The sequence below is a fragment of the Mycolicibacterium aubagnense genome (assembly GCF_010730955.1).
GTDB classification, from domain to species: domain Bacteria; phylum Actinomycetota; class Actinomycetes; order Mycobacteriales; family Mycobacteriaceae; genus Mycobacterium; species Mycobacterium aubagnense.
On record NZ_AP022577.1, the window covers coordinates 4510252 to 4563647 of the forward strand.

The window sequence follows — 53396 nt, forward strand, 5'->3', positions numbered from 1 at the left end:
CACACGGGCCGTGGTCTGAGGCCTACGGGGAGCTACTTCGCTTCGGCCGCTTCCATCTGGCGGAAGAGGTCGACGTAGTACGGCATGCATTCCTTCATCGCCTGTTCGGTGTTGAACAGCGGCTCGTAGCCCAGGTCGCGCTTGGCCTTGGCGATCGAGAAGTAGTTGTTCAGGTAGAGCCGTTCGACAGCCAGTGGCTCGATCAGCGGCGCGGGCAGGGCGAACCTGAAGTGCAGCCACTGCCACGCCATCATCACGCGGTGCACCAGCTTGCCGGAAACGTAGAAGGTCGGCAGGTTGCGGCCACACGCGGCGACCACGGGGCGGGCGAACTCGAACATGTTGAGCGGCTCGCCGTCGTTGATGAAATAGGCCTGCCCGGGTGAGGTGCCGCCCGGCACCAGGTGCTCGCCGGCCAGGATGAAACCGTGGATCAGGTTGTGCACGTAGGAGTTGTCCAGCTTGATGTTCTTGTTGCCGACCAGCACCTTGACGTGCCCGGCGAGGATGTTCTCGAACACCTTGCGGAACATGGTCTGGTCGCCCCGGCCCCAGATGCCGCTGGGCCGGATGGAGCACGTGAGTAAGCCTGACCCGTCGCCTTCAATGTTGTTCTGCGACAACACGAACTTCTCGGCCGCGACCTTGGTCTCGGTGTAGAGGTCGTTGAAGCGGGCGGTGTACGGCATGGTCTCGTCGCCGTTCTGGATGTCCTGCCCACCCATCACGACGCTGTTCGAGGCGGTGTAGACGAAGCGCTTGACGCCCGCGGCCCGGCCCAGCTTCACCAGGTTCTCGGTGCCACCGACGTTCACACCGAAGCTGCGGTTGCGGTACTCGTCGGTGACGGACGCGCCGCCCATGAGGTCGATGATCGCCGCGGTGTGGATGATCGTGTCGATATCCTTCACCGCCACCGCAACGTCGTCGGGGTTCGTGATGTCGCCGACCTGCGTCTCCAGATTCGGGTTGGCCGGCAGCGGGGACGGCGCCCGGTCGAACGACCGGACGTGGTGGCCGCGGCCGAGCAGCTCGGTCACCAGGTTGGCGCCGACAAAGCCAGACCCGCCGGTTACCAGCACGCGGCCGAGGTCTGTGGTCAGGGAAGCATCACGCATGATGCAGGAGCATAACTGAAACGTGTTCCAGTTAACAGACTGCGGAAAAAACTACCGCGCCTATCAATTTTCGTCGTCGGTGCCCGTGGCGAGCGCGTCCTCGACCTTCTTGCGCGCGCCGGCCAGGTGCGCTTCGCACCGTTTTGCCAGCTGTTCACCCCTTTCCCAGAGCTGCAGCGAGGTATCGAGATCGAGTCCGCCCGCCTCCAGCCGGCGGACGACCTCGATCAGTTCGTCGCGGGCATCTTCGTAGCCAAGCTGACTAATGTTCGTCATATATTCCTTCGCTCACGGTCGTGACGGCGCCGTCGGCCACCCGGATTCGGAGTCTGGTTCCCGCCGGGGCATCCTGCGCTGACCGCAGGACCGCGCCGGCTGCGGACAGGTTCTGCACCACGGCGTACCCCCGCGCCAGCGTCGCGGCCGGGCCCAGGGTGGCCAGCCGGGCCGACAGGTGGCCGACGTGGTCGGTTTCGGTGGCGATCAGCCGCCGGATGTCGCGCCGCGCGGCTGCCACTGCGCGGGTGATCTCCTCGGCGCGGACGTCGAGCGCGTGGAGTGGCTGTGCCAGGACCGGGCGGCCGCGCAGTTGACCGATGAAGCGCTCTTCGCGATGCACCCAGTTGCGCAGGGCCTGCGCGCTGCGCCGGCGCAGGTCGGTCACCAATGCCTGTTCGGCGGCGGCGTCCGGGACGATGCGTTTGGCGGCGTCGGTCGGGGTGGCCGCCCGCAGGTCGGCGACCAGGTCGCACAGCGGGTTGTCCGGTTCGTGCCCGACGGCGCTCACCACCGGGGTGGTGCAGGCGGCGATCTCGCGGCACAGCGTCTCGTCGGAGAACGGCAGCAGGTCCTCGACGCTGCCGCCGCCGCGTGCGATCACGATGACGTCCACGTGTGGTGCCGCGTCCAGGGCGCGCAGGGCCTCGACGATCTGCGGCACCGCGTTGGTGCCTTGCACAGCGGTGTTGCGGATATCGAAGTGAACTGCGGGCCAACGGCTTTCGGCGACGGTGACGACGTCGTGTTCGGCTGCCGAGGCCCGGCCGGTGATCAGGCCAATGGTGCCCGGCAGGAACGGAATCGGGCGCTTCAGCCGCGGATCGAACAGCCCCTCGGCGTCCAGCAGCCGGCGTAGCCGATCGATGCGGGCCAGCAGCTCGCCGATGCCCACCGCGCGAATCTGGCTGATACGCAACGAGAATGAGCCGTTGCGGGTGTAGAACTGCGGCTTGCCCAGCATGATCACCTGGGTGCCCTCGGACAGGGCGACCGGGGCGTCGTCGACCAGGGCACGGGGGCAACTGACCGACAGCGACATGTCGGCGGCCGGGTCGCGCAGCACCATCCACGCCGTCGACTGGCGCAACTTCAGCTCGGTGAGCTGGCCCTCGATCCAGATGGTGCCGAGCCGGTCGATGTACTTGGCCACCCGGGTGGACACCGCCCGGACCGGCCACGGATTCTCGGCCGAGTTCTCGTTCTCGGCCGCTGCGGCAGCCGACGTCACCGCATCACTTCGCGGTCGCGCGGGTGATCCTGTTGGCCAGCAGCGTCTGGAACGGCGCGCGGGACTTCGTGTTGTTCTCGTAGGTCAGCAGCGCCTCGAGGTCATCCACCTTGAGCTGGGGCAGGCGGGCCCGCAGCTGAGCCAGCGTCAGGTCGGCGTAGCCCAGATCGTCGACGATGGCCGGAGCCACAACCGCTCCGTTGGTGGCCGAACCGTTCGTCGCCGGCTTCGGTGCGTCGGCGGCACCGGTGCTGTACAGCGCGAAGCGGCCCTCGGTCAGGCGGGCGCCGTCAGGCTGTTCGGTGGGGGTGGCCGTGTCCGTGGGGGCCGCCGCGTCCAGCAGATCCTCGTCGAAGGTGGCCCACTCCGGCTGCTCGTCCTTCGGCGGGAACCACTGCTCGAGCGTCTCGTCGCCCTTGTTGACCAGTTCGGCCAGGTCTTGCTGCATCTTCATGACCAGCTGGGCGAACTGACTGGCCAGAGTCATCGGGTAGGTCAGGATGGTTTGGGGGAGCCGAATGGTCTCCTCGAGCGCGGTCGCAGCCGCGCCGACCAGCAGCCGGACTCCGTAGGGCGCAGTAGACATGCTTGCCAGAGTACGGCTGGCTGCGGCCGCGCGGTGGTCAGTACCCTTGAGCAGTACCCTCGACGTATGCCACCGACGATCAATATGGGCATTCCCGGCGCCACCGTTTCGGTCGCCGGAGCCGCGATGAGCAAAACCGGCAAGCGCGTGCTGCTCGCCGAGCCGCGCGGCTACTGCGCGGGCGTGGACCGCGCGGTCGAGACCGTCGAGCGGGCGCTGGAGAAGCACGGCGCCCCGGTGTACGTGCGGCACGAGATCGTGCACAACCGCTACGTGGTGGACACCCTGGCCAAGGCCGGGGCCGTGTTCGTCGAGCAGACCGATGAGGTGCCCGAGGGCGCCATCGTGGTGTTCTCGGCCCACGGCGTCGCGCCGACGGTGCACGAGGAAGCCGCCGCGCGCAATCTGCGAACCATCGACGCCACGTGTCCGCTGGTCACCAAGGTGCACAACGAGGCCAAGCGCTTCGCCCGCGACGACTACGACATCCTGCTGGTCGGCCACGAGGGCCACGAAGAGGTCGTCGGCACCGCGGGCGAGGCACCTGACCACGTGCAGGTCGTCGACAACCCGGATGCCGTCGACAAGGTGACGGTGCGTGATCCGAACAAGGTCATCTGGCTATCCCAGACCACCCTGTCCGTCGACGAGACCATGGAGACCGTGCGGCGGCTGCGGGAGAAGTTCCCCACGCTGCAGGACCCGCCCAGCGACGACATCTGCTACGCCACCCAGAACCGCCAGGTTGCGGTCAAGGCGATGGCCCCGGAATGCGAGCTGGTGATCGTCGTCGGCTCGCGCAACTCGTCGAACTCGGTGCGGCTGGTCGAGGTGGCGTTGAACGCCGGGTCGAACGCGGCGAAGCTGGTCGACTACGCCGAGGACATCGATCCGGCGTGGCTGGAGAACGTGACGACCGTCGGCGTGACCTCAGGTGCGTCGGTGCCCGAGATCTTGGTGCGCGGTGTGCTCGAGCGCCTCGCGGAATTCGGCTACGACACCGTCCAGCCCGTCACCACCGCCAACGAGACGCTGGTTTTCGCGCTGCCGCGCGAGATTCGCCCGGCCCGGCACTGACTTTCGCGCGCTTTTCCGAGCGTTGACGCGGCCGGCGTCAGTCCCAGCTCTGGGGCTGACGCGGCCGGCGCTCACGTGGTTCGGGCGCTGCGGCGTCGTCGTCTGCCCCGCGGTACCGCACTCGGGAAACCGGGTGGTGGGCGCCGCTGGGCGGTGCGCTCCGCGACGGACGCGCGGGGGACTGGTAGCGGTCGACGGGCTCGTACGGATCGTCGGCGTAGCGACGACGGCGCGGCTCGGACGCGGCCGGGCGCTGTGACGGGCGCTCGTAGCGATCCCGCTCCCGTGGCTCCCGGTAGTCGTACCGCTCCTGCGGCGGGGTGCGACGCGGTTCACGCGGGTCATTGGCCGGTCGCGGGCGACGACGGGGCTCGTCGGGAACGGCATACGGGTCGGTGTCGGCTGGGCGTGGGCGAGCGGGCCGAGGCCGCCGCATCTGACCCGGCACCGGATCGATCAGCTCGGTATCGCCGGCGTGCGCACGGGCACGTGCCGGACGCGGTGCGCGTTGCGGGTCGGCCGCGCTTCGGCGGGGCGCCTCCGCCGCCGAACGGCGCGACGGGGTCGCCCGGGTACGGCTGCTGCGGGGCGTCTGGCCGGTGGTCAGTTTGGTGAGCTTGGCCGACAGCGTTGCGGCGAGTCCGGCCAGTCCGGCGGGCGCGACGTCTTCGTCGTCGGCCTGGCGGCGGGTGCGGCGCGGCTTGGCCTCGGCGACTGCCTCGTCCTCGTCGTCGTCCTCGTAGGTCAGGAACTGCGGCAGGACGAACCAACGGACCAGCCCGAGGACGAGAACCGCCGCTGCGGTGAAGAACATCGTCGGAAAACGCTCGATCAGCGGATACCCGCAGTTGATCAGCAGGTCCTTGATGCCGGCGATCTTGTCGCTGTGGAACATGAAGTACGCGCCGGGCACCGCAACGAAAAGGATCAGCGGCGGCTGGATGACCGCGGTGAAAATGCCGGACCGTCGCACCGCGAGCACAGCGAGTACACAGCCGGCCACGTAGCAGAAAGTGAAGAACGCGCTGAGTTCTTTGTCACCGGTGCCGGCGTCGTACGCGAAGCCGATCGCGGTGGCTGTGACGGCCAGCACAATGGCTCCCCACCAGGGGATTCCCGGGATGCTGGGCAGCGCCGAGCGGCGATCGAGGGCGGCTTCGGGCCCGTGATGCTCTGCTGACACTCCTAGACCGTACCGGCAATTCCTGCCATAGCGCGGATAGGTGGGGTCTGCAACAGTGTGGCGCCCCCTAAACTGTCGAACTCGTGGGTCTGAACCTGGGAATCGTCGGTCTGCCGAACGTCGGAAAGTCGACGCTGTTCAACGCGTTGACACGTAATGACGTGCTCGCGGCTAATTATCCGTTCGCAACGATCGAACCCAACGAGGGCGTGGTGCCGCTGCCCGACCCACGGCTCGACAAGCTCGCCGAGATCTTCGGTTCCGAAAAGACCGTTCCGGCGCCGGTGACGTTCGTGGACATCGCGGGCATCGTGAAGGGCGCGTCCGAGGGCGCGGGCCTGGGCAACAAGTTCCTGGCCAACATTCGTGAGGCCGATGCCATCTGTCAGGTGGTGCGCGCCTTCGCCGACGACGACGTCGTGCACGTCGACGGCCGCGTCGACCCCAAGTCCGACATCGAGGTCATCGAGACCGAGCTGATCCTCGCCGACATGCAGACCCTCGAGAAGGCTCTGCCGCGGCTCGAGAAGGAAGCTCGCACCAACAAGGACCGCAAGCCGGTCCTCGAAGCCGTGGTGGCGGCTCAGGCGATCTTCGATGAGGGCAAGACGCTGTTCTCCACCGGCAAGGACTGGTCCATCCTGCGGGAACTGAACCTGATGACCGTCAAGCCGTTCCTCTACGTCTTCAACGCCGACGAGTCGGTGCTGACGGACGAGGCGCGCAAGGCTGAGCTGACCGCGATGGTCGCGCCGGCCGAAGCGGTGTTCCTGGACGCCAAGATCGAAGCCGAGCTGCTGGAGCTCGACGACGAGTCCGCCGCCGAGCTGCTGGAGTCCATCGGCCAGACCGAACGCGGCCTGGATGCGTTGGCGCGCGCCGGTTTCCGGACGCTGAAGCTGCAGACCTACCTGACCGCGGGGCCCAAGGAATCGCGGGCGTGGACCATCCACCAGGGCGACACCGCACCTCGCGCGGCGGGGGTCATCCACACCGACTTCGAGAAGGGCTTCATCAAGGCCGAGATCGTGGCCTTCGATGACCTCGTCGAAGCCGGGTCCATGGCCGCGGCCAAGGCCGCCGGCAAGGTCCGGATGGAAGGCAAGGACTACGTCATGGTTGACGGGGACGTCGTGGAGTTCCGCTTCAACGTTTAGGTCGGGGCAGTGCGCCACCTCCCGATGGCAGCCAGATTTGCCTAGTACATTGACGGCTGTGAGTGGGGATTGGCGGAGCGATCGAGTCGATGAGCTCCGGTCATTGATCAAACAAGCCGAACCCGATGTCGTCGAGGAGTCCAAGTGGCGCAAGCCGTCGAACCCTGACGGCGTGCCGACGTTTTCACTGGACGGCCTCATCTGCACGGTGGAGATGTACAAGGACAAGGTCAAGACGACCTTCGCCAAGGGCGCGTCCTTGAACGACCCAAATCATTTGTTCAACGCGAGTCTCGACGCGGGAGTCCGGCGTGCCATCGATCTGCGCGAAGGCGACGAACTGGACGCCGACGCGTTCAAAGCGTTGATTCACGAGGCAGTGAGAGCCAACCGCAATTAGCGCGCTGGGGCGATTGTTCCCGGGGCCCGACGTCGTCTGCCGGCGACGCCTTGCCCGCGGCGATGGCTCAGTTGATGATCTCGCCGCGGTTGTCGGCGTGAATCGCGGCCAGCCGGTCTCGCCACGTCTGGAGAGCCTCGGGTGTCAGTCGCGTCCAATCGGTGACCTCGCGGACGATCCGCAGTGGCTCGGTGCTGCGATAGGACCGGGTGGGGTTGCCGGGGAACTTCTTGTCGGTGACGTTGGGATCGTTCTCGAACTCGCCGGTCGGTTCCACCTCGTAGACCCGGGGCGCCCCGTCGCCGGCGGCGAGTTCAGCGGCCAGCCCTGCGCCGTCGCGCAAGGCGGTGAAGTAGATGTGGTTCATCACGATTTCGGGCCGGTAGTTGGACCGGAAACCGGCGGTGAGATGGTTTCCGACCTGAAGTTCGGCCTTGGTGCCGTGAAAGAAGGGCCCGTCGTCCAAAGGCTCTGCCATGCCGACAGGCTACAAACTGCGGCGTCATGCCGGCATGCGGTGGAGGTTCGCGCCAACCTCTGGCGAGTCTCAGTCGGCGAGTGCCAGGACTTCGTCGAAGCCCGCGACCAGGCAGTCGCGGAACTCGTCGAAATCCGGGATCGCTCCGGTGTCCACGTCGATGCCCAATGAGCAGGTATCGACGTAGGTCAGCAGCGTGACGTTGACGGCAGCACCGATTGTCGGCCCGAACGCGTACTGCGCCCGCACTTTCGCGCCGCCCAGATACACCGGTACCGGAATGCCGGGTACGTCGCTGGCGAGGAAGTCGACGTGGCGCAGGATCGACCCGATGTACCAGCGCGGCATCAGGTTGAGGACGCCCGCGATCAGTTGGGTGTAGGGGAGCGACTTCTCATGACGCACTTGTTGTGTGCGTTTGTTGATCGCGCTGATTCGCTCCGCGGGATCGGCTACTCCCACCGGCACGTCGAACCGCATCAGGGTGATCCGGTTGCCGCCCATGGGGTCGTCCTTTGTTCGCAGGCTCACCGGCATGGTCAGATGCAGATCGCCGACGTTGACACCGTGCTTGTTGTGGTAGTGGCGCAGTCCGCCGGCAATCCCGGCAACGAATGCGTCATTGAGTGCGCCGCCACCGCGATGGGCGGCCTCGTGTAACCGCGGTCTCGACACTTCCAACACCCCGAGGCGCCGGACGAGCGAGCGCTTCGTCATCAGTGGGGAACCGGTTCGGTTCACCGGTCGCACGGTGCGATACACCGACGCCACCATCTCGGTCGTCTCCGATGCTGTCTGGAGCGGACGGCGAATGCTGTTCAGCGCCAACGATGGTCCCGCCCGCAGCGCACCGCGGACGGCCGCGGACAACAGTCCCACGTCGTAGCCGATCGACGCCCGATAGCCCGGCAAGAGGTGTCGGCCCGGGATGTGGGGCTCGACAACCTCTTCACCGATCAGCCGCGGCTCCTCGCTGAGGTCGAACAGCGTCATCGCGATCTGCACGCCGCCCAAGCCGTCTGTCAACGAGTGGTGGAACTTGCACACCACCGCCGCACCGTTGTCGGCCAGGCCGTCGATGAACGTGACCTCCCACATCGGACGGGCGTGGTCGAACTCGTCCATGGCCGCGCGCCGCGCCATTTCCAAGACGACGTCGAGACTTCCCGGCTCAGGCGCGGATACCCGGGAGATGTGGAAGTCGAGGTCGAAGTCGCGGCAATGCACCCACCGCGGCGGTGCTGGCGGCACCGACTCGACCAGCCGTTTGCGCAACATCGGTAGCTTCGTGGCGATCAGCTGGAATCGCGAGCGCACGACGCCCCAGTCCGGTGCGTGCTCCAACAAGATCACCGTCACGACCGTCGATCGCAAGCGAGGATCGCTCTCCATCGCCCAGGTGAATGCGTCGCTGGCGCTCATGAATTCAGGCATCGTGGCCTCCACCACGAAGCTACGGCGCCAGCGATCCACGCCACAATGCCATCGGCGCCGGCGGTGACTTTGTCCCCTAGCAGTGAGGTCCATCGCCAGAGAGATGTCCATGTCCGGCGGAGTTCCGCTTCGAGTCGTCACTGGTTCAGCGCTGGTGACCGAGCTGACCTTGCCACCCGTCCGCGCGTGTGAGAACTTCGTAACAGAGCCTTAACGGAGGCTCCCGGACGATGGGTGCCGTACCCGGTGTGCGACAAGACGGCCCGGGAGAAACGTCATGGCGTGGGTAGTTCTTGTCATTTCCGGTGTCCTCGAAGCGGTGTGGGCAACAGCGATGGGCAAGTCCGAAGGGTTCACCAGACTGTCGCCGAGCATTGTGTTCGCCGTTGCGATTGTTGCCAGCATGGCCGGGCTGGCGTACGCCATGCGCGAGCTTCCGGTCGGCACCGCCTACGCGGTCTGGGTGGGTATCGGCGCCGTGCTCACCGTCGTCTACGCGATGGCGACCGGCGACGAGCCGACGTCACTGCTGAAGGTGGTTTTCCTGGTGACGATCGTCGGCGGCGTGGTGGGGCTCAAGCTCGTGCACTGAAAACCGCTCGACGGGATCATGTAGGCCGCAGGGACTTGATCGTCTTCATCGGGAACCGCGACGAGACGCGATGGATGCCGGGGATGGACAGCACCTTGCTCGTCAAGAACTGCTCGTAGGCCGCGAGGTCCGCGACCGCGACACGGCAGAGATAGTCCGGCGACCCGAACAGTCGATGGAGTTCGAGGACTTGGGGATACGCAGCCATCGTGTCTTCGAAGGACTCGATGCTCTTCATGTCGAAGTCCGTGATCTCGATGTCGAGGAGCACCTCGAAGCTCTGATGGGCGGCGGCGGGTGAGATCTGCGCCTGGTAGCCGACAATGACGCCGTCGGCTTCGAGTCGCTGCACCCGGCGCAGGCATGGCCCCGGCGTGAGCCCGACCCGTTCGGCCAGCGCGACGTTCGCGATCCGGCCGTCCTCGCGTAGGACGTCGATTATTGCTGAATCAAGTCGGTCCATAACCAATTATTGCCCGATACCGACCGGCCTAGCATTAAGTGGCAACCATATTCTGCGCTCAACTTGGGATCATTGTTGTCATGGCTACTCTGGCACCGACATCGCGAAGGGCGGAGGTTGCCGCTGGTGTGCGGGCGTCGCTGGCCGCCGGCCTGGGTATGTATCCGATCGGCCTCGCCTTCGGCTTGTTGGTGATCCAGGCGGGTTTGCCCTGGTGGGTCGCGCCGGCGCTGTCCATCGCGTGTTTCGCCGGCTCGTTGGAGCTACTGCTGATCGGCATGATCGCCGCCGCGACGCCGTTGGCCACCATCGCGCTGACCGCGTTCCTGGTGAACTTTCGCCACGTCTTCTACGCGTTCACCTTCCCGCTGCACGTGGTGCGGAACCGATTCGCGCGTGCCTATTCGGTCTACACGCTGGTCGACGAGGCGTACGCGGTGACGGCCGCCAACCCGCGCGGCTGGACGTCGTGGCGCCTGGTCTCGATGCAGGCCGCGTTCCAGTTCTATTGGGTAGGTGGCGGTTTGACGGGAGTCTTGGTCGGCTCCCTGCTGCCCGCGCGTATCGAAGGGCTCGAGTTCGCGTTGTGCGCACTGTTCGTCACGTTGACGCTCGACGCGTGCCGATCCCGCGACGGCGTGCCGTCACTCCTGCTCGCCGCCCTCAGCTTCTCGATCGCGATGGTGGTTGCGCCGCACGCGGCGTTGTTCGTCGGGTTGCTGCTGTTCATCGCGACGCTCGTTGCGCGCTATCTGGTGGTGCGGGGACGCGATGCTTGACCTGAAGTACCTGGCGGCCGTGCTGGCGACCGTCTTCGTCATCAATCTGGCCCTGCGTGCGGTGCCGTTCGCGATCCTTCAGCCACTGCGAAAGTCCCGTTTCGTCAACATCATGGCCACGTGGATGCCGGTTGGCATCGTGGTGATTCTCGCGGCGAGCACCTTCCGCTCGGTCGCGGGCGACGGCAGCCGCTTGGCATACGCAGCGTTCGCGGTGGCGCTCACCGTGGGCGTCCACCTGCTCGGCGGGCGGCGGACTCTCCTCAGTGTCGGAGCCGGAACCCTGGCCTACGTGTTGCTCGTGAACGCGCTCTGACGACAGCCGATTTGTCGATCCCGCGCTCGTCGCGGCGCGGGGCCCGGCGAGGTTGTCGGTGCCTGCCGATAACGTGCCGGCCATGAAGCTTGTCTCCACCCGCATCATCACCGCCGACGTGCCGAGCCTGGTCGGTTTCTACGAACTGGTCACCGGCGCCGAGGCGGTCTGGGCCAACGAACTGTTCGCGGAAATCCCTACGCCGGTAGGCACTTTGGCCATCGGCAGCGACAAAACCGTCCCGTTGTTCGGGGCGGGCTCCGCGGAGCCGGCGGCGAACCGAAGTGCCATCATCGAGTTCATCGTGACCGACGTGGATGCTGAATACGAACGGCTGCGCGGCCGGCTCGACGAGGTCGTCACCGAGCCGACCACGATGCCCTGGGGAAACCGCGCGCTGATGTTCCGTGATCCCGACGGCAACCTGGTCAACCTCTTCACTCCGGTGAGTGATGAAGCCAGAGTGAAATTCGGGGTGTAGCTGCCGGGTCGCCGCATGGGCCGTTCGTGGCAGCGTCAGTCGACGGAACTGATGCTCGCGTTGCAGATCGGCAGGTCGATGCCCAGCGGGTGCGACGTGAAATCGTTGGGCGGGGTGACCACCAGCTGACCCCATCGGGCGCACGTGTTGCCCGTGGCCGTGTCCACCGCGGACGTCGACACGTCAGCGGTGGCCACGTCGCCGGGTTGCAGGGTCAGCCGATGTGCCGCGTTGGCCGGCCGTCGTGGCACGTTGATCAGGACGCCGCCGGCCGGTGTCACCAGGTCCGCGCCGGGGTAACCGACCATGGTGCAACCGCGTGATGAGGTGTTGCGGAACGACACCACGACCCGGCGCTGAGTATTGGCCGTTTGCAGCGGCCCGTTCGTGACTTCGAGGTCATTGTCCTTGCAGGGCCCGAGTTCTGGTGCTGCCGCGGGTGTTTGGCCGGCCGGTACCGTCACCGTTCCGGTTATGGGGGGCGCGACCGACGTCGCCGTGACAGGAGATGCGCTGGTCGTCTGAGGAGCGGTCACGGTCACCGTCGATGCTGCCGGCGCCGAGTGCTGAGTCGAGCAGCCCGCGGCGAGCGCGGCCGTCAGCGCGCACAGTGACCACGCCGGCACCTTCATGAGCATTCCTTCGTCGTCCCCGCCAGATGGTGCGTTCAGTATCCGACGAACGCACCCCGCGGCGGGGTGATTACGCGATCCCGAGCGCCGCAGCGGTCAGGTGCCAGAGCCGTTCGGCAGCGAGATCCGGGTCCGGGCGCGGCGTCGCCCTGAGTTGCTGGGCGATGCTGTGCCGCAGGCCGCCGATGACGAACGCGCCGGCGCTGGCGGGGTCGATGTCGCCGGGCAGCTGGCCGAGTTCTTGGCCGTGGCGGATGTTGCCGGCCGCAGCCTCGCTCATGGTCTGGAGATGGACTGCTTCGAGTTCGGCGAGTTCCGGGTCCAGCGTGGCGCGGCCGAGCAGGATGGGCGCCAGCTCATCGTCGAAGTGATAGACGACGAAACGCCGGGTGCGCTCGCGTTCGCGGACGCCCCAGTCGGCGTCGGCGGGCAGGTGTGCGTCGGCGATCGCGGTGCGCAGCCCGTGGTAGAACTCGTCGTACACCGCCGCGAGCAGCCCGCTTTTGGAACCGAAATGGTGATAGAGGGCGCCGGTGCTCAGCTGCGCCCGGCGGGTGAGCGCGCTCAGTTCGAGCACCCCGTTGCCGCGCACCAACTCGTGGCGGGCCGCGGTCAGAAGTTGTTGACGTCCGATCGGTGCTCGTGCCATAGTCCAAAACATAACAGAACTCAGTTATGTTTCGGTGGGAGTGGGCAATGAGCGCTGAAGTGTCATCGCTGGCGGACTTGAGCGGCGATCTGGCCGGTACGTATCGCCGCACCGCGAGCAGCGGCGCGGCCGTCGACCCCGCGATCGTGGATGCCGACCTCGCCGCGTTGGCGCGCGACGGCTACGTGATCCTGCCGGACCTGCTGAGCGGCGCGCAGCTCGACGAGATCCGGGAAGCCGTCGCTCCGTTGTTGAACCTGCACGGCCGCAACGGATTTGAGGGTCGTCTCACCCAGCGGATCTACAGCGTGCTCAACAAGACCGCGGCGTGCGACGTCATCGCCGACCATCCGCGGGTGCTGGCGCTGCTGGACCGGATGTTCCTGCCGAACTACCTGCTATCGATGCTCCAGGTGATCAACATCCTGCCGGGCGAACAGGCGCAGATGCTGCACACCGACGACGGTTTCTACCCGTTGCCGCGGCCACGCGCTGCGCTGGGCGCGGCGACCATCTGGGCCATCGACGATTTCACCGCCGACAACGGTGCCACCGACGTCGTCCCCGGTAGCCACCGCTGGGGCGACCAGCTGCCCGGCGCCGCGGCGCGGAAACCCGTTGTGATGTCGGCAGGTTCGTGCGTGTTCTTCCCGGGCACGCTGTGGCACGGCGGCGGCGCGAACCGGACTCAGCACCCGCGCCTGGCCGTCACTGCCCAGTATTGCGAGCCGTGGCTTCGGCCGCAGGAGGCGTTCACCCTGTCGATGACCAAGGACACCGTGCGCCGGGTATCGGAAGACATCCGGCGGATGCTCGGCTACAGCATCCACCCGCCCTTCATCGGGCAAGTCGACGGCATGCATCCCAAGCGGCTGCTTTAGCGGCGTGCTCCAGCGTGAGCTTGTGTGCGCAGTATCAGCCGAATCTCGAACACAAGCTCTGTTCGACGGAATCAGTACGGCACGTCGGTGGCGCCGGCGGTCGTGTCCTTCTCGTCGTGATTCGACTCGTGGAAGCCGAAGCTGCCCGGACCGGGACCCTGCCCTGGAGCCTCGAATTCGTCGCCGCCGTAGGGCACATCGGGGTCCGGCTGGGCGCCGGCCAGCGGGGCCAGGCTGACCGCCCCGCCGATCGCGGCTGCGGCAATCCATGCTGCAACGAGCGCGCTTTTCATTCGCATGACGCCTCCTGTGGGCTTACCCGTAACCGGGAATTTGTCCACGAATGCTAGTCGCGACACGACTCAATTGACGCCGATTGAAATTATTCGCCGGGTTTCCGTACCCGCAGGTCAGGCGAGGACTTCGATCTCGTTGCCCAGTTGATATCCCGGCGTCAACGACAACGAATCGCCACTCCAGAACGACCCCGGATCGAAGTAGTTCTCGCGCTTCTCGGTGACCAGCAGTCCCATCTCCTCATAGGTGATGGCCACCGTCTCCGCGCAGTACGCGGTCTCGAGCCCGGCTGACCGTCGGCGGTTCTTGGCCCGCTCGGCGGTTTCGCGAACCTTGCGATGTACCAACGGAATTCCGCGCGTGTAGTCGCTGACCACCGGCGCCCGCCCGCGGAACCAACGCCCCGTCAACCGCATCGTGGTGGGAAACGCGGTGCCGTCCATGCGCGCCACCACCTTCAATGCCAGGTCTTCCTGCTCGCGGGTGGCATCCGGCGTCAGCTGGCGCAGCCAGCACCGCTGCCCGTACACGTACACCCATCGTTCGACAGCGGCGCGCAGGTCGTTGAGTTGCACGCCGCGGTGGTGGCTGCCGCTCCACAGGCATTCCAGTTTGTCGCCGAGTTCGGCGTGCCAGATCAGCGGCGGCAGGTCGTCGATGGCGACCGTCATCCCGACGTGGTTCACGGGAGCGTTGGTGAGCGCCTGGATGGCGCGGTCGGGCTTGGACGCCCCACGGAACAACCAGATGTCGCCGGTCCGGGTCTCGGCCAGCGCCCGCTCCAATGTCACCGCGTTACCAGTCATCTGGGCAGCTTAAACAGTCCCCGTCGCTTCGCCCGCCCTGGAAAGGCAGAATCGGCGCATGCGTGGTGTATGGAAGTGGATCGGTATGGCGGGTGTCGCCGGCGTCGTCGCCGGTGGGGTGTTGGTCGCGCGCGACCAGCGCAAGCGCAACTCCTACACCGCCGACGATATCCGCGCGCGGTTGCATCAGCGGCTGGCCGAATCCGGCGGCCAGTCCACCGCATAGAGCCGGTGGTCTCCGGCGAAGCCCTTGAGCTCTGCGGCGCGGCCGTCGTCGAACGCGATGTCCGCGCAGGATGCCATGCCCGACAACGCATCTCGCACGGCTTTGCTCACCAGGATCTCGCCGCCGTCGGCCTGGCTGGCGACCCGGGCCGCCATGGCGACGTTGCGACCGAACAGGTCGTCACCGCGGCGCACCGACTTACCGGTGTGGATGCCGATGCGGACCCGAATGCCGTTCGGAGCCTTGGCCAATTGCTGCTGCATGTCGACGCTGCAGCGCACCGCCTGCTCGGGTTCGGCGAAAGCGATCATGAAACCGTCGCCCTGGCTCTTCACGACGTACCCCAACTGCTTCTTGACGCACCGGCTGACCAACTTGTCGTGGTGATCGATCAGCCGCACCCAGGCCCGGTCGCCCATCCGCTCGTTGAGGGCCGTGGATCCCTCGATATCTGAGAACACGATGGCCACCCGCCCGGTCGGCGCCAACTTGGCCAGGTCCGGCCGCTCCACCTCGGCCCAGCCGGCCAGCTCCTCGATCGAGGAGCGCATGGCGCCGCCGAAACCCTCTTTGTTGATGAGGTTGGCGGTCTGCCACATCGTCTTGACGGCGGCCTTGCCGCTTGCCAGCAGCAAGTTGGTCCGCGGCTCGGCGGGCGCGCGCAACGCCTCGATCTCCCGGCGGGCAGCCCGCAGTCGGGAACGCGTCACCCGCAACGCAATGGCCTCGGCGACCACGGCCACAGCGAGGACGCAGATGGCGACCAGCTCTACCGTCACCGGTCAAGTATCGAGGCGACGGCCCGTGATCGGGTCATTGACGGACGAACTGCACGACCGCGTCGGTGAACGCGTCGTTGTCGTCACCGGCGGCGGTGTGTCCGGCCTCGGACAGTTCGACGAACCGCGCGCCTGGCACCTTCTGCAGGAAGTCCTGCACGCCTTCGGTGCTGACCACGTCCGACAGCTTGCCGCGGATCAGCAGGATCGGGATTTCGAGGTTGATCGCGGCGTGCTCGAGCATCTCGGCGCGCTCGAACGGGTCGTCGCCCGGAGCGGTGAGGAACGCCGGGTCCCAGTGCCAGAACCACTTGCCGTCGCGCAGCCGCAGGTTCTTCTTGAGCCCTTCGACGCTGCGCGGCCGGGCGCGGTGCGGCAGGTACGCCGCGACGGCGTCGGCGGCATCTTCGAGCGAGGTGAAGCCGTCGATACCGCTGAACATGAAGTCGCGGATGCGTGCGCTGCCGCTCTTCTCGAATCGCGGCACCACGTCGACCAGCACCAGCTTGGTGACCAGCTCGGGGCCGGCCTCGTGAGCGACCGGCAGGCTGGTCAGGCCGCCCATGCTGGCGCCGATCAGCGCCACCGGCCGGCCGATCTGATAGATCACCTGCAGGGTGTCGCCGGTGAGCGTCTCGAGCGAGTAGTTCGCGGTGGGGGAGCGGTCGCTGTCACCGTGGCCCCGGCTGTCCAGCGCGACGACGTGGAAACCGGCGTCCGCGAGAATTTGACCGGTGTTCTTCCACGAGAACCGGTTCTGGCCACCGCCGTGCAACATGAGGATTGTGGGCTTGTCCTGAGCGATTTCAGCGTCGCGGTTCCATTCGTCGGCGGCCAGGGCCAGCTCATCGATACCGCGGAATCGCACCGTCTGTGGATTGCTGCCGCCATCGGCCGGGGAAGTGCGTTCGTCGGTGCTCACTGGAATCCTCTCGTCACTTCACCTGCACGTTACCGAGCTGTGCTAACTGAACCGAACATGACCCTCGTCACGCCGCGGTCTCTAGACTCGGCCGAGGTGTCGCCGCCCAAGCCGGGCGTGCGGCGAGAGGAAGGCATATGGCTGACGAGCACGGGCGGCACAGAAGCCCCGACGAGGTGGACGACGAAGAGGCGAGCGTCGAGGATGCGACGCCGGATGCCGACGACGCCAACCCGGCCGTTTCCGACGATGAAGCCCTCGCCTTCCTGAAACAGGCTGCGCCGAAACGGGATAGCCGCGTCATCGTGGCGTTGATCGTCGGCGTTGTGGTGGTGGCTGCGCTGGGCGCGCTGGTGACCTGGCTGGGACAGCGCGAGCTGCAGGTGCGTCGCGACGACGCCCTGCGGCAGATGTATCTGACCGCCGGGAAGCAATCCGCGGTAAATCTCACGACCATCGACTACCGGCACGTCGACGACGACATCAAGCGGGCGCTGGACACCTCGACCGGGGCCTATTTCGACGACTTCACACAGCGCTCGGCGGCCGTCGTGGACTCGGTGAAACAGCAGCAGTCGGTGTCGGTCGGCACGGTCACCGAGGCCGGCGTGGAGTCGGTGAACGAGACCAGTGGCGTGGTGCTGGTTGCGGTGAAGGTGCACACCGAAGTCGGTGATGGAGCGCCGCAGCAGGACCGCTACTGGCGCGTGCGGCTGACGATGCAGAAGGTGGGCGAGGGCGCCAAGGTGTCGAACGTGGAGCCGATCCAATGAGCAAGCACGGGCTGGATGAACCCGACGAGTCGGCTGAGCCGGAACTCGAGGCGACCGAGGCTGAGCCGGAGCTCGATGCGGCCGAGCTCGAGACCGAACGGGCGGCCAATGATGCTGTGCCGCAAGTGAAGCCGCAGAAACCTCGGGTCGAGTGGGCGCGGATGACGGCGTACCGGGTCCTGCCGGTGCTGGCGCTGGTGCTCGCGGCCGCCGCGGGCGGCCTGTGGTACCTCACCGCCAGTCGCAGCAATGAGGCCGACCAGGCTGCGGTGATCAAGGTGGCCAGCGATGGCACGGTCGCTCTGCTGTCGTACGAGCCCGACACGGTCCGCCGGCAGCTCACCGACGCACGCAAGTTACTCACCACGCCGTTCTTGGACGAGTACACGACGCTGACCAAGTCGGTGATCCCCGGTGCCGAACAGCGCCACATCTCCGCGGCGACGTCGGTGCCGGCCGCGGCCGCGGTGTCGGTCGAGAAGAACCATGCCGTCGTGCTGGTGTTCGTCAACCAGACGGTCCGTGTCGGTGACCAGCCGCCGACCAGTACCCCGACCAGCGCACGGGTGACCCTCGAACGACTGGGGGGTCGGTGGCTGATCGCCAAGTTCGAACCCGTGTGATGGTCGTGATTTGTGCACGATTTTCCGCGGCCGGCGCGGATTTTCGTGCACAAATCCCGGGGCGGTGAACGTGATGCGGATGGCGGCCGCCGACGCCCAGAGCTTCTGGATGTCGGCGAAAATCCCGAACGACGCGTTTCTGCTGTATGGCTTTGACGGCGTGCCGGCCGATCTGGAGCAGGCCCTGGCAGTGGTACGTCGCAATGTGACTGCGTGCCCAGAGTTGTTGGTGCGCATCGACGATTCGAACGCTTGGCGCTATCCGTGCTGGGTGCCGTATGACGCCACTGCGGATTGGTTCGTCGTGCACGAACTCGACGACACGTCATGGTCCCGATGCCTGGAAGCAATCGGCGCGCTGGCCGACGACCAACTCGATGCCACGGTGCGGCCGTGGCGGCTGCACGTGTTCGCCGGCGTCGAGGGCGCGCCGGGGGCCACGCGGCCGGGCACGGTTGCCGTCGTGCAGATGTCGCACGCCCTGGCGGACGGCAGACGGTCGGCGGCGCTCGCGGCCCGGATGTTCGGCCGGGATGAGCCGGTGCCCGAGGTGTTCCCACGGCGGTTGGGAGCGTGGGCGTTGCCATATCTGGCGCTGCGGGCCGGCGCCGCTCACCGCCAGTTGATGCGCGACACGGAATCGGGTGTTGTTGCCGCGCCCGCAGATTCGTGGCCCGCGCAACAGACCAACGATCGGCCCGAGCCGCCGTATGCGCTGCGGACGGTGGTCCGTCGGCGTGCGGAACTGCCCGGACCGACGGTGACGGTCGGTGTGCTGGCGGCCATCGGGGAAGCGCTGTCGGCTGAGCTGGGCGGCGTCACCGCACTCGGGGCCGAGGTGCCCATGGCCAAACCCGGGGTGCGCCACGCCAACAACCACTTCGGCAACGTCGGTGTGGCGCTGCACCCGCGGCTGCCGTTCCATGAGCGGGCGGTCCGGATCGAGGCGGAACTCGCCGCGCGGCGTCAGCGTTTCGAGCATTCCGCGGTCGTGGCCGCCGATGCCGCCACCGCGGCGGTGCCGCCGCGATTGTTGCGTTGGGGTACCGCGCAATTCGATGTGCACGCACGGTCAGCGACGGTTGCCGGCAACACGGTGGTCTCCAGCGTCAACCGGGGTCCGGCCGATCTGACGTTCGGTGGTTGCCCGGTGGTGATGACCGCCGGGTTTCCGGCGCTCTCCCCGATGATGGGGCTGACGCATGGCGTGCACGGCATCGGAGACTCCGTGACGATCAGCGTGCACGCCTCACCGTCGGCCTTACCGGATGTCGATTCGTATGTCGAACGGTTGTCAGCGGTTCTGGACGCCGGGGACTAAATTCATCGCGTGACTGCTTACGACTTCTCGATCCTGCTGCTGCGGGTGGTGCTCGGCCTGACCATGGCTGCACATGGCTACAACAAGTTCTTCGGTGGCGGCCGCATCCCGGGTACCGCCGGCTGGTTCGACAGCATCGGCATGAAGCCGGGCATGCTGCACGCCCGGCTGGCCGCCAGCACTGAACTCCTGGCCGGCCTCGGCCTGGCGGTCGGTCTGCTGACCCCGATCCCTGCCGCCGGCTTCGTGGCGCTGATGGTGGTGGCCGCCTGGACCGTGCACCGCGACAACGGCTTCTTCATCGTGAAGTCGGGCTGGGAGTACAACCTGGTGCTGGGCGTCGCAGCGGTGGCCATCGCGGGCACCGGCGCGGGCCGCTACAGCCTGGACTGCCTGCTGTTCCATCGCAGCGGCTTCTACCACCTGCTGCACGGCTGGTGCGGGCTGGCCATCGCCGTGGTGCTGGGCCTGGCCGGCGGCATCGGGCAACTGCTGATCTTCTTCCGCCCGCCTGTCAAGGTCTGACTGACCGCAAGATCAACTACGGGATCTGATTCCGTCAGACTAGAACGCGTTCTAGTCTGACGGGCATGGGCTTTCTCAAACAGGACACCCCGGTCATCGACTTCGCGGAGTGGAGCAAGGGCACCCGCGCGCAGAAGATCGCCCCGATGGCCCGGCACTGGGCCGAGACGGGCTTCGGCACGCCGGTGGCGCTGCACCTGTTCTACGTCGTCAAGATCGGCTTGTACATCCTGGGGGGCTGGCTTATCGCGTTGTCCACCAAGGGGATCGACGGTTTCACGAACGTCGCGGCATGGTGTACAGAGCCGATCGTCTTCGAGAAGGTCGTGCTCTACACCATGTTGTTCGAGGTCGTCGGTCTCGGCTGCGGGTTCGGGCCGCTCAACAACCGCTTCTTCCCGCCCATGGGTTCGATCCTCTACTGGCTGCGGCCGAAGACCATTCGTCTGCCACCGTGGCCCGGCCGCATCCCGCTGACACGTGGTGATGCCCGGACCCCCATTGACGTGCTGCTCTACGGCGCGCTGCTGGTCCTGCTCGTCGTCGCCCTCTGCTCCGACGGCACCGGCCCGGTACCGGGATTGCACACCGGGGTCGGCGTACTCCCCATGTGGCAGATCTGGGCAATTCTGGGCGTGCTCGCCCTGGCCGGCCTGCGCGACAAGGTGATCTTCCTGGCCGCCCGCGGCGAAGTGTACGGCTCCTTCACCGTCGCCTTCCTCTTCGCCGGTTACGGCGTCGACTTGATCATCGCCGCGAAACTGGTGTGCATGGTGATCTGGCTGGGCGCCGCGACCTCGAAGCTCAACCATCACTTCCCGTTCGTCATCTCCACGATGATGAGCAACAACCCGGTGTTGCGGCCCAAGTTCCTCAAGCGGGCGTTCTTCGAACACTTCCCGGACGACCTCCGCCCCGGCCGCCCGTCCCGGTTCATGGCGCACTTCAGCACCGTCATCGAGGGCGCGGTGCCGCTGGTCCTCTTCTTCAGCCACGGCGGCTGGCCGACGTATATCGCCGCGTTCGTCATGCTGTGCTTCCATTTCGGCATCCTGTCGGCGATCCCGATGGGCGTGCCGCTGGAATGGAACGTCTTCATGATGTTCTGCGTCGTGACCTTGTTCGTCGGACACGCCGACATCGGCATCATGGACCTCACATCACCGTGGCCCGTCGTGCTGTTCGCGGTCGTCGCGGGCACGGTGGTGATCGGAAACCTGTTCCCGCGCAAGGTGTCTTTCCTGCCGGGCATGCGGTACTACGCCGGCAACTGGGATACCTCGCTGTGGTGCCTCAAGCCGTCGGCGTCGGAGAAGATCGAGAAGAACATCGTCGCGATCGCCAGCATGCCCGCGACCCAGATGGAGCGGTATTACGGCAGCCCGGAGAACGCGCAGATGTACCTGTACATGGGGTACGCGTTCCGGGCGTTCAACACTCACGGCAAGGCGCTGTTCACGCTCGCGCACCGCGCCATGGCCGGGCAGAACGAGGACGACTACACCTTGACCGACGGAGAGCGGATCGTCTCGACCGCCATCGGCTGGAACTTCGGCGACGGCCACATGTCCAACGAACAACTGGTCGCCGCACTGCAGGCGCGCTGCCACTTCGAGCCCGGCGAGGTGCGGATCGTCATGCTCGACGCGCAGCCCATCCATCGGCAGACACAGCAGTACCGCCTGGTCGACGCCGCCACCGGCGAGTTCGAGCGCGGCCACGTCAAGGTAAAGGACATGGTCACGCGACAGCCGTGGGCCGACGACGTGCCGGTCTACGACGTCACTAGCGCATGACGTCGCGGACTTTGACGTTCTCCATGCCGGCGAACAGCAAGCTGTTCGCAATGTCGAGGTGTTTGCGCCAATGGGCCTCGGCGGCGGCGCCGTTGCCGGACCGGATGAGCGTCATCAGCCGCTTGTGGGAGCGCATCACGATGTCGTAATCGGCTTTGGACAGCGGCCGGTTCTCCCGCATCGCGAACGCGGTGTGCCGCACGGTGATCTCCTGCAGCATGCCCGTGATGATGGTCAGCGTCGCGTTACCGGAGAGCTCGACCATTCGTCGGTAGAAATCGCCTGTCGTCTCGGCCATTCGGCCGGATTCGTACCCGGACGGAACGTACTCGGCCAGCATGGTGTCCAGCTCGTCGAACGCCGCGGTGTTCCCCGATTCGGCCAGGAGCCGCACCGCGATCGGCGCGATGGCCGACCATGCGGTCATCACATCGGCGATGGTCGCGCCGGACAGCTCCAGCAGCAGACCCGCTGGGCGGGCGACGATCTCCGGCCCGGGCACGCGGACGCGGGCGCCGGTGCGCGAGCCGCGTCGTACCTCCACCAGGCGCTCGGATTCCAGCACGCGAACGGCTTCGCGCAGGGTCGGGCGGCTGACCCCGAAATGCGCCATCAGCTCGGCCTCGTTGGGCAGGAAGTCGCCTTCCTTGAGCTGGCCGTCGACGACCATGCGGCGCAAGGTGCCGGCCACCAGTTCCGCGGTTTTGGGGGAGCGGATGGGGCCGCTGGCCGAGGATGGCACAGTACGTGGGTCGATCATCGGCGACAACGGCGGAGTCTGCGCCATCTATGGCCCTCCTTGAACCGAATGTGCTGGCCTCGTGTTAGGCAACTCAGTAAACCATGTGGAACAGCGTTAGCTGTTCATTCGTCAAATGGTGTCCGCCTACCAACTAGTAGGTTGACCTAGTAAACCTACTGTTCTATCTTCACAGATAGGGCGCCTTTACGGGTGTCAATACCGTGTCGATATTCAACGTTGAAGGAGAAGTCCGTGGCTGAAGCAGTCATCGTCGAGGCGGTCCGGTCGCCCATCGGGAAGCGCAACGGCGCCTTGTCGGGTGTGCATCCGGCCGAGCTGTCCGCTCAGGTGCTCAATGGGTTGGTGCAGCGTGCCGGCCTCGACCCCGCGCTCGTCGACGACGTCATCTGGGGCTGCGTCATGCAGGCCGGTGAGCAGGCCCTCGACATCGCCCGCACCGCGGTGCTGACCGCCGGCTGGCCCGAGACCGTCCCCGGTGTCACCGTCGACCGCCAGTGCGGCTCCAGTCAGCAGTCGGTCCACTTCGCCGCCGCCGGCGTGGTCGCCGGCCACTACGACATCGTCGTCGCCGGTGGTGTCGAGTCGATGTCGCGCACGCCGATGGGATCGTCGCTCGCCAATGGTGGCCACCCCTACCCGGAGGCCTTCCGCGCCCGCTACGACCAGACGCCGAACCAGGGCACCGGCGCCGAGATGATGGCCGAGAAGTGGGGCCTGTCGCGCACCCAGCTCGACGAGTTCTCGCTGCGGTCGCACGAAAAGGCCGCTGCCGCACAGGATGCCGGCGCTTTCAAGGACCAGATCGTGGCCATCAAGGACCAGGACGGCAATATCGTCTCCGAAGACGGTGGCATCCGGCGCGGCGGCACCGTCGAGTCCATGGCCGCCATCAAGCCGGCCTTCAAGGAAGACGGTGTCATCCACGCCGGTAACTCCTCGCAGATCTCCGACGGCTCGGCCGCGCTGCTGATCATGTCCGCCGAGAAGGCAAAAGAGTTGGGGCTCAAGCCTCTTGCCCGTCTGCACACCGGCGTCCTCGCTGGCGCCGACCCGGTGATGATGCTGAGCGCCCCCATTCCCGCCACGCAGAAAGCGCTGGCCAAATCCGGCCTGAGCGTGAACGACATCGGCGTGTTCGAGGTCAACGAGGCCTTTGCGCCGGTCCCGATGGCCTGGCTCAAGGACATCGGCGCCGACGAGAACAAGCTGAACCCGAACGGCGGCGCCATCGCCCTCGGTCACCCGCTCGGCGGCTCGGGCGCCCGCATCATGACCACCCTGCTATACCACATGCGGGACAACGGAATTCAGTACGGCTTCCAGACCATGTGTGAGGGTGGCGGCCAGGCCAACGCGACCATCCTGGAGCTGTTGTGACTTTGGTTTCCGTCGAGCCCGGCGCGCTGTCGGAACGGCGCGGCAACGTCCTGTTGATCACGATTAACCGGCCGGAAGCACGTAATGCCGTCAACCAGGCCGTCAGCATCGGTGTCGGCGACGCGCTGCAGGCCGCCCAGGACGACCCCGAGATCCGGGCCGTGGTGATCACCGGCTCCGGCGACAAATCGTTCTGTGCCGGTGCGGATCTCAAGGCGCTGTCGCGCGGCGAGAACCTCTTCCACCCGGACCACACCGACTGGGGTTTCGCCGGTTACGTCAGTCACTTCATCGACAAGCCCACCATCGCGGCGGTCAACGGCACCGCGCTGGGTGGCGGCACCGAACTGGCGTTGGCCAGCGACCTCGTGGTCGCCGAGCAGAGCGCGAAATTCGGCCTGCCGGAAGTGAAGCGGGGGCTGATCGCCGGAGCGGGCGGCGTGTTCCGGATCGTCGAGCAACTGCCGCGCAAGGTGGCACTGGAGCTGATGTTCACCGGCGAGCCCATGACGTCGGCCGACGCGTTGCGCTGGGGTCTGATCAATCAGGTGGTGCCCGACGGCACCGTTGTCGATGCGGCATTGGCGCTGGCGGAACGGATCACGTCCAACGCGCCGCTGGCCGTACAGGCCAGCAAGCGGGTGGCGTACGGGGCCGACGACGGCGTGGTGACCGGCGAGAAGGACGGCTGGAAGCGCACCAACCGCGAGTTCGTCACGCTGCTGCAGTCCGAGGACGCCAAAGAAGGCCCGCTGGCGTTCGCGCAGAAACGTCAGCCTGTATGGAAAGCCAAGTGACGGAGAAGGAATCGTGAAGCGGACAGTATTCGAAGCGGAGCATGAGGCGCTCCGGGAATCCACCCGGCAATACATCGAGCGTGAGCTCGTCCCCAACGCCGAGAAGTGGGAAGAACAGCGCATGGTCGACCGGTCGGCGTTCGTCGCCGCCGGCAAGTACGGCCTGATCGGGTTCAACATGCCCGAGGAGTTCGGTGGTGGCGGGTCCGACGACTTCCGGTTCAACGCCGTCATCGACGAGGAGCTGGCCCGCTACGGTGGCCCGGCGCCGTCGCTGAGCCTCCAGAACGACGTCGTCGCACCGTATTTCAAGCACCTCGCCAACGACGAGCAGAAGGCGCGATGGATGCCCGGTATCGCCAGCGGTGAGCTGATCCTCGCCGTCGCGATGACCGAGCCCGGCGCCGGCAGCGACCTCGCGGGCATCCGCACGTCGGCCGTGCGCGATGGCGACGACTGGATCATCAACGGCTCCAAGACATTCATCTCGTCGGGCATCAACTGCGACCTGGTCGTGGTGGTGTGTCGCACCAATCCCGAAGCCGGGCACAAGGGCTTCACGCTGCTGGTCGTCGAGCGCGGCATGGAAGGCTTCGAGCGGGGCCGCAAGCTCGACAAGATGGGTCTGCACGCGCAGGACACCTCGGAGCTGCACTTCGAGAACGTCCGGGTGCCGCAGGCGAACCTGCTCGGCCAGGAAGGCCGCGGCTTCTACCACCTGATGCAGAACCTGCCGTCCGAGCGGCTCGGCATCGCGATCTCGGCGATCGCCGGCGCGCGCGAATCCTGGCGTCAGACACTGCAATACGCCAAGGACCGCAAGGCCTTCGGGCAGCCGATCGGCAGCTTCCAGCACAACCGGTTCCTGCTGGCCGAGATGGACACCGAACTCGACGTATGCGAGCGGTACATCGACCGGTGCTTGGAGGGCGTGCTCGACGGCGACCTGTCGGCGGTTGAGGCGGCCAAAGCCAAGTGGTTCTGCACCGAGACCGCCAAGAAGGTCATCGACGGCTGCGTGCAGCTGCACGGCGGCTACGGCTACATGATGGAGTACCGCGTGGCCCGCGACTACTGCGATGCCCGCATCCAGACGATCTTCGGTGGCACCACCGAGATCATGAAGGACATCATCGGCCGCGACCTGGGTCTCTGAGCCCCGCCAAAGCCAATCGGCGCCCCCGCACAACGTGGTGCAGGGGCGCCGATTTCTTTGACCTGGTTGGCTACCGCGCGGCCGACGTGGTGGTCGGGGCCGCCGAAGACGTAGCCGACGACTCGGCGGCGCTCGGAGCCGCGGAGGTCGACGTGGTCGTGGTGGCCGACGTGGTCGTGGTGGAGGACGTCGAGGTCTCGCTGCCCGCGGCGGTGACCGGGGTCGGGGCCGTCGCCATGTCCAGCACGGTGTCGATCACGTAGATGCGGGCGTTGCTCGCCTCGATGGCGCCGCAGACCAGCTTGGCAGTGTCGTTGATCTTGATGTCGCCGCCGTCGCCGGTCACCTTGATCTGGGTGCCCTGCTGCGTCGGGCGCTGGCCCTTGACGGTGTCATTGCCCAGTACGCCGAGGAACACGTGGTAGTAGTCCAGGTTGGTCAGCGCGGCCGGGTCGGCCTTCAGGGACTCGAGCTTGGCCGGGTCCAGCGCCGCGAAGGCGTCGTTGGTGGGCGCGAAGACCACGTACGGGCCGTTGTCCAGCACGCTGTTGATGTTCACGGCGGGGTTGAGGCCACCGGACACCGCCGAGTTGAAGGTGCTGATCGACGGAATGGCGGCCAGGACGGCGCTCACCGGCTTGTTGACCAACGTCTGCAGGGCGGGCATGCCGGCCCGGACCTTGTCGCAGCCGGGGCCCTGCGGGTCCACCGTCTTGTTGGTCGGCGGCGGCAGCGGCGGCGGGTCTGCGTAGGCGGACACTGCGAGCGGCAGTGATGCCGTCAACGCGGCGACGGCCGCGGTTACGCCCAGAAATCGGCTGGTGCGAGTCTTCATATTCGGCTCCTCAGCTGTTCACGACGCGCACGCAGTCCGGCGGGGATATCACCATCCGGGGCGTGACGCCTGTCGAATGGTAATGGCTGGCGCTGTGAAACAGCAAAATCAGCTACCGGCGGTCCGTATTGGTCACGCGGTTCTGACCTGGACTTTTGGGATACTGAAGCACAGCATCGCGGCGACCGCGCACAACCCTGCGGCCAGTTGAAAGGCCAGGTCATAGTTACCTTGCAGGTCGCGTAGCCAGCCGGCGCCGGCCGCTGCGAGCGCGGCGCCCACTTGATGCGCGGCAAACACCCAACCGAACACCACGGGGGACCGATCGCCGAAGTAGTCGCGGCACAGCGCGATCGTGGGCGGCACCGTGGCAACCCAGTCCAGGCCGTAGAAGACGATGAACACCCACGTGCCCGGGTCGGCGTGCGGAGAAAGCAGCGAAGGCAGCAGCATGAGCGAAATCCCGCGTCCGACGTAGTACACGGTGAGCAGAAGCCGCGGATCGACCCGGTCGGTGAGCCAGCCAGAACAGACCGTGCCGGCCACGTCGAGCACGCCGATGGTGGCCAGCAGGCCGGCGGCGACCGTCGTCGGCATGCCGTGGTCGCCCGCCGCGGGGATGAAGTGGGTGCCGATCAGTCCATTGGTCGTCATCCCACAGATCGCAAAGCTGCCCGCCAGCAGCCAGAACACCGGCACCCGCGCGCCGAGCACGAGCCCGTCGAGCGCCGACCGGAAGCCATTGGTCGGCGCCGCGGTTGGTGCAGGCGGGTGGTGCCGCATGACGACGAGGACGGGCGCGATGACCGCGAATGCGGCGGCGGCAACGATCAGGCACGCCCACCGCCAACCGTGACGGGTGGCGACCTCGGCGACCACCGGCAGGAAGATCAGTTGCCCGGTCGCGCTGGCGGCGGTCAGCACGCCCGTCACCAAGCCACGGCGTTCATCGAACCAGCGAGTCGCTACCGTCGCCACGAACCCCATCGAGATGCAGCCGGTGCCGACGCCGACCAGTACGCCCCAGCACGCCACCAACTGCCAGCCGGACGTCATCCGAACCGACAGCGCAGAACCGGCGGTGATCAAACCCAGCGCCACCGTCAGCACCGGCCTGACCCCGAATCGGTCCATCAGCGCGGCGGCGAAGGGAGCGGTGACTCCGAACAGCGTCATGTTGACCGACATCGCGAGGCCCACGGTCGCGTGCGACCAGCCGAACTCGTGGTGCAGCGGGTCCATCAGGACGCCGGGCACTGCACGGAAACCTGCGGCGGACAGGATGGCCAGGAAGCTGACCGCAGCCACCGCCCACGCAGTACGGGTCGGCGCCGCTGTCGTCGAGGTGAGCGTCACCGCATCACTGTGGCCGGTGGCGCGTGCGGGAAACCAGTGGCAGGACCGACACGAACCGCACAGATTGCGCCACGCTCTCGGCCGGACGGGCACGCGATCTAACATGTGCCGCATGTCAGGACCGTTGATTCTTCCCATTCAGGGCCATGCCCCGCAGCTGCACGACGAGTCGTGGGTCGCGCCGACCGCATCGGTGCTCGGCCAGGTCACGCTCGCCGCGCGGGCCAGCATCTGGTACGGCACAACGCTGCGTGCGGAATTCGAGCCCATCGAGATCGGCGAAGGCTCCAACATCCAGGATGGCTGCACCGTGCACGTCGACCCGGGCTTCCCGGTAAAGGTCGGTGCCGGTGTCAGTGTTGGGCACAACGCGGTGCTGCACGGCTGCACCGTCGAGGACGGCGCCCTCGTCGGCATGGGCGCCATCGTGCTCAACGGCGCGCGGATCGGCGCCGGTTCGCTGGTGGCGGCCGGAACCGTTGTGCCGCAGGGGTTTGTGGTGCCGCCGGGGATGATGATCGCCGGAGTGCCGGGCAAGATTCGGCGTGAGCTGACCGAAGACGAGATCAAACACAACCGCATCAATGGCGAGGTCTACGAGCACCTGCTGACCCTGCACCGCGGCTAGGGATTTGTGCACGACTTTCCGCGGCACCCGCGGAAAATCGTGCACAAATCACAGCGGGTGGGCGATTTCGTCGGCCCGCATCCGGGCCACGCTCCACGCGATGGCGGTCAGGACTGCCGGCACCAGCCCTGACACCAGGAAAATCCATTGCATGCCAACAATTTTCGACAACGGTCCGGCGATCGCGTAGGACACCGGGAGAAACACCAACGAGACGAAGAAGTCGAGGCTCGACACTCGGCCCAGCATCTCGGTCGGTACTCGCCGCTGCAGCAGCGTTCCCCAGATCACCATGCTCGCGCCGTCGCCGATACCGACGAGGAACGCCGCGGCCAACATCAGCGGAAACGACCAGGTGCTGCCGACCACGATCAGCGGCAGGGCGCCCAGACCCCAGATCGCCATCATCGCCGTCAGATAGCGCCGCGGCAGGCGGGTGGACGAAACCGTCAGTGCGCCAATGGCACTGCCGATCCCGAACCCGGCCATGATGAAGCCGTAGGCGCGCGGGCCGTCGGTGAAGCGTTGCTCGGCGATGAAGGGCACCAGCACCTCGATCGGTCCCAGTACCACCAGCACGTACACGCTCGCGACCAGTAGCGTCCACAACAGCCATGGGGTACGGGTCATGAACCGGAAACCGTCACGCAGATCGTGCAATACGTGCTTGCTGTCCGCCGGCTCGTCAGCGCCCGCGACGGCAGCCGGTCGGGTCGCCACCAGCAGGACCAGGCCAACCGCGAACAACGCCGCAACGGTCGTCGCACCGATCCACGGGAATGTCAGCCCGACCAGCACACCCGCGGCGGCCGGGCCGATCGCCTGCTGCAGTACCGGGCGTACGGTGCCCTCGATGCCGTTGGCTGCCAACAGTTGTTCGGCCGGCAACAGCCGAGGGAGCAGCGCGCTGTACGCCGGGAAGAAGAACGCGGCGGCGATACCGAGGCACGTCGCTGCCACCGCCATGTGCCAAATGCGCAGCGCCCCAGTCGAACTGAGGACAGCGACGGCCGTCACCGCGGCGAGGTTGACGGTCTCGACGGTGATGATGATGTTGCGTCGGTTCAGCCGGTCGGCCGCGATGCCACCGACCAACACGAAGCACACCAGGCCGGTACCAAGGCAGGTCGCCACCAGGGACAGCGCGGCCGGATCGTTGTCCAGCGCGATGACCTGCAGCGCGGCCACGACCGTCCACATGCCCTCGGCGAAGATGGACAGTGAGACGGCCGCGATGAGCAGGCGGTATTCGCGGAAACGCAGGGGCGCGAAGACCCGCCAGCGGTCAGTGGTCCGCGGTTCGGGCGTTTCGACGTCGAACTGGGGACTCACAAATCCATGGTCCCGCGCCCGTCAAGCGATTTGTGCACGTTTTTCCGCGGCGAGCGCGGAAAAACGTGCACAAATCACCAGTTAGACGTCGGAGTAGACCGGCAGCCGGCGCTGCTGGAACGACGCCACGCCCTCCCGGAAGTCGGCGGCGTGCAAAAGCTGGATCTGCCCGGCGGCTTCGCGGGCGAACGCGTTGTTCAGCTCGGTCAGGGTGGCGTCGTTGACGGCCTGCTTGGTCTTGCGCAAGGCCACGGCCGGGCCGGACGTGAGCACCGTGAGCACGCGGTCCACTTCTGCGTCGAGGTCGTCTGCCGCATGCACCGAGCTGACCAGTCCGGCGGCGTATGCCTCGGCGGCGGGGAGTTTCTCGGCGAGCAGCGCCATCCGCATGGCCCGGGCCCGGCCGATCGACGCGGCGACCAGAGCCGAGGCGCCGCCGTCGGGCATCAGCCCGATCTTCGTGAAGGCCAGCAGGAAGGATGACTTCTCAGAGGCCAGGACGATGTCGCACCCGAGCGCCAGGGACACCCCGACTCCGGCGGCGACGCCGTGCACCACCGCGACTGCGGGCTTGGGCAGGTTCACCAGTGCCGCGACGGCCCGGTTGGCCGCATTCAAGACCGCTGCCGCGTCGAATTTGGCGTCCTGGTCCTCGGCGCTCAGGCCCGCGCCGGAGCAGAAGCCCCGACCGGCGCCGCCGAGGCGGACCACCTTGACCTCGGGGTCGGTCGCGGCCCGGAGCACCGCATCGCCGAGGAGTTCGAGCATTCCCAGCGACAGCGAGTTCAGCGTGTCCGGCCGGTTGAGCGTCACGGACAACACGCCGTCGGCCAGAGCGACGGTCAGATCGTCGGATCCGGTGTAAGTCATTCAGTACCCCAGTTTCACGGGCGGGCCAGATGCCCGCACTAGACAGACTTCGTTATACAAGTAAGCTATGTCGCGGTCAATAGAACTGGGCTCGAACCGATCGACCAAGAGGTGCATTGAGATGGCTGGACCACTGCAGGGACTACGCGTTGTCGAGTTGGCCGGAATCGGCCCCGGACCACACGCGGCGATGATCCTGGGCGACTTGGGTGCTGACGTGGTGCGGGTGGACCGGCCCAACAAGGCCGCCGGCGTTCCCATGCCGGCCCGCGACACGATGCTGCGCAACCGCCGGTCGGTGTCCGTCGACATGAAGAGCGACGAGGGCCGCGAACTGGTCCTGAAGCTGATCGCCAAGGCCGACGTCCTCATCGAAGGCTTCCGGCCCGGCGTCACCGAGCGTCTGGGCCTGGGCCCGCAGGACTGCGCCAAGGTCAACGAGAAGCTGGTCTATGCGCGGATGACCGGCTGGGGCCAGACCGGCCCGCGCGCACTGCAGGCCGGCCACGACATCAACTACATCTCACTGAACGGTCTGCTGCATGCCGTCGGCCGCAAGGGTGAGCGCCCGGTCCCGCCGCTGAACCTCGCCGGTGACTTCGGCGGCGGCTCGATGTTCCTGCTGGTCGGCATCCTGTCCGCGCTGTGGGAACGGCAGACCTCCGGTAAGGGCCAGGTGGTCGACGCCGCGATGGTCGACGGTTCCAGCGTGCTGACGCAGATGATGTGGAGCTTCCGCAGCCAGGGCATGTGGAGTGACGAGCGCGGCACCAACATGCTCGACACCGGTGCGCCGTACTACGACACCTACGAGACCGCCGACGGCAAGTACATGGCGGTCGGCGCGATCGAGCCGCAGTTCTACGCCGAGCTGCTGGCCAAGCTGGAGCTGGACCCCGCGGCCCTGCCGGCGCAGCAGGACGTGAGCCGCTGGCCCGAACTGCGCGACATCTTCACCACCGCCTTCAAGGCGCAGACGCGCGACCACTGGGCCAAGGTGTTCGCCGGTTCCGACGCCTGTACCACACCGGTGCTGAGCTTCGCCGAGGTCGAGACCGAACCGCACATCACCGAGCGCGGCACGTTCTTCCGGTTCCCGGACGGGGGCGACAACCTCGAGCCCATGCCGGCCCCGCGGTTCTCCCGCAGCGTGCCGACCACGCCGACGCCGCCCCGCGCGCCCGGTGCCGACACCGAGTCGGTCCTGCGCGACTGGGCCTGAGGCCCCGGCGGGCGCCACAGATTTCCGTAACAAGAAGGGAATTGCATCAATGCAGATCAAAGATTCCGTCGCTGTCGTGACCGGTGGTGCGTCGGGCCTGGGCCTGGCAACCGCCAAGCGTCTGCTCGACGCCGGTGGCAGCGTCGTGGTCATCGACCTCAAGGGCGAGGACGTCGTCGCCGAGCTGGGCCCGCGCGCCAAGTTCGTTGCCACCGACGTCACCGACGAGGCCGGCGTGAGCGCGGCGCTGGACGCGGCCGAGGAGATGGGCCCGGTCCGCATCAACGTCAACTGTGCCGGCATCGGTAACGCCATCAAGACCTTGAGCAAGGACGGCGCGTTCCCGCTGGCCGGTTTCCGCAAGGTGGTTGAGGTCAACCTGATCGGCACGTTCAACGTCATCCGGCTGTCGGCCGAGCGCATCGCCAAGACCGAGGCGGTCGACGGTGAGAAGGGCGTCATCATCAACACCGCGTCGGTGGCGGCGTTCGACGGCCAGATCGGTCAGGCCGCGTACTCGGCCTCCAAGGGCGGCGTGGTCGGCATGACCCTGCCGATCGCCCGCGACCTGTCGCGTGAGCTGATCCGCGTGTGCACCATTGCCCCGGGCCTGTTCAAGACGCCGCTGCTCGGCTCGCTGCCCGAGGAGGCGCAGAAGTCGTTGGGCCAGCAGGTCCCGCATCCGGCTCGCCTGGGTGATCCCGACGAGTACGGCTTCCTCGCGCAGCACATCATCGAAAACCCGATGCTGAACGGCGAGGTCATCCGCCTCGATGGCGCGATCCGGATGGCGCCGCGATGAGCGCTTGCGCGAAGAGCCGAAAGGACAGCTGATGGCCATCACGACGAAGTTCACCGAGGCATTCGGTGTCGAGCACCCGATCGCCCAGGGCGGTATGCAGTGGGTCGGTCGCGCGGAACTGGTTGCCGCCGTTGCCAATGCCGGCGGTCTGGGCTTCATCACCGCGTTGACGCAGCCGACGCCGGCGGACCTCGCCAACGAGATCGCCAAGACCCGCGACCTGACGGACAAGCCGTTCGGCGTGAACCTGACGATCCTGCCGTCGATCACCCCGCCGCCGTACGACGAATACCGCCAGGTGATCGTCGACGCCGGCATCAAGATCGTCGAGACCGCCGGCTCCAACCCCGGCCCCCACCTGCCGATGTTCCACGACAACGGCATCAAGGTCCTGCACAAGTGCACCTCGGTGCGCCATGCGGTCAAGGCCCAGAGTCTGGGTGTCGACGGCATCAGCATCGACGGTTTCGAGTGCGCCGGTCACCCCGGTGAGGATGACGTGCCAGGGCTGGTGCTGATCCCGGCCGCCGCCAAGGAGATCGAGATTCCGATGATCGCCTCGGGCGGTTTCGGTGACGCGCGTGGCCTGGTCGCGGCGCTGGCGCTGGGTGCAGACGGCATCAACATGGGCACGCGCTTCATGTGCACAGTCGAGTCCTGCATCCACCAGAACGTCAAGGAAGCCATTGTGGCGACCGACGAGCGGGGCACCGAGCTGATCTTCCGCAGCCTGCGCAACACCGCGCGGGTGGCGTCCAACGCCGTCTCGCGTGAGGTGGTCGACATCCTGAAGAAGGGCGGCCAGTTCGAGGACGTCAAGGATCTGGTGGCGGGTGTGCGCGGCCGCAAGGTGTTCGAGAACGGCGACATCGACGCCGGCATCTGGACCGCGGGCACCGTCATGGGCCTGATCCACGACATCCCGACGTGCGACGAGCTGATCAGCCGCATTGTCGGCGAGGCCGAGGAGATCATCACCGGCCGCCTGGCCCGCATGGTCGGCGCGGGCGAAGCCGAGCTCGCCGGCGTCTAGCCCGGAGATACCGCGCTGAGGGTCGTGACTCCACCGGAGTCACGACCCTCACTGCGTTCTCGGTGCACTGGCCCCAGAGCCACAAAAAGCCGCCGACCTCGTCGGTCGGCGGCTTCGACGCTGGTGATCACTCCTACGAGCCTCTCGTGCGCGCGGTTTCGGCGCACGGGCGTCGCGCTTCGGCGCGGCGTCAGACTCGCGGGTGAACCCGCGGAATCAGACAGCCTCGGCGAGGTCGGGGAACTGCTCGGACGTGTCACCCTCGATCAGGACGTCCCCGTGGTACAGGGCATCGAAATCTACTTTGATGACATCTGCGTTGGTGTCGTCGATCCACATGTCTATGAGGCTATGGGTCGCTATTAAGAAATCGTTGAGTCACGATTCGGAAAACACTGGCAATTCTTACCGCTGGGTAGGTTGGCCAAACCGGGTCGCTAAGTGACCCGTGAGTAGGCCTCATTCCGCAAGGCCACGGCTGATCTTGATGTACTTTTCGAGCCTCGGACCGCGCCTTAGTTCACTGGCCAGTAGCAAACATGATGACCGTCACGTCGGTAACGCCTGGTCGGCCGCCTGAACCGGACGTCAATAATTCTCGTGATCACTGTGGGCGACTGTTGACACGCCTGAGTTATCGACGATAACTTAGCGGTGTTATTCGAAGGGGACTTCATGCTGAACCGCATTGCGCTGCTGGCCATCGCCGCGCCGAAGAGAATTCTGGCGCTGGCAGGGCTGGTCCTGATCGCTGCGGCGATCTTCGGCGTCCCGGTGGTCAAGACCCTGCCGGCCGGTGGTTTCCAGGACCCGAAGTCGGAGTCGTCGCAAGCCGGTCGGCTGCTGGCCACCACGTTCCATCAAGGCGACATGCCGATGCTGGTTACCGTCAGCGCGCCCGACGGGGTGCACGGGCCGGCGGCGTCCGCGGCCGCCCGCGACATCGTCGACCACTTGAAAGCCTCGCCCCACGTGGCCTATGTGTCCTCGGCCTGGACTGTGCCGCCGGCCGCGGCCGGCGAGCTCATCAGTAAGGACGGCAAGTCCGGGCTGATCGTGGCCGGCATGAGCGGCGGCGAGAACAATGCGCAGAAGTACGCTCAGGAACTCGCCGACCAAGTGGTGCACGACCGGCCGGGCGTCACCGTCAAGGCCGGTGGCGGCGCCATGGTCTACTCCCAGATCAACACGCAGACCGAGCACGACCTGCTCGTCATGGAGTCCATCGCGGTGCCGCTGAGCTTCCTGGTTTTGGTGTGGGTGTTCGGCGGACTGGTCGCTGCCGCACTGCCGATCTTGGTCGGCGGGCTGGCGATGACCGGCACGCTGGCGGTGTTGCGGACCATCACGTTCTTCACCGACGTGTCGGTGTTCGCGCTCAACGTCGCCACCGCACTCGGGCTGGCGCTCGCCATCGACTACACGCTGTTGATCATCAGTCGCTACCGCGACGAGGTGGCCGACGGGCAGGCCCGCGACCGGGCATTGATCCGCACCATGGTCACCGCCGGGCGGACGGTGCTGTTCTCGGCCACGACGGTCGGTCTGTCGATGGCTGCCATGCTGATGTTCCCGATGTACTTCCTCACGTCCATCGCCTACGCCGGCATCGCGACGGTCGCATTCGCCGCCGCGGCCGCGGTGATCGTCACGCCGGCGGCCATCTGGCTGCTCGGCGACCGGCTCGATGCCCTCAGCCTGTTCCGACGCAAGACCGCGCCCAAGCCGGTGCACGAGACGTTCTTCTATCGCACCGCCAAGGCGGTGATGCGCCGCTCGGTGTCGGCCGGCCTGGCTGTCGTCGTGCTGTTGTTGGTGCTGGGTGCACCCTTCCTCGGTGCGAAGTGGGGTTTCCCCGACGAGCGGGTATTGCCCAATTCCGCATCCGCGCATCAGGTGGGAGATCAGCTGCGCAACGACTTCGCCAACAACTCGGCGACCGACATCACGGCCGTCATTCCCCACGCGGCAGGGCTGTCGCCGGGCGCCTTCGATACCTACGCCGCCGACCTGTCGCGCATCGCTGCGGTCACGAAAGTGACGGCGCCGACCGGCACCTTCGTCGGTGGGCGGAAGGTGGGGCCGGCCGGACCCGGCGCAGCGATCGTCGACGGCAGCGCCTTCCTGACCATCGGCAGTAGCGCGCCGCTGTTCTCCGACGCGTCGCAAGCGCAACTCGACGAGGTGCATGCGGTCAGCGGACCGGACGGGCGCGCCGTGCAGCTCGCCGGTGTCGCGCAGATCAGCCACGACAGCGTGCAGGCCGTCACCGATCGGCTGCCGTGGGTGCTCGCCGTCATCGCCGTCATCACCCTGGGGCTGTTGTTCCTGCTGACCGGCAGTGTGGTGCTGCCGGTGAAAGCCGTTGTGCTCAACGTGCTTTCGCTCACCGCGGCCTTCGGTGCGTTGGTCTGGATTTTTCAAGACGGCCATCTCGGTGCGCTCGGCACCACCGCGACCGGGACGCTGGCCTCCAACATGCCGGTGCTGTTGTTCTGCATCGCGTTCGGGTTGTCGATGGACTACGAGGTGTTCCTGGTCGCTCGCATCCGCGAATTCTGGCTTGTCGAGCAGGACAACGATGAGAGCGTGGCCCTCGGGCTGGCCCACACCGGCCGGGTGATCACCGCGGCGGCGCTGGTGATGTCGATATCGTTCGGCGCGCTGATTGCCGCGGAAGTCTCGTTCATGCGGATGTTCGGGCTCGGGCTGACCATCGCTGTTCTGGTGGACGCCACCCTCGTGCGGACGGTACTGGTGCCGGCCTTCATGCACCTGATGGGCCGGTGGAACTGGTGGGCTCCGGCGCCGCTGGCCCGGCTGCACAAGCGCATTGGCATCAGTGAGTCCCCGCCGGTGCCGTCGGCGTGCGGCGCGCAATGACAGCGGTGCGGCGGCGTCGTTCCCCGCGCGGGTCGGGTGACCAGCTGCGCGACGAAATCCTCGACGCGGCAACCGAATTGCTCCTGGAATCCAATCAGGAGAAGGCGGTATCCATCCGCTCGGTGTCCCAGCGGGTCGGTGTCACCCCGCCGTCGATCTACCTGCACTTCGCCGACAAGGACGCGTTGTTGGACGCGGTGTGTGGGCGGTACTTCGAGCGACTGGACCAGGTCATGCAGCAGGTGGCCGCCGAGGAACCGACCACGATCGACCGGCTACGTGCCCAAGGGTTGGCGTATGTCCGCTTCGCCCGGCAGAACCCGGAGCTCTACCGGATCGCCATGATGTCCGAGGGGCATCCGGGCAGCGACGTGGATCAGGCCCTCGACACCGCAGCTTTCGTGCACATGCGGGATTCGGTGCAGGCTCTGATGGACGAGGGGAGTTATCCCCGGGGAGATGCGGGCGATGTCACGGTGACGGCACTCGGATTGTGGACGGTCGCACACGGCCTGGCGGCCCTGTTCATCTCGCGGCCGTACCTGCCGTTCGGTGATCTCGAGGAGTTCGCGGACCGGGTGCTGAGCGCTGCGTGCCTGGGTGGCATGGTGAGAGGACTGGGCGGACCGGATAGGACGCCGGACCAGCTCGTCGAGCGACTGAAAGGTTCCTGACGATGACCGACATCACGGTGGACAACCCGTTCTTCGCCCGCATGTGGATCGCAATGTCGTCACGTGAGCGCAAGTTCATGACCCGACTGCGCCAGGAGAACCTGACCGGGCTCACCGGCCGGGTACTGGAAATCGGTGCCGGCACCGGAACCAACTTCGCCTTCTACCCGGACACCGTGACCGAGGTGGTGGCCGTCGAGCCCGAGGTGCGGCTCGCACCGCTGGCGCGGAAGGCGGCGCTGACCGCGCCCGTGCCGGTGACCGTGCGTACCGAGACCGTCGAGGACTTCGACGGCGACGAGCTGTTCGACGCAGTCGTGTGCTCACTGGTGCTGTGCTCGGTCGACCAGCCGGAAAGTGTTCTGCGGCAGATGTACTCGCGACTCAAGCCGGGCGGGGAGCTGCGCTACTTCGAGCACGTCGCCAGCGAAGGGGTGCGCGGCCGGGCGCAACGCTTCCTGGATTCGACGTTCTGGCCCAAGATTTCGGGCAACTGTCACGCGCACCGGGAAACCGAGAAGAGCATCGTCGGCGCGGGATTCCAGGTCGCGGACGCCCGGCGGGTGCTGATGCTGCCGGGCTGGGTGCCGCTGTCGGAAGCGGCACTGGGCCGGGCGGTCCGGCCCAGCTAGGGGTTGGGCCAGAGTCAGGCCTGCTTGATGGTCGGCAGCAGTTCGGGCAGCCGCTGCAACAGGGTGGGCAGCGCCGTCGCAGCCGTCTCCCGCAGGGACACCGTGGCCTGATCGGAGAACGGCGTCGGCTGGGGATTCACCTCGATCACCGGAATACCCTGCGCCGCAGCTGCTTCCGGCAGAGATGCCGCCGGGTACACCACCGACGACGTGCCGACGGTGATCACCAGGTCGGCGGTACTGACCGCCGCGACGGAGTTGTTCCACGCGTCGGATGGCAGGTTCTCGCCGAACCACACGACGTTGGGCCGGATCAGCCCGCCGCAGTAGCACTCTGGTGGTTCGATCGCGATTTCGGGCTCCGGCATCGGCGGAAGCGTGCCCTCGAAATCGGCTTTGCAACTGTCGCAATGGAAGTGGAACAAGCTGCCGTGCAGGTGGTGCACCCGGGTGCTGCCGGCCCGCTCGTGCAGATTGTCGATGTTCTGGGTGACGACGTCGACCTCGGCGTAGTCCTGCCATGCGGCCACCGCGCGGTGACCCGGGTTGGGGGACACGTCGCCCATCATGTGATGCCGCCACAGATACCAGGCGAACACCCGCTCGGGGTGCCGGCGCCAGGCGTCCGAACTGGAGATCTCGTAAGGGTCGGTGTTGGCCCACAGGCCGGTCTCGGCGTCCCGGAAGGTTGGCACGCCACTATCGGCGGACATTCCCGCACCGCTGAACACCGTCACCCGCATCAGCCCACGTTATCGGGTTTCGGGTGAGCTGGGCCACTCGCCGACGGCGAAATGGGCTTCAGCACCATCGGTCATACTCGGCAGATGACCGATTTCGGTGAGTGGGTCCACCTTGATCCGCACGCAGGCCCCTTGTTCGACCAGTTGCGGTTGCAGATCATCGAGGCCATTCGTAGTGGTCGCCTGCCCGCGGGGACCCGGCTGCCCACCGTCCGTGACCTGGCCGGCACGCTGGGGACGGCGGCCAATACCGTGGCTCGCGCCTACCGTGAAATGGAGACCGCGGGCGTCCTCGAAACCCGGGGGCGGTCAGGGACTTTCGTGGCTGCGGCCGACCCGGCTGCCGCCGCCATGGTGGATGCGGCCAACGCATTCGCCGACACCGCCCGGGCCTTCGGTGTGCTGAAGACCGACGCGCTGCGGTATCTGGACGCGGCGTTCGAGTAGGGGAACGTCAACCGCGCCAATGTAGTACGTCCAGTGCGACGCCTACTTCGACACTGTTCTCCGACAGCGGCCGCGGTAGCAGCTCGTCGGCCCGGGCCAGCCGGCGCAGCAGCGTGTTGCGATGCGTGAAGAGCTTGCCGGCGGCGCGGGACACGTTGCACTGCTCGCGCACAAATGTCCATACCGCAGAGCGCAATTCCGGGCTCGCCGACTCCAGCTCACCCAGTACGCGTTTGACGAAGTCTGCGGCGCGGTCGGCATCCGCGGTCAGCAGCGCGACCATCTCGATATCGGTGTATTCCGCGATCTGCTGCGGCGAGTGCAGTCGCGCCATCATCTGCTGGGTGGTGATCGCATCGAAGTGGCTGCGCCGAAACCCGGCTACCCCGGCGCCCGTCGACCCGATCGCGATACGGACTTCGCGTCCGGCGGCAGGTGCCAATGAGTCGGCATCGACCGAACCTGGTGCCCATACCCACCGCGTGGCGGTACTGGCCAGCACGCTGAGCGGTCGGCCGCCCGCAGCGCGTCCGAAAGCTTCAGTGGCCCGGTCCAATTGAGATAGGTCGCTGTTCGGATTGTCGATCCAGATGATGGCGGCGGTGTGGTTCCCGCCGAGTCCGTAGGCCAGGCGGCTTTCGGCGCGCTGCCGGGGGATCGGGGCGCCGTCGAGGAGCAGTGCGACCGTCGCCCGCCGCTCGGCGTGGCTGCCGCGGGTGAGTTCGTCGCGCTCGAGTTCGATCTGGGCGGCGATGGCGGCCAGGGTGGCCTCGACGAAGTCGCTGATCGACCGTGAGCACACATCGAGCACGACATGCAGATCTGCGGGATCGGCGGTCAGTTCAAAGGCGATATCCATCAGGCGCCGCCACGCCACGCCTTCACCGACCCGGTAAGCGTCCAGCGTGTACGAGTCGACGCCGCGCCGGACCATCTCCCGGGCGACGCTCATGGGCTCGGCGCCGGCGTTGGGCGGTACGGGTGCGCCGGGATCGCGCACGTTGGCCGCCCCCCAGAACAGCAGATTCGAGCGGTTGCTGCGGCTGACGGCCGCGGCCAGCTCGGGGTCGGATGCGATGGCCGGATTGGCGCCCAGCACGGCGCGGTCGAGTTCGTCGAGCCATTCCGCAGGGGCATTGACGACCACCTGTGCGCACTGCCGAATCAGCTCGCGAATCTGCACTGATGGCTGGGTGCCGTCCATGGGGGCAGGCTATCGCGCTGGTGCATAGTGCACCGTTGATCGGCAAACTTGGGATGTTTTGGCCTTCCACTGCAGGGCCGCCGGACACGACCATTGTTTCCACGCCCACCACCGCCAACAGGGAGTCTGCAATGGAGCACACCGCCAACATCACCCAGGTCGACGTGCTGATCGTCGGCGCCGGAATCTCCGGCATCGGTGCCGCCTACTACCTGCAGAAGGAACATCCCGGACGGACGTACACCATCCTGGAGTCCCGCGGTGCGACCGGTGGAACCTGGGACCTGTTCCGGTACCCCGGCATTCGCTCGGACTCGGACCTGCACACGTTCGGCTACGAGTTCAAGCCGTGGCGCGACGAGGACGCCATCGCCTCCGCCGACAAGATCCTCGCGTACCTGCGAGAGACGGTCAGCGAGAACAACATTGACCGCAATATCCGGTTCCACCACAAGGTGCTCGGCGCCGCGTGGGACAGTGCCACCGCGCGCTGGGTCGTCGACGTCGAGCGGACCGATACCAACGAGCTGGTGCAAATCTCCGCCAACTGGCTGTTCTGTGCCGGCGGCTACTACCGCTACGACGAGGGCTTCACGCCGCAGTTCCCGGGCCGCGACCGCTTCGCCGGCCAGGTCGTGCACCCGCAACACTGGCCCGAGGACCTCGACTACACCGGCAAGAAGGTCGTCATCATCGGCAGCGGGGCGACCGCGGTAACGCTGGTGCCGTCGATGGCGGACAAGGCCGCGCACGTGACCATGCTGCAGCGCTCGCCGACCTACATCCTGCCGGTGCCGTCCAAGGACGCCTTCGCCAACGTGGCCGGACGTGTGCTCGGTGCTGACCGCGGCTACGCGCTGGCCCGGCGGAAGAACGTCATCCGGCAGCGCGCCGTGTACACGCTGTGCCAGAAGTACCCGGCCGCCGCCCGCCGCGTCATCCGCTGGACCAACGCGCGAGAGCTGCCTGCGGGCTACCCCGTCGACACGCACTTCAGCCCCGACTACAAGCCGTGGGATCAGCGCCTGTGCACCGTCCCGGATGCCGACCTGTTCAACGCGATCAGCAGCGGCAGGGCCGCGGTCGTCACCGACCGCATCGCGACCTTCACCGAGACCGGCATCGAGCTGGAGTCCGGGCAGCATCTGGATGCCGACATCATTGTCACCGCAACGGGTTTGAACGTCCAGATGTTCGGTGGCATGACGCTGACCGTGGACGGCAAGGCGGTCGACTTCGCCGACACCGTCGCCTACAAGGGCATCATGCTGTCGGGTGTGCCGAACTTCGCCTTCGCCTTCGGCTACACCAACTCCTCGTGGACGCTCAAGGTCGGGCTGCTGTGCGAGCATTTCTGCCGACTGCTGACACACATGGACGCCAATGGATTCGACAGCGTCCGGCCGGTGGTCGACGGTGCGGGCATGGAGACCAAGCCGCTGCTCGACTTTGCCGCCGGATATGTCCAGCGGGTCGCGAACATGCTGCCTCGGCAGGGGACCTCGGGTCCGTGGGTGATGTCGATGAACTACAACGTCGACCGCGAGGTGCTGCGGCACGGTGCGGTGACGGACCCGAACCTGCGGTTCGCGACCGCCACCCGCGCAGAAGTTGGGGAGTTCGTGCCGGTTTCCTAATCGGCGCTCAGGAGAGCCGCTTACGCTGACGGGAATGGAGACATCTAAGGCGAGCGAAGCGACGGGATGTATAGAGTCGCCGGCAGTGCCGCCCGAGATTCCCGGTGTCCCTTCAGCTGTCGGCGTCGAATTGCCGCCCGGGCCAGTCCCCGGGCGGCCCTATTCGTTGCCGCTGGATTTGTTGGCAGAGCAGTACGGCCCGCTGTTCTACGCCGACTTCGGCGGCAGTCGACGGCTGTACGCCTGCTCGCTGGCACTGGTCGACGAGCTCTGTGACGAGACCCGGTTCGTCAAAGGCCTCACCGATCGGTTGGCGCGATTCCGGCCGCTGGCCGGCAACGGGTTGTTCACCGCCTACACCGGTGAGGATGGCTGGCAGCAGGCCCACGACCTGTTGATCCCGGGATTCAGCTTCAGTGGACTGCACAGCTATCACCCGGCGATGCTGGACATCAATCGCCAGCTGCTCGAGCAGTGGGATGCGGCGGTCGGCGCGCACCCGGTTGACGTGGCCGGTGATCTGGCGAAGCTGGCCATGGACACCGTGGGCCTGGCCGGGTTCGGCGCCAGGTTCGACTCCTTTCAGCACGAGGGCCTTGCCGAAGTCCCCGCCAGTTTCGCGGCCGCGCTGAACCAGATTCTTGCCGGACCCAACGCCGACCAGGCGGTCTTCGAAGCCGAGCGAACCAACCTGTTCCGCTTCATCGCGGACCTGATCGCCGGCCACCGCGCAGGCGAGGCCGACCTCGACGATCTCCTGGTGCTGATGCTGCAGCCCGGTCCCGACGGGAAACCGATCCTCGACGACGACAGCATCCGCAACCAGATCGCCACGTTCATGGTCGCCGGGCAGGACACCACGTCGACGGTGATGCCGACGGCGCTGTACAGCATTGTCAAGAACCCGGCGGTGCTGCACCACGCGCAGGCGGAGGCCGACGCGGTGTTCGGCCCCGACGACGACCATGTGCCGGCATTCGACGAGATCGGCAAGCTCACCTACATCCGCCGGATCATCGACGAGACCCTGCGACTGTCCCCGCCGGTACGAGAATTCGACCGAATGGCATTGGCAGATACCGTCATCGGCGGCCAGTATCCCGTGCGGCGCGGTGAAGCGGTGACGGTGCTGACATCGTCATTGCACCGGCAACCGGAGTGGGGCGACAACGTCGAGATGTTCGACCCCGATCGGTTCGACACCGAACGAGCCGGGCAGCGTCCGGTCAACCTGTTCAAGCCGTTCGGGACCGGCGCACGGTCCTGCATCGGCAGGCAGTTCGCGCTGCACGAAGCGACCATGGCGATCGCGACTCTGGTGCACCGCTACCGGTTCGTCGACGTCGAGCACTACACCCTGCGCACCCACAGCGACCTGCTGCGCAAGCCGGAGGGCTTCCATGTGCAGCTCATTCGTCGTACTCCCGGGGAACGGCGGCAAGCTGCCGCCGTCGTCACCGCGGCGCCGGTGACCCAATCCCGAGTGGCGGTGCCGTCCGGGACGAAACTGCTTGTGCTGCATGGGTCGAACCTCGGAAACTGCCGATCGCTGGCTCAGCAGCTCGGTGACGAAGCCGTCGACCTCGGCTATGAAACGACCGTTGCTGCGTTGGATTCCGCGGCGGGCGCGCTGCCGGACCACGGGGCGGTGGTGATCGTCGCCGCGTCGTACAACGGGATGCCGACCGACGACGCCCGCGCATTCGTGGACTGGCTGGATGGAACGGCGGATCAGGTGCCGGCGGTGCCGTATGCGGTTCTCGGTGTCGGCGACCGCAACTGGGCCGAGACCTACATGGCGATACCCCGGCGCATCGATGCCCGGCTCGCGGAACTCGGTGCCACGCAACTTTTTCCGACGGCGGAAGCCGACACCTCGGGTGACTTCGCCGGGGCGGTGGAGGACTTCTCGGTGGCACTGTGGAATGCGCTCGGCGGTGTTTTCGGCGCTGTCGCCGCGGACGAACCCGTGGCCGAGGAGTCGCTCTACGACCTGCGCGCCATCGACGGACCGGTCACCGCAGCGATCGACGCCCGCTACCAGGTGCAGCCGGCCACGGTGCTGGACAACATTCCGTTGGTGGACACCGGCTCCGAGTTCGGGCAGGACAAGCGGTTGATCCGCATCGCGCTGCCCGACGGAGTCGACTATCAGACGGGCGATCACCTCACCGTGCTGCCGGACAACAGTCCCGCACTCGTCGACGAGGTCGCCGAACTGCTGGACCTGCGCCTCGATCGCCGGATCTCGATCAATCCACGACGCAGCACGCGGCGGGCCATCCCGATCGACCGGGAAGTCACTGTGCGCGAACTGCTTACGCACTTCCTGGAACTCCGCAAGCCGGCCACCCGGAGCCAGCTGCTGCGGCTCGCTGCGGCGAACCCGTGCCCACCGGAACGTGCCGCGCTGACCGCATTGGCAGACGACCCCGAGGCCCGCGCGCTCAGCATCACCGAGTGCCTCGTGGAGTTCCCGGCCACCCAGCTCAGCCGTGCGGAGCTGCTGGAACTCTTCGAACCGATGTCCCCACGCCATTACTCGATCGCGACGTCGTCGCGCCGGCGTGTCCGTGAAGTCGAGCTGGTGGTGGGCGTGCTCGAAGGGCCGGCCCGCTCCGGAACCGGTGTGTTCCGCGGCGTCTCATCCAGCTACCTCGCAGATGCGGTGCCAGGGCAGCAGATTCGGATGCGGGTGGACCCGGCCCGACAGGCTTTTCGCGCCGGTGCGGACCCGGCCCGCAACGTCATTCTGGTCAGTGCCGGCACCGGCGTCGCCCCGTTCCGTGGCTTCATCGGAGACCGCCTGGGCGCGCTGGAATCGGGAGAGCCGTTCACCGCAGCGCTGTGCTTCTTCGGTGTGCGGCACCCCGACGTGGACTACCTGTTCCGCAACGAGGCCGAAGACGCCGAGCGCCTCGGCATCGTCCGGATGCGGCCGGCGTTCTCCCGCGCCGGTGATGAGGTCAAGTACGTGCAGGACCGCATCGCTGCGGACGCCGACGAAGTCTGGGACATGCTCGGCAATCCGGACAACGACACCCACGTCTACGTGTGCGGCGACGGCGCCCAGATGGCGCCTGCCGTGCGCGCCGCGTTCCAGGACATCTACCGCAGCCGGACCGGCGCTGACGACGACGCGGCCCGCGCCTGGCTGGCCGGTCTGGTCAACACCGACCGCTATGTCGAGGACGTCTGGGCCGGGTAGCGAGTCCCGTCGCGGAGGGCCGTCAGCCCTCGCATGCCGTGGTAGATCACCAGTGCCGCAACGGAACCGAGCGCGATACCGGTGAATGTCAGTGGCCCGGCGTGCCAGGTGAAATCGGCGATACCGATGATGAGCGGTATCGCGGCGGTCATCTGGTTGATCGGCTGGGAGAAATCCACCCGGTTGGTCAGCCAGATCCGCACGCCGAGGATGCCGACCAGGCCGTACAGGACGATCGTCGCCCCGCCCAGCACACCCGGTGGAATGGCGGAGATCGCGGCTCCGACCTTGGGGCACAACGACAATACGACAGCCACTGCGGCAGCCACCCAGTATGCGGCGGTGGAGTAGACGCGCGTTGCGGCCATCACTCCGATGTTCTCCGCGTAGGTGGTGGTGGCCGAACCGCCGCCGGCGCCGGCCAGCACGGTGGCCACCCCGTCAGCCGCCAGCGCCCGCCCCATCAGTGGATTCAGGTCCTTCCTGGTCATCTGGCCCACGGATTTCACATGCCCGATGTTCTCGGCGATAAGCGCGATGACCGCCGGCAGGAACATCGGCAGGACCGCCAGACTGAACGACGGACTGCGGAATTCGGGCAGCCCGATCCACGGGGCAGCCGCGATGGTTGTCGTATCGACCTCACCGAGGGCCAGCGCCAGCAGGTAACCGATGACCACCGCCAGAAAGATGGCCAGCCGGCCGATGATGCCCCGGAAGAATGCGAGCGTCGCGACCAGCAGCACCAGCGTCACCAGGCCGACCAGCGGTCCCTTCTCGAAATTGTGCTTTGCCGCGGGGGCCAGGTTGAACCCGATGAGCGCGACGATCGCACCGGTGACCACCGGCGGCAACGTGAGATCCAGCCAATGCGTGCCGACCAGATGCACCACCGCGCCGACCAGGATCAGCAGCAGACCCACGGCGATCAGACCACCGAGCGCACTGCCGCTTCCGTGTGCGGCGGTCGCGGCCGTCACCGGCGCGATCACCGCGAAGCTCGACCCGAGATAGCTCGGCAGCCGGTTTCCGGTGATCAGCAGGAACGCGATGGTGCCGATACCGGAGAACAACAGCGTGGTGGCGGGCGGGAAACCGGTCAGCACCGGCACCAAGAAGGTGGCGCCGAACATGGCCACCACATGCTGGGCACCGATACCGATGGTGCGCGGCCAGCTGAGCCGTTCGTCGGGGGCGACGACAGCGGCGTCCGGTCCGACCGGCGTCCAGGAGAGGGGAACCATCCGGTCATATTGCCGGACGGGGCTCATATTCGCTGTCTGTCAGCGCATTCGGCGCGATGCGACTAGCCGAACTCCAGCAGCGTCATTGCGGGGCGCACCGGGTCGAGCAGCGGAGTCCGTTGTGCCGTTCGCATGATGGCGTTGAGCAGCCGGCTGCGAGTGGCGGGGGACTCGACGTCGTGGACCGCCCGAATTCCCGGGATGGTGTCGACCAATCGCGCGGCCTGGCTTGCCGACAGGGTGAACGGCATCGGAGGCACCCGGTAGCGCAAGGAGGTCCGCATTCCGCGTCCGACCAGTCGGGCGAAGAGTGCGGGCGGCGAATCGAACATCATCCGTCCGCCCGGAAACCGTTTGGCGCACTCGGCGATCAGTCCCAGCGACTCTTCGGGCTGCAGGTACATCAGCAGGCCTTCGGCGGTGATGAAGACGCCTTCGGTGACGTCAACCTGATCCATCCAGCTGTAGTCCAACGCCGACTGTGCGCACACCGAAACCCGGTCCGAAGGGGGGAGCAGCTTGCTGCGGACCTCGATCATCGGCGGTAGATCAACTGTCAGCCAACGGAATTCGGTACCGACATCGCTGGCGGAGATGCGGTAGAAGCTGGTCTGCAGACCTTCGGCCAGCGCCACCACAGTGGCCTTCGGGTGGTCGCGCAGATAATCGTGGGTGGCGCGGTCGAACGCCAACGCGCGCATCGCCATGTCGGGGCGTCGCGAATAACCGAACTTGGCGAAATCGAAGTCGATGCGGTCCACCAGTTCGACCGCGACCGGATCGTCGATGATGCCGTCGGGTCGGCGCGCTTCGCTGGCCCGGACCTGCAGGGTCATCAGCGCCGTCTCGGAGACCCCGGTCAGCGTGCTGCCGTCGATCTTCTGCGGTGAACTCATAGGGCGGCCAGCACTTTCTCGACAGTCCGCAGGTTGCGGGTGGTGGTGGACGATTTGTAGCGCTTCTTGGCCATGGTCTTGCTGAGCGCACTGTCCAGGGTGGCGCCACGCGCCACCTGCCAGTACAGGACACCGTGACCGCGCTGGATCGTCTCACCGGAGGTGGGCGTCAGGGCGTCCAATTCGTCGAGCACGTCCGGGTCGCCGACGAACGTCACGTAGGAATGGTGGCCGTCGACTTCTCTCTCGAAGGGGAAGTCCGCGGAGATGGTTCGGAGCTCGGCGGCCGGGTACACCAGCACCCAGGCGTCGTACCCGAAAGATTCCCGCAGCGTCGCTTCGGCTTTCGTGCGGACTGTGGCTGCCTTGGCGGAGCTGGACAGCACGACGTTGCCACTGGCGAGCAGGGTCTTGACCTCATCGAAGCCGGCTTCGCGGAAGGCCGCGGCGACGTCGGCCATCTTCAGATTCACCCCGCCGACGTTGACGCCGCGCAGGAACACCGCGTAGCGCGTCATCCGAACTCCGTCATGACGCCCAATGGTAGGCACTTGCGCCGTACGCTGGGGGCCATGACCCGTCAGGTCTTCGAAGACAAGCTGCTCGCGCTGATCAGCGACAATTCGCTGGGCGTGCTGGCCACCATCAAACGCGATGGCCGCCCGCAGTTGTCGAACGTGTCCTATTTCTTCGACCCACGCGCCGTCACCATCGGGGTGTCGATCACCGAACCCCGGGCCAAGACCCGGAACTTGCGGCGCGACGCCCGGGCGTCGATCTACGTCCGGTCCGACGACGGCTGGGCGTATGCGGTCGCCGAGGGCGACGCGGTGCTGAGTCCACCGGCTGCGGCGCCTGACGACGACACCGTCGAGGGCCTGATCACCTTGTACCGCAACATCTCCGGTGAGCATCCGGACTGGGACGACTATCGGCGGGCGATGGTCGCCGACCGCAGGGTACTGCTCACGATGCCGATAACCCATCTGTACGGGCTGCCTCCCGGCGTGCGCTGAACGCGCTACTGTGGCGTCCATGGCCGAGAACTCCGACGAAGGTTCAGCATCGCCCGACGAGACCAAGCGGAAGTTCCGCGAGGCGCTCGAACGCAAGAAGGCCGGTTCTGCCGGCACCGCCGCCCAGCAGGATCGCGGGGCCAAGCAGTCCAAGTCGCACGGCGCGGTCGGCGGCGGTCGGCGGGAGTTCCGCCGCAAGAGCGGCTAGTCCCGGGCCAGCGCCCGCGCCGCCACCAACGCGGCCAGCATCACCGAAACACACTGCAAGCCGGTGCCTTTCAGGCCCCAGCCGACCGACGCCAGCGTCGCTGCGCCGGCGACCATCAACAGTGTGCCGACGGCGGCGCTCCGCCAACCGGGTGCCGAGACCCGGCCGCCGTCCCAGAGCGGTAGCGGATTGTTCTCCAGCGGGCGCAGCAGCAGGAAGAGCCCGGCGACCAGGATGGCCATGAGCGTCACCTGGTAAACACTCAGCACGAGGAAGTGCGGCCGGCCGGGGTAGCGGGGCAGGCCCGCCAGGTCGAAGGCCAGGTGCATGCCGAGCAGAGCAGGCATGTGCCAGAGGTACAGCGTCATGGCGCCGGTGTTGCCGATCACGGCGAAGCGCCACACCTGGGGCCGGGTGGCCCAGCGGCTGATGGCCGGGATGGCGGCAATGGCGAACGCGCACATCATGATTGCGTGCCCGGCGAGCAGCAGTGACGGCGGCGTCATGTTCTTGATGTGCTGCGTCTCGATGCCGACCAGGCTCAGCTCATAGGGGCCGACCCAGACCATCGCGACATTGACGGCCAGCATGGCCAAGCCGACGCGCAGCGCGGTGGTGGGCGTCAGGAGGCCGCGGCGGTATGCCACCCCGAACATGCCGGGGATCAGCCACACCACGAAGTTCACATAACCCAGCGCCGACCAGGAGTGGTCGTTGATGCGGATGGCGTCGACCAGCGCGACCAGGGCGTAGGTACCGGCCACCGACGCGACGAGCCGGCCGAGAGTGGTTATCCGGAGCAGTAACGGCACCGCGGCGAGCACCAGGACGTACGCGCCCAGGAACCACAGCAGTTGGATGCTGATGCCGGCGACGGGCTCGTAGACGTGGACCGGCAGCAGCGGTTTCAGCATCAGGAGCGCCCCGGCCCAGAACGCCAGGTAGTAGAACACCGGCCGGTACAGGCGGGTGCAGCGCTTGAGCAGCCAACCGCCCCAGCTCATCCCACTGCGGTACGAGGCGGCCGAGGCCGCGACGCCGGCGAAGAAGAACAGCGGCATGATCTGGAAAATCCAGGTCAGGGCTTGGAACGCCACTGACGTGGTGAGCAGGTTGCCCCACCGGAACACGTCGTGCTCGATCATGCTGGTGGCCATGATGGTGTGACCGGCGACCACGCCGATCAGCGAGACGATGCGGATGACGTCGATGGCGCGGTCACGGTCGGCCGGTGTGCGCTGCGCGATTTCGGCAGCAGAAGGGAAGACGCGGGTGGTCATGCCTTCGAACGTAAGGGGCGGACCCCTAGGTAGTGCTACTCAAATTACGCTGACCTGCGACGTTCCTGCCAGAGGACAGCGGCCAGGCAGACGGCCGCCAGGACCGCGATGATGACCGCGAAGCTGACCCCGGCAGCCTGCAGGCCCCAGCGTTGGGCGGCGAAGCCGAGGCCGACCACCGGCAGCGAGATGGCCACATAGGCCACCACGAAGTACGTCGAACTGACTTCTGCGCGCCGCTCGGTCGCGGTGCCTTCGACAACGGCCGCCAAGCCACGGCTGAAGCTGATGCCCTGCCCGACGCCTGCCACGACAGCGGCGGTCAGTAGCCCCACCAGCGACGAAAGTTGCAGTGCCACAGCCAGAATCGCCATGCCCGCGACCAGGATGGCGCACCCCAATGCGACGGCCCGTGGGGGATGGAGGCGACGGCCGGCCAGCTGAGCGGCAGCCGAGGCGGCGAAGATCGACGCTGCGACCGCGCCGCCGACGGCGTGATTGTCGATGCCGATCACGCTGCTGACGAACGCCGGTGCCACCGCCGTGAACAGGCCCATCACCGCGAACCCGGCGAATGCGGCCGTGGCCGCGAGGACGAACGTCGCCCGGACTTCGACGGGGACCGACAATCGCTGGAAGCCGATCCGGCCCGTAAGGCTCGAGGTCTCCGGGACCAGCCACACCGCCCCGATCGCCAGCACCGCCAACACGATGTGCACGAGGAACGGCAGCTGCAACGGGTGCGGCGCGTACTGCACCAGCAGGCCGGCCAGGACCGGGCCGGCGCCCAGCCCGCCGATATTGGCGATGGTGGCGCCGGCCGCGGCCTGCTCGCGACGGTCCTCCGGCACCGACTCGACGACGGCGGCCGTCGCGGTGCCGGTGAAGATGCCTGCCGACAGCCCGGACAGCAGCCGGCCCAGGAGCAGCAACGGCACGCTGTCGGCGGTGAGGAAGACGACGGCGCTGGCGATGGCGGCGATGGCCCCGGCGATCAGCACCGGCCGTCGGCCGACGGCGTCAGACCAGCCGCCGAACAGCAGCAGCGCGGCCAGCACCCCGAGGGCGTAGGCCGAGAAGATGACCGTCGTCGTCAGGACCGCGAAGTGCAGGTTGTGGGCGTACAGCGCGTAGATCGGCGTCGGCAGCGTGGTGCCGAGCATGATGGCGGCGAAGGCATAGGCCAGCAGCGGGAAACCTAGGCGCGAGGTCACCGTTCGAGTTTGAAGCACGGGTAGGGCAACACCGTCGCGGCCCGCTGGCATTCCTCAGCGGCCCGGCGCGGGGGACGTCACGACGATCACTACGGCGGACTCGTCGCCGACCTGGCGCAGCTTGTGCTGCGTGGCCGCGTCGAAATAGGCGCAGTCACCTGCGGCCAGCTCCACAAGACGGCCGTCGTAATTGAGCTCAACGATCCCGGAGTGGACGAACACGAACTCCTGGCCAGGATGCGTGGGGTGCGCATGGGTGGCGAACTGGCGGCCCGGGCGCACCAGGAACGGTGACATGGCCTTGCCCAGCATGCCCGCCGCGATGGCGTGATTGCGAACGGCTCCGCGGTCGGACGCGCGCTCGACGGTGAAGGTGCTGACTTCGGGATCGTCGGAAAAGAGTTGTGCCACATCGACATCGAGCGTTCGTGAGATTTTGAGCGCGGCGGCGATCGACGGCACGCTCTGGCCGCGCTCGACCTTCGACAGATAGCTCTTGGTCAGCCCGGTGCCGGCTGCCAGCTCTTCCAGCGTCATCCCGCGTTGCCGGCGCACCGCACGCAACAAGCCACTCACGCCGCTCAGGGTATCGCATTGACTGTATGACACATTGTGTCTTATGGTCTGCAATGTGTCATTGGAGCGCGGCCACGCGCCGAAGTCGAGGGGAGACCGAATGACCGACACCATGCATGCCTCCAAGGGTGAACTGATGCAGCGCGCCGAAGACGGATTGAACCGTCACATCGCGGAGTCCGGGCTGAGCGTCCGCGAAAAGCTGGCTCTGACGTGCCGGGCGCTGTTCGACGCTGGACATGACTCGGGCCTGGCCGGGCAGATCACCGCCCGCGCCGAGGAACCGGGCACCTACTACACGCAGCGGCTCGGGCTGGGCTTCGACGAGATCACCGCGGGCAACCTGCTGCTCGTCGACGAAGATCTCAATGTGCTGCGCGGTGACGGAATGGCCAACCCCGCCAACCGTTTTCACTCCTGGATCTACCGGGCCCGGCCGGACGTGACCTGCATCGTGCACACGCATCCGTTCCACGTCGCGGCGCTGTCGATGCTCGAAGTTCCCTTGATCGTCTCGCAGATGGACATCGCCCCGCTGTATGACGACTGCGCCTTCCTGGCGGACTGGCCGGGCGTGCCCGTGGGCAACGAAGAAGGCGAGATCATCTCCGGCGCGCTGGGGGACAAGAAGGCGATCCTGTTGGCCCATCACGGCCAGGTGGTGGCCGGCGCCAGCGTCGAGGAAGCCTGCTCACTGGCCATGCTCATCGAGCGGGGCGCCAAGCTCCAGCTGGCTGCCATGGCTGCCGGCACCATCGCTCCGCTGCCGGACCGGCTGGCTCGCGAGGCGCACGACTGGACGCTGACGCCCAAGCGCAGCGTCGCCAACTTCGCGTACTACGCGCGGCGCGCACTGGTGCGCCACCCCGACGCGCTCGATCACTGACCACCCAGAAAGGAATGACCCCATGACCGAGATCCACGGCATCATCGCCTACCCCATCACCCCCTTCACCGCTGACGGCGACACCGTCGACACCGACACACTGGCCGCTGTCGTCGAGCAACTCGTCAGCACCGGCGCGCACGCCATCGCCCCCTTGGGCAGCACCGGCGAATCGGCGTACCTCACCGAGGCCGAGTTCGACGCCGTCGTCGACACCACGGTCGGCACCGTCAACGGCCGGGTCCCGGTGATCGTCGGCGCGTCGGATCTGACCACCGCCAACACCATTCGGCGCGCGCGGTATGCGCAGCAGGCCGGTGCCGACGCAGTGATGGTGCTGCCGATCTCCTACTGGAAGCTGGGTGAGCGGGAGATCGTCCAGCACTACGCCAGCATCTCGGCCGCAGTGGACCTGCCGATCATGGTCTACAACAACCCCGCCACCAGCGGCATCGACATGGCCCCCGAACTGCTGGTGCGGATGTTCAGTGAGATCGACAACGTCCGCATGGTCAAGGAATCCACCGGCGACCTCACCCGGATGCTGCGCATCAAGGAGCTCTCCGGCGGGGCCCTGCCGTTCTACAACGGCAGCAACCCGCTGGTGCTCGACGCCCTGCTCGCCGGAGCGACCGGATGGTGCACGGCCGCCCCGAATCTGCGGCCGCAGCCGTGC

59 protein-coding genes and 1 riboswitch (1 of these 60 running past the window's edge) are annotated in these 53396 nt (G+C 66.8%); of the genes, 31 read left to right on the forward strand and 28 right to left on the reverse strand.

Annotated elements, in window-relative coordinates:
- Nucleotides 1-32: 32 nt before the first annotated feature.
- From G6N59_RS21605 to G6N59_RS21620, 4 genes are all read right to left on the reverse strand, one after another.
- Nucleotides 33-1118: a 3-beta-hydroxysteroid dehydrogenase gene (locus tag G6N59_RS21605; RefSeq protein WP_138228876.1), complete on the reverse strand. Its 1086-nt coding sequence runs from the start codon at nucleotides 1116-1118 to the stop codon at nucleotides 33-35.
- 63 nt (nucleotides 1119-1181) lie between these two features.
- Nucleotides 1182-1394, reverse strand: coding sequence for an exodeoxyribonuclease VII small subunit (locus G6N59_RS21610; RefSeq protein ID WP_138228877.1), 213 nt, complete (start codon nucleotides 1392-1394; stop codon nucleotides 1182-1184).
- Nucleotides 1381-2625, reverse strand: a complete 1245-nt coding sequence (gene xseA / locus G6N59_RS21615) for an exodeoxyribonuclease VII large subunit (RefSeq protein WP_138228878.1) — start codon at nucleotides 2623-2625, stop codon at nucleotides 1381-1383. The genes G6N59_RS21610 and xseA overlap by 14 nt, the downstream gene beginning before the upstream one ends.
- A gap of 4 nt (nucleotides 2626-2629) precedes the next feature.
- The gene (locus tag G6N59_RS21620) at nucleotides 2630-3211 is read right to left on the reverse strand and encodes a lipid droplet-associated protein (protein ID WP_138228879.1); all 582 of its coding nucleotides are present in this window, start codon (nucleotides 3209-3211) and stop codon (nucleotides 2630-2632) included.
- A gap of 66 nt (nucleotides 3212-3277) precedes the next feature.
- On the opposite strand from G6N59_RS21620, the gene G6N59_RS21625 reads away from it, so the two are divergent.
- Nucleotides 3278-4288, forward strand: a complete 1011-nt coding sequence (locus G6N59_RS21625) for a 4-hydroxy-3-methylbut-2-enyl diphosphate reductase (protein ID WP_138228880.1) — start codon at nucleotides 3278-3280, stop codon at nucleotides 4286-4288.
- Nucleotides 4289-4325: 37 nt separating this feature from the next.
- Here G6N59_RS21625 and G6N59_RS21630 read toward each other — a convergent pair whose 3' ends face one another.
- Nucleotides 4326-5471 carry a DUF6542 domain-containing protein gene (locus G6N59_RS21630; protein WP_138228881.1) on the reverse strand — a complete coding sequence of 382 codons (1146 nt, stop codon included), beginning with the start codon at nucleotides 5469-5471 and terminating at the stop codon, nucleotides 4326-4328.
- Nucleotides 5472-5554: 83 nt separating this feature from the next.
- Here G6N59_RS21630 and ychF point away from each other — a divergent pair, with 83 nt between their 5' ends.
- Nucleotides 5555-6628, forward strand: coding sequence for a redox-regulated ATPase YchF (gene ychF, locus G6N59_RS21635; protein ID WP_138228882.1), 1074 nt, complete (start codon nucleotides 5555-5557; stop codon nucleotides 6626-6628).
- A gap of 58 nt (nucleotides 6629-6686) precedes the next feature.
- The gene (locus G6N59_RS21640; protein ID WP_138228883.1) at nucleotides 6687-7028 is read left to right on the forward strand and encodes a DUF1801 domain-containing protein; all 342 of its coding nucleotides are present in this window, start codon (nucleotides 6687-6689) and stop codon (nucleotides 7026-7028) included.
- 67 nt (nucleotides 7029-7095) lie between these two features.
- On the opposite strand, the gene arr is transcribed toward G6N59_RS21640, so the two are convergent.
- Together arr and G6N59_RS21650 are read right to left on the reverse strand one after the other, a co-directional pair.
- A complete protein-coding gene (gene arr, locus G6N59_RS21645; RefSeq protein ID WP_138228884.1) occupies nucleotides 7096-7506 on the reverse strand; it encodes an NAD(+)--rifampin ADP-ribosyltransferase in 411 nt (136 codons plus the stop codon).
- Between the two features lie 69 nt (nucleotides 7507-7575).
- A complete protein-coding gene (locus G6N59_RS21650) occupies nucleotides 7576-8940 on the reverse strand; it encodes a wax ester/triacylglycerol synthase domain-containing protein (RefSeq protein ID WP_138228885.1) in 1365 nt (454 codons plus the stop codon).
- A 202-nt stretch (nucleotides 8941-9142) separates the two neighbouring features.
- A riboswitch (guanidine-III (ykkC-III) riboswitch) is annotated at nucleotides 9143-9208 on the forward strand.
- A gap of 9 nt (nucleotides 9209-9217) precedes the next feature.
- Between G6N59_RS21650 and G6N59_RS21655 the strand changes: the two genes are divergently transcribed.
- The gene (locus G6N59_RS21655; RefSeq protein ID WP_138228886.1) at nucleotides 9218-9532 is read left to right on the forward strand and encodes a DMT family transporter; all 315 of its coding nucleotides are present in this window, start codon (nucleotides 9218-9220) and stop codon (nucleotides 9530-9532) included.
- A gap of 16 nt (nucleotides 9533-9548) precedes the next feature.
- Here the strand turns inward: G6N59_RS21655 and G6N59_RS21660 are convergent, their stop codons facing one another.
- Nucleotides 9549-9995 (reverse strand): Lrp/AsnC family transcriptional regulator, encoded by a 447-nt coding sequence (locus G6N59_RS21660; RefSeq protein WP_138228887.1) that lies wholly within the window; start codon nucleotides 9993-9995, stop codon nucleotides 9549-9551.
- 80 nt (nucleotides 9996-10075) lie between these two features.
- Here G6N59_RS21660 and G6N59_RS21665 point away from each other — a divergent pair, with 80 nt between their 5' ends.
- The 3 genes from G6N59_RS21665 to G6N59_RS21675 all read left to right on the forward strand — a co-directional run bounded on the left by G6N59_RS21665 (nucleotide 10076) and on the right by G6N59_RS21675 (nucleotide 11571).
- Entirely contained in the window at nucleotides 10076-10774 is a 699-nt protein-coding gene (locus G6N59_RS21665) for an AzlC family ABC transporter permease (RefSeq protein ID WP_138228888.1), read from the forward strand.
- Nucleotides 10767-11090, forward strand: coding sequence for a branched-chain amino acid transport AzlD family protein (locus G6N59_RS21670; RefSeq protein WP_138228889.1), 324 nt, complete (start codon nucleotides 10767-10769; stop codon nucleotides 11088-11090). Before G6N59_RS21665 ends, G6N59_RS21670 begins: the two co-directional genes overlap by 8 nt.
- An 82-nt stretch (nucleotides 11091-11172) precedes the next feature.
- Complete coding sequence (locus G6N59_RS21675; RefSeq protein WP_138228890.1) at nucleotides 11173-11571, forward strand: VOC family protein; 399 nt, start codon at nucleotides 11173-11175, stop codon at nucleotides 11569-11571.
- A gap of 35 nt (nucleotides 11572-11606) precedes the next feature.
- Here the strand turns inward: G6N59_RS21675 and G6N59_RS21680 are convergent, their stop codons facing one another.
- Entirely contained in the window at nucleotides 11607-12203 is a 597-nt protein-coding gene (locus G6N59_RS21680; RefSeq protein WP_163911566.1) for a DUF4232 domain-containing protein, read from the reverse strand.
- Between the two features lie 70 nt (nucleotides 12204-12273).
- On the reverse strand, nucleotides 12274-12852 hold the full coding sequence (locus G6N59_RS21685; protein ID WP_138228892.1) for a TetR/AcrR family transcriptional regulator: 579 nt from the start codon (nucleotides 12850-12852) through the stop codon (nucleotides 12274-12276).
- A 47-nt stretch (nucleotides 12853-12899) separates the two neighbouring features.
- Here G6N59_RS21685 and G6N59_RS21690 point away from each other — a divergent pair, with 47 nt between their 5' ends.
- On the forward strand, nucleotides 12900-13733 hold the full coding sequence (locus tag G6N59_RS21690; RefSeq protein WP_138228893.1) for a phytanoyl-CoA dioxygenase family protein: 834 nt from the start codon (nucleotides 12900-12902) through the stop codon (nucleotides 13731-13733).
- 71 nt (nucleotides 13734-13804) lie between these two features.
- On the opposite strand, the gene G6N59_RS21695 is transcribed toward G6N59_RS21690, so the two are convergent.
- Both G6N59_RS21695 and G6N59_RS21700 read right to left on the reverse strand, forming a co-directional pair.
- Nucleotides 13805-14032, reverse strand: coding sequence for a hypothetical protein (locus G6N59_RS21695; protein ID WP_170212350.1), 228 nt, complete (start codon nucleotides 14030-14032; stop codon nucleotides 13805-13807).
- Between the two features lie 111 nt (nucleotides 14033-14143).
- Entirely contained in the window at nucleotides 14144-14836 is a 693-nt protein-coding gene (locus tag G6N59_RS21700) for a guanylate cyclase (protein WP_163911569.1), read from the reverse strand.
- A 58-nt stretch (nucleotides 14837-14894) separates the two neighbouring features.
- On the opposite strand from G6N59_RS21700, the gene G6N59_RS30610 reads away from it, so the two are divergent.
- Nucleotides 14895-15062 (forward strand): hypothetical protein, encoded by a 168-nt coding sequence (locus G6N59_RS30610; RefSeq protein WP_170212351.1) that lies wholly within the window; start codon nucleotides 14895-14897, stop codon nucleotides 15060-15062.
- On the opposite strand, the gene G6N59_RS21705 is transcribed toward G6N59_RS30610, so the two are convergent.
- Entirely contained in the window at nucleotides 15023-15841 is an 819-nt protein-coding gene (locus G6N59_RS21705) for an adenylate/guanylate cyclase domain-containing protein (RefSeq protein WP_138228894.1), read from the reverse strand. The genes G6N59_RS30610 and G6N59_RS21705 overlap by 40 nt on opposite strands.
- Before the next feature lie 34 nt (nucleotides 15842-15875).
- On the reverse strand, nucleotides 15876-16763 hold the full coding sequence (locus G6N59_RS21710) for an alpha/beta fold hydrolase (protein ID WP_138228895.1): 888 nt from the start codon (nucleotides 16761-16763) through the stop codon (nucleotides 15876-15878).
- Between the two features lie 137 nt (nucleotides 16764-16900).
- Between G6N59_RS21710 and G6N59_RS21715 the strand changes: the two genes are divergently transcribed.
- From G6N59_RS21715 to G6N59_RS21735, 5 genes are all read left to right on the forward strand, one after another.
- The gene (locus tag G6N59_RS21715) at nucleotides 16901-17536 is read left to right on the forward strand and encodes an Rv1363c family protein (RefSeq protein WP_138228896.1); all 636 of its coding nucleotides are present in this window, start codon (nucleotides 16901-16903) and stop codon (nucleotides 17534-17536) included.
- Nucleotides 17533-18159, forward strand: a complete 627-nt coding sequence (locus tag G6N59_RS21720) for a hypothetical protein (protein ID WP_138228897.1) — start codon at nucleotides 17533-17535, stop codon at nucleotides 18157-18159. The genes G6N59_RS21715 and G6N59_RS21720 overlap by 4 nt, the downstream gene beginning before the upstream one ends.
- 79 nt (nucleotides 18160-18238) lie before the next feature.
- Nucleotides 18239-19480 (forward strand): WS/DGAT domain-containing protein, encoded by a 1242-nt coding sequence (locus G6N59_RS21725; RefSeq protein ID WP_138228945.1) that lies wholly within the window; start codon nucleotides 18239-18241, stop codon nucleotides 19478-19480.
- Nucleotides 19481-19489: 9 nt separating this feature from the next.
- Entirely contained in the window at nucleotides 19490-20005 is a 516-nt protein-coding gene (locus G6N59_RS21730; protein WP_138228898.1) for a DoxX family protein, read from the forward strand.
- A 65-nt stretch (nucleotides 20006-20070) separates the two neighbouring features.
- On the forward strand, nucleotides 20071-21801 hold the full coding sequence (locus G6N59_RS21735) for a DUF3556 domain-containing protein (protein WP_138228899.1): 1731 nt from the start codon (nucleotides 20071-20073) through the stop codon (nucleotides 21799-21801).
- On the opposite strand, the gene G6N59_RS21740 is transcribed toward G6N59_RS21735, so the two are convergent.
- Nucleotides 21791-22588 carry a FadR/GntR family transcriptional regulator gene (locus G6N59_RS21740; RefSeq protein WP_138228900.1) on the reverse strand — a complete coding sequence of 266 codons (798 nt, stop codon included), beginning with the start codon at nucleotides 22586-22588 and terminating at the stop codon, nucleotides 21791-21793. The two genes, G6N59_RS21735 and G6N59_RS21740, sit on opposite strands and share 11 nt — an antisense overlap.
- 207 nt (nucleotides 22589-22795) lie before the next feature.
- On the opposite strand from G6N59_RS21740, the gene G6N59_RS21745 reads away from it, so the two are divergent.
- Genes G6N59_RS21745 through G6N59_RS21755 form a run of 3 tightly spaced genes read left to right on the forward strand, consistent with a single transcriptional unit; the run spans nucleotide 22796 to nucleotide 25894 of the window.
- Nucleotides 22796-23941 carry a thiolase family protein gene (locus G6N59_RS21745; RefSeq protein WP_138228901.1) on the forward strand — a complete coding sequence of 382 codons (1146 nt, stop codon included), beginning with the start codon at nucleotides 22796-22798 and terminating at the stop codon, nucleotides 23939-23941.
- Complete coding sequence (locus G6N59_RS21750) at nucleotides 23938-24738, forward strand: crotonase/enoyl-CoA hydratase family protein (RefSeq protein WP_179970224.1); 801 nt, start codon at nucleotides 23938-23940, stop codon at nucleotides 24736-24738. The genes G6N59_RS21745 and G6N59_RS21750 overlap by 4 nt, the downstream gene beginning before the upstream one ends.
- A gap of 13 nt (nucleotides 24739-24751) precedes the next feature.
- Nucleotides 24752-25894: an acyl-CoA dehydrogenase family protein gene (locus G6N59_RS21755; protein WP_020099264.1), complete on the forward strand. Its 1143-nt coding sequence runs from the start codon at nucleotides 24752-24754 to the stop codon at nucleotides 25892-25894.
- A gap of 70 nt (nucleotides 25895-25964) precedes the next feature.
- Here G6N59_RS21755 and G6N59_RS21760 read toward each other — a convergent pair whose 3' ends face one another.
- Together G6N59_RS21760 and G6N59_RS21765 are read right to left on the reverse strand one after the other, a co-directional pair.
- A complete protein-coding gene (locus G6N59_RS21760; RefSeq protein ID WP_138228902.1) occupies nucleotides 25965-26729 on the reverse strand; it encodes a fasciclin domain-containing protein in 765 nt (254 codons plus the stop codon).
- Nucleotides 26730-26861: 132 nt separating this feature from the next.
- A complete protein-coding gene (locus G6N59_RS21765) occupies nucleotides 26862-28085 on the reverse strand; it encodes an MFS transporter (protein WP_138228903.1) in 1224 nt (407 codons plus the stop codon).
- Between the two features lie 112 nt (nucleotides 28086-28197).
- Between G6N59_RS21765 and G6N59_RS21770 the strand changes: the two genes are divergently transcribed.
- The gene (locus tag G6N59_RS21770) at nucleotides 28198-28713 is read left to right on the forward strand and encodes a gamma carbonic anhydrase family protein (RefSeq protein WP_138228904.1); all 516 of its coding nucleotides are present in this window, start codon (nucleotides 28198-28200) and stop codon (nucleotides 28711-28713) included.
- Nucleotides 28714-28761: 48 nt separating this feature from the next.
- Here the strand turns inward: G6N59_RS21770 and tet(V) are convergent, their stop codons facing one another.
- Together tet(V) and G6N59_RS21780 are read right to left on the reverse strand one after the other, a co-directional pair.
- Complete coding sequence (gene tet(V) / locus G6N59_RS21775; RefSeq protein WP_138228905.1) at nucleotides 28762-30045, reverse strand: tetracycline efflux MFS transporter Tet(V); 1284 nt, start codon at nucleotides 30043-30045, stop codon at nucleotides 28762-28764.
- A gap of 81 nt (nucleotides 30046-30126) precedes the next feature.
- Nucleotides 30127-30915: an enoyl-CoA hydratase gene (locus G6N59_RS21780; protein WP_138228906.1), complete on the reverse strand. Its 789-nt coding sequence runs from the start codon at nucleotides 30913-30915 to the stop codon at nucleotides 30127-30129.
- 121 nt (nucleotides 30916-31036) lie between these two features.
- Here G6N59_RS21780 and G6N59_RS21785 point away from each other — a divergent pair, with 121 nt between their 5' ends.
- Genes G6N59_RS21785 through G6N59_RS21795 form a run of 3 tightly spaced genes read left to right on the forward strand, consistent with a single transcriptional unit; the run spans nucleotide 31037 to nucleotide 33972 of the window.
- The gene (locus tag G6N59_RS21785; RefSeq protein ID WP_138228907.1) at nucleotides 31037-32137 is read left to right on the forward strand and encodes a CaiB/BaiF CoA transferase family protein; all 1101 of its coding nucleotides are present in this window, start codon (nucleotides 31037-31039) and stop codon (nucleotides 32135-32137) included.
- A gap of 49 nt (nucleotides 32138-32186) precedes the next feature.
- Nucleotides 32187-32939, forward strand: coding sequence for a 3-hydroxyacyl-CoA dehydrogenase (locus G6N59_RS21790; RefSeq protein WP_138228908.1), 753 nt, complete (start codon nucleotides 32187-32189; stop codon nucleotides 32937-32939).
- 31 nt (nucleotides 32940-32970) lie between these two features.
- A complete protein-coding gene (locus G6N59_RS21795; protein ID WP_138228909.1) occupies nucleotides 32971-33972 on the forward strand; it encodes an NAD(P)H-dependent flavin oxidoreductase in 1002 nt (333 codons plus the stop codon).
- A 216-nt stretch (nucleotides 33973-34188) separates the two neighbouring features.
- On the opposite strand, the gene G6N59_RS31645 is transcribed toward G6N59_RS21795, so the two are convergent.
- Nucleotides 34189-34311: a hypothetical protein gene (locus tag G6N59_RS31645; protein WP_020099274.1), complete on the reverse strand. Its 123-nt coding sequence runs from the start codon at nucleotides 34309-34311 to the stop codon at nucleotides 34189-34191.
- A 336-nt stretch (nucleotides 34312-34647) separates the two neighbouring features.
- Here G6N59_RS31645 and G6N59_RS21800 point away from each other — a divergent pair, with 336 nt between their 5' ends.
- Genes G6N59_RS21800 through G6N59_RS21810 form a run of 3 tightly spaced genes read left to right on the forward strand, consistent with a single transcriptional unit; the run spans nucleotide 34648 to nucleotide 38161 of the window.
- A complete protein-coding gene (locus G6N59_RS21800) occupies nucleotides 34648-36855 on the forward strand; it encodes an MMPL family transporter (protein WP_138228910.1) in 2208 nt (735 codons plus the stop codon).
- Nucleotides 36852-37529, forward strand: a complete 678-nt coding sequence (locus tag G6N59_RS21805; RefSeq protein WP_138228911.1) for a TetR/AcrR family transcriptional regulator — start codon at nucleotides 36852-36854, stop codon at nucleotides 37527-37529. The genes G6N59_RS21800 and G6N59_RS21805 overlap by 4 nt, the downstream gene beginning before the upstream one ends.
- A gap of 2 nt (nucleotides 37530-37531) precedes the next feature.
- Entirely contained in the window at nucleotides 37532-38161 is a 630-nt protein-coding gene (locus G6N59_RS21810; RefSeq protein ID WP_138228912.1) for a class I SAM-dependent methyltransferase, read from the forward strand.
- Between the two features lie 14 nt (nucleotides 38162-38175).
- On the opposite strand, the gene G6N59_RS21815 is transcribed toward G6N59_RS21810, so the two are convergent.
- A complete protein-coding gene (locus tag G6N59_RS21815; protein WP_138228913.1) occupies nucleotides 38176-38904 on the reverse strand; it encodes an NAD-dependent deacylase in 729 nt (242 codons plus the stop codon).
- 84 nt (nucleotides 38905-38988) lie between these two features.
- Here G6N59_RS21815 and G6N59_RS21820 point away from each other — a divergent pair, with 84 nt between their 5' ends.
- Nucleotides 38989-39351: an Rv1152 family transcriptional regulator gene (locus G6N59_RS21820; protein WP_138228914.1), complete on the forward strand. Its 363-nt coding sequence runs from the start codon at nucleotides 38989-38991 to the stop codon at nucleotides 39349-39351.
- A 7-nt stretch (nucleotides 39352-39358) separates the two neighbouring features.
- Here the strand turns inward: G6N59_RS21820 and G6N59_RS21825 are convergent, their stop codons facing one another.
- Nucleotides 39359-40555 carry a PucR family transcriptional regulator gene (locus G6N59_RS21825; protein ID WP_170212352.1) on the reverse strand — a complete coding sequence of 399 codons (1197 nt, stop codon included), beginning with the start codon at nucleotides 40553-40555 and terminating at the stop codon, nucleotides 39359-39361.
- Between the two features lie 131 nt (nucleotides 40556-40686).
- Between G6N59_RS21825 and G6N59_RS21830 the strand changes: the two genes are divergently transcribed.
- Both G6N59_RS21830 and G6N59_RS21835 read left to right on the forward strand, forming a co-directional pair.
- Nucleotides 40687-42192: a flavin-containing monooxygenase gene (locus tag G6N59_RS21830; protein WP_138228915.1), complete on the forward strand. Its 1506-nt coding sequence runs from the start codon at nucleotides 40687-40689 to the stop codon at nucleotides 42190-42192.
- Between the two features lie 34 nt (nucleotides 42193-42226).
- On the forward strand, nucleotides 42227-45400 hold the full coding sequence (locus G6N59_RS21835; RefSeq protein WP_234884089.1) for a bifunctional cytochrome P450/NADPH--P450 reductase: 3174 nt from the start codon (nucleotides 42227-42229) through the stop codon (nucleotides 45398-45400).
- Here the strand turns inward: G6N59_RS21835 and G6N59_RS21840 are convergent.
- From G6N59_RS21840 to G6N59_RS21850, 3 genes are all read right to left on the reverse strand, one after another.
- Nucleotides 45373-46644: a uracil-xanthine permease family protein gene (locus tag G6N59_RS21840; protein WP_138228916.1), complete on the reverse strand. Its 1272-nt coding sequence runs from the start codon at nucleotides 46642-46644 to the stop codon at nucleotides 45373-45375. The two genes, G6N59_RS21835 and G6N59_RS21840, sit on opposite strands and share 28 nt — an antisense overlap.
- A gap of 62 nt (nucleotides 46645-46706) precedes the next feature.
- Nucleotides 46707-47540: a class I SAM-dependent methyltransferase gene (locus tag G6N59_RS21845; protein WP_138228917.1), complete on the reverse strand. Its 834-nt coding sequence runs from the start codon at nucleotides 47538-47540 to the stop codon at nucleotides 46707-46709.
- Nucleotides 47537-48058, reverse strand: a complete 522-nt coding sequence (locus G6N59_RS21850; RefSeq protein WP_138228918.1) for a DUF1697 domain-containing protein — start codon at nucleotides 48056-48058, stop codon at nucleotides 47537-47539. Before G6N59_RS21850 ends, G6N59_RS21845 begins: the two co-directional genes overlap by 4 nt.
- 54 nt (nucleotides 48059-48112) lie before the next feature.
- Here G6N59_RS21850 and G6N59_RS21855 point away from each other — a divergent pair, with 54 nt between their 5' ends.
- Complete coding sequence (locus tag G6N59_RS21855) at nucleotides 48113-48556, forward strand: PPOX class F420-dependent oxidoreductase (protein WP_138228919.1); 444 nt, start codon at nucleotides 48113-48115, stop codon at nucleotides 48554-48556.
- A 19-nt stretch (nucleotides 48557-48575) separates the two neighbouring features.
- On the forward strand, nucleotides 48576-48764 hold the full coding sequence (locus G6N59_RS21860; protein ID WP_138228920.1) for a DUF5302 domain-containing protein: 189 nt from the start codon (nucleotides 48576-48578) through the stop codon (nucleotides 48762-48764).
- Here G6N59_RS21860 and G6N59_RS21865 read toward each other — a convergent pair.
- Genes G6N59_RS21865 through G6N59_RS21875 form a run of 3 tightly spaced genes read right to left on the reverse strand, consistent with a single transcriptional unit; the run spans nucleotide 48761 to nucleotide 51834 of the window.
- Nucleotides 48761-50044 (reverse strand): acyltransferase family protein, encoded by a 1284-nt coding sequence (locus G6N59_RS21865; RefSeq protein ID WP_138228921.1) that lies wholly within the window; start codon nucleotides 50042-50044, stop codon nucleotides 48761-48763. The two genes, G6N59_RS21860 and G6N59_RS21865, sit on opposite strands and share 4 nt — an antisense overlap.
- A 44-nt stretch (nucleotides 50045-50088) precedes the next feature.
- On the reverse strand, nucleotides 50089-51309 hold the full coding sequence (locus tag G6N59_RS21870) for an MFS transporter (protein WP_407665774.1): 1221 nt from the start codon (nucleotides 51307-51309) through the stop codon (nucleotides 50089-50091).
- A 3-nt stretch (nucleotides 51310-51312) separates the two neighbouring features.
- The gene (locus G6N59_RS21875) at nucleotides 51313-51834 is read right to left on the reverse strand and encodes a helix-turn-helix domain-containing protein (protein ID WP_138228949.1); all 522 of its coding nucleotides are present in this window, start codon (nucleotides 51832-51834) and stop codon (nucleotides 51313-51315) included.
- Nucleotides 51835-51934: 100 nt separating this feature from the next.
- Here G6N59_RS21875 and G6N59_RS21880 point away from each other — a divergent pair, with 100 nt between their 5' ends.
- Together G6N59_RS21880 and G6N59_RS21885 are read left to right on the forward strand one after the other, a co-directional pair.
- On the forward strand, nucleotides 51935-52720 hold the full coding sequence (locus G6N59_RS21880) for an aldolase (RefSeq protein WP_138228923.1): 786 nt from the start codon (nucleotides 51935-51937) through the stop codon (nucleotides 52718-52720).
- Nucleotides 52721-52742: 22 nt separating this feature from the next.
- A protein-coding gene (locus tag G6N59_RS21885) for a dihydrodipicolinate synthase family protein (RefSeq protein WP_138228924.1) crosses the window boundary here: on the forward strand, nucleotides 52743-53396 show its 5' portion. Its footprint extends 225 nt past the window's final position; 654 of the gene's 879 nt are visible here — the first part of the coding sequence; its start codon is at nucleotides 52743-52745; its stop codon lies off the right edge, out of view.

Excerpts from the sequence above, each read along its gene's own strand:
- G6N59_RS21800 (WP_138228910.1), top strand. The coding sequence starts at position 34,648 with ATGCTGAACCGCATTGCGCTGCTGGCCATCGCCGCGCCGAAGAGAATT.
- G6N59_RS21670 (WP_138228889.1), top strand. The coding sequence starts at position 10,767 with ATGCTTGACCTGAAGTACCTGGCGGCCGTGCTGGCGACCGTCTTCGTC.
- G6N59_RS21815 (WP_138228913.1), bottom strand. The coding sequence starts at position 38,904 with ATGCGGGTGACGGTGTTCAGCGGTGCGGGAATGTCCGCCGATAGTGGC.
- G6N59_RS21825 (WP_170212352.1), bottom strand. The coding sequence starts at position 40,555 with ATGGACGGCACCCAGCCATCAGTGCAGATTCGCGAGCTGATTCGGCAG.
- G6N59_RS21690 (WP_138228893.1), top strand. The coding sequence starts at position 12,900 with ATGAGCGCTGAAGTGTCATCGCTGGCGGACTTGAGCGGCGATCTGGCC.
- arr (WP_138228884.1), bottom strand. The coding sequence starts at position 7,506 with ATGGCAGAGCCTTTGGACGACGGGCCCTTCTTTCACGGCACCAAGGCC.
- G6N59_RS21660 (WP_138228887.1), bottom strand. The coding sequence starts at position 9,995 with ATGGACCGACTTGATTCAGCAATAATCGACGTCCTACGCGAGGACGGC.
- G6N59_RS21860 (WP_138228920.1), top strand. The coding sequence starts at position 48,576 with ATGGCCGAGAACTCCGACGAAGGTTCAGCATCGCCCGACGAGACCAAG.
- G6N59_RS21625 (WP_138228880.1), top strand. The coding sequence starts at position 3,278 with ATGCCACCGACGATCAATATGGGCATTCCCGGCGCCACCGTTTCGGTC.
- G6N59_RS21735 (WP_138228899.1), top strand. The coding sequence starts at position 20,071 with ATGGGCTTTCTCAAACAGGACACCCCGGTCATCGACTTCGCGGAGTGG.
- G6N59_RS21650 (WP_138228885.1), bottom strand. The coding sequence starts at position 8,940 with ATGCCTGAATTCATGAGCGCCAGCGACGCATTCACCTGGGCGATGGAG.
- G6N59_RS21680 (WP_163911566.1), bottom strand. The coding sequence starts at position 12,203 with ATGAAGGTGCCGGCGTGGTCACTGTGCGCGCTGACGGCCGCGCTCGCC.
- G6N59_RS21700 (WP_163911569.1), bottom strand. The coding sequence starts at position 14,836 with ATGACTGGTAACGCGGTGACATTGGAGCGGGCGCTGGCCGAGACCCGG.
- G6N59_RS21605 (WP_138228876.1), bottom strand. The coding sequence starts at position 1,118 with ATGCGTGATGCTTCCCTGACCACAGACCTCGGCCGCGTGCTGGTAACC.
- G6N59_RS21805 (WP_138228911.1), top strand. The coding sequence starts at position 36,852 with ATGACAGCGGTGCGGCGGCGTCGTTCCCCGCGCGGGTCGGGTGACCAG.
- G6N59_RS21695 (WP_170212350.1), bottom strand. The coding sequence starts at position 14,032 with ATGCGAATGAAAAGCGCGCTCGTTGCAGCATGGATTGCCGCAGCCGCG.
- G6N59_RS21855 (WP_138228919.1), top strand. The coding sequence starts at position 48,113 with ATGACCCGTCAGGTCTTCGAAGACAAGCTGCTCGCGCTGATCAGCGAC.
- G6N59_RS21795 (WP_138228909.1), top strand. The coding sequence starts at position 32,971 with ATGGCCATCACGACGAAGTTCACCGAGGCATTCGGTGTCGAGCACCCG.
- G6N59_RS21770 (WP_138228904.1), top strand. The coding sequence starts at position 28,198 with ATGTCAGGACCGTTGATTCTTCCCATTCAGGGCCATGCCCCGCAGCTG.
- G6N59_RS21665 (WP_138228888.1), top strand. The coding sequence starts at position 10,076 with ATGGCTACTCTGGCACCGACATCGCGAAGGGCGGAGGTTGCCGCTGGT.
- G6N59_RS21880 (WP_138228923.1), top strand. The coding sequence starts at position 51,935 with ATGACCGACACCATGCATGCCTCCAAGGGTGAACTGATGCAGCGCGCC.
- G6N59_RS21620 (WP_138228879.1), bottom strand. The coding sequence starts at position 3,211 with ATGTCTACTGCGCCCTACGGAGTCCGGCTGCTGGTCGGCGCGGCTGCG.
- G6N59_RS21845 (WP_138228917.1), bottom strand. The coding sequence starts at position 47,540 with ATGAGTTCACCGCAGAAGATCGACGGCAGCACGCTGACCGGGGTCTCC.
- G6N59_RS21840 (WP_138228916.1), bottom strand. The coding sequence starts at position 46,644 with ATGGTTCCCCTCTCCTGGACGCCGGTCGGACCGGACGCCGCTGTCGTC.
- G6N59_RS21810 (WP_138228912.1), top strand. The coding sequence starts at position 37,532 with ATGACCGACATCACGGTGGACAACCCGTTCTTCGCCCGCATGTGGATC.
- G6N59_RS21715 (WP_138228896.1), top strand. The coding sequence starts at position 16,901 with ATGGCTGACGAGCACGGGCGGCACAGAAGCCCCGACGAGGTGGACGAC.
- G6N59_RS21675 (WP_138228890.1), top strand. The coding sequence starts at position 11,173 with ATGAAGCTTGTCTCCACCCGCATCATCACCGCCGACGTGCCGAGCCTG.
- G6N59_RS21785 (WP_138228907.1), top strand. The coding sequence starts at position 31,037 with ATGGCTGGACCACTGCAGGGACTACGCGTTGTCGAGTTGGCCGGAATC.
- G6N59_RS21835 (WP_234884089.1), top strand. The coding sequence starts at position 42,227 with ATGGAGACATCTAAGGCGAGCGAAGCGACGGGATGTATAGAGTCGCCG.
- G6N59_RS21870 (WP_407665774.1), bottom strand. The coding sequence starts at position 51,309 with ATGCCAGCGGGCCGCGACGGTGTTGCCCTACCCGTGCTTCAAACTCGA.
- G6N59_RS31645 (WP_020099274.1), bottom strand. The coding sequence starts at position 34,311 with ATGTGGATCGACGACACCAACGCAGATGTCATCAAAGTAGATTTCGAT.
- G6N59_RS21830 (WP_138228915.1), top strand. The coding sequence starts at position 40,687 with ATGGAGCACACCGCCAACATCACCCAGGTCGACGTGCTGATCGTCGGC.
- G6N59_RS21685 (WP_138228892.1), bottom strand. The coding sequence starts at position 12,852 with ATGGCACGAGCACCGATCGGACGTCAACAACTTCTGACCGCGGCCCGC.
- G6N59_RS21865 (WP_138228921.1), bottom strand. The coding sequence starts at position 50,044 with ATGACCACCCGCGTCTTCCCTTCTGCTGCCGAAATCGCGCAGCGCACA.
- G6N59_RS21780 (WP_138228906.1), bottom strand. The coding sequence starts at position 30,915 with ATGACTTACACCGGATCCGACGATCTGACCGTCGCTCTGGCCGACGGC.
- G6N59_RS21760 (WP_138228902.1), bottom strand. The coding sequence starts at position 26,729 with ATGAAGACTCGCACCAGCCGATTTCTGGGCGTAACCGCGGCCGTCGCC.
- G6N59_RS21820 (WP_138228914.1), top strand. The coding sequence starts at position 38,989 with ATGACCGATTTCGGTGAGTGGGTCCACCTTGATCCGCACGCAGGCCCC.
- G6N59_RS21790 (WP_138228908.1), top strand. The coding sequence starts at position 32,187 with ATGCAGATCAAAGATTCCGTCGCTGTCGTGACCGGTGGTGCGTCGGGC.
- G6N59_RS21850 (WP_138228918.1), bottom strand. The coding sequence starts at position 48,058 with ATGACGCGCTACGCGGTGTTCCTGCGCGGCGTCAACGTCGGCGGGGTG.
- G6N59_RS30610 (WP_170212351.1), top strand. The coding sequence starts at position 14,895 with ATGCGTGGTGTATGGAAGTGGATCGGTATGGCGGGTGTCGCCGGCGTC.
- G6N59_RS21655 (WP_138228886.1), top strand. The coding sequence starts at position 9,218 with ATGGCGTGGGTAGTTCTTGTCATTTCCGGTGTCCTCGAAGCGGTGTGG.
- G6N59_RS21725 (WP_138228945.1), top strand. The coding sequence starts at position 18,239 with ATGGCGGCCGCCGACGCCCAGAGCTTCTGGATGTCGGCGAAAATCCCG.
- G6N59_RS21740 (WP_138228900.1), bottom strand. The coding sequence starts at position 22,588 with ATGGCGCAGACTCCGCCGTTGTCGCCGATGATCGACCCACGTACTGTG.
- G6N59_RS21610 (WP_138228877.1), bottom strand. The coding sequence starts at position 1,394 with ATGACGAACATTAGTCAGCTTGGCTACGAAGATGCCCGCGACGAACTG.
- G6N59_RS21720 (WP_138228897.1), top strand. The coding sequence starts at position 17,533 with ATGAGCAAGCACGGGCTGGATGAACCCGACGAGTCGGCTGAGCCGGAA.